The sequence below is a fragment of the Comamonas sp. JNW genome (assembly GCF_003105075.1).
GTDB lineage: Bacteria > Pseudomonadota > Gammaproteobacteria > Burkholderiales > Burkholderiaceae_C > Comamonas > Comamonas squillarum.
In genome coordinates this window covers 226,726-281,161 of the sequence record NZ_QETI01000001.1, presented here as the reverse complement: position 1 = coordinate 281,161, position 54,436 = coordinate 226,726, and the positions used below count along the sequence as shown (strand labels likewise).

Below are 54,436 nucleotides of genomic sequence, written 5' to 3'. Positions count from 1 at the left end.
ATGGAGGGCGGGATGATCACGCCCAGCTCGGCGCTGGTGGCCTGCAGTGCGGCCGCATAACTCTTGGGGTAGCCGTGCTTGATCAGCGCCGGGATCAGGATCGCGCCAATCGCAAAGGTGGTCGCGACCGAGGAGCCCGAGACCGCTGCAAAGATCATGCAGGTGAGCACGCAGGTCATCGGCAGGCCACCCTGGACGCCGCCGACAATGCTCTTGGCAAACTCCACCAACCTGCGCGAGATGCCGCCGGTCTCCATCAGGTTGCCGGCCAGAATAAAGAACGGGATGGCGGCCAGCGGAAATTTGTTGATCGCGCCAAACATCTCCTTGACCGAGATGAGCATATTGGCATTGCTGGCCTGGATGCCCAGCACGGAGGCCAGGCCGATCGACACGGCGACGGAGACAGTGAGCGCAAAGCACAGCACCATCGTGGAAAGCATCACGGCGGTCATTGCGCGTTCTCCAGTTCGGTATTTTGGGGTTCAAGCAGGTTGCCGATGACGCCGAGCACGGCAAACAGCGCGCCGACGGGCACAGCCAGGTAGGCCCAGAACATGGACAGCGATTCGAGCCCGGCCATGGTCTGCACGCCGCCTCGGCGGGCATAGTCCCAGCCCCACCAGATCAGCACGGCCAGCAGCGCCAGCGTGGCGATGCAGACAAAACCACTCAGAAGGCGGCGCATTGCCGGCGGTGCCCAGCGCTTTAAAACGTCCACACTGACCATCGCGCCTTGGCGGAAGGCCATCGGGATCGCGAGAAACACCATCCAGATCAGGCTGAAGCGGATCAGCACCTCGGTCCATTCGGCGGGCTCTTCGAGCACAAAGCGGGTGATGATCTGGAACATGCCCAGCGTGGATGCGATGGCCAGCATCAGGCAGGCGCCAGCCATGGCGATGCCCGATGTCCAGCGCTCGAAAGCAAGAAAAGCGTTTTTCATGGTGACCGGGGTGGGCAGGCGCATCAAGAGCCGCCTGGCGCCACCGTCCTTGCGCGAGTTGACACAGCAACTGCTGGCGCCTGGCCGGCGTCAGCAGCGATGGGGTACCAAAGGAGGAGCTGCGCCGGAAAGGTGCAAGCACCTTTCCTGGCGCAGGGCTTATTGGAAGTTGCGGATGCGGTCGAGGTTGGCCTTGCCGAACTGCTTTTCGAAGTCGGCATTGGTCTTGGTCAAGGTGGCGACAAACTTGGCTTTGTCGACGTTTTCGACCACCTGCATGCCCTTGGCGCGCAGCTCGGCCACGCCATTGGTGTCGTCCTGGTCCACACGGGCACGGTTGGCCTTGGTGGCAGCCTGGGCGGCCTGCACAAAAGCGGTCTTGTCGTCTGCGCTGAGCTTGTCGTAGGCGGCCTTGTTCATCACCAGGATGCAGGGCGAGTAGACGTGGCCGGTCAGGCTCAGGTGCTTTTGCACCTGGTCAAACTTGGCCGAGGTGATGACGGGCAGCGGGTTCTCCTGGCCATCAACCGTGCCCTGCTGCAGCGCGGTGAACACCTCGGGGAAGGCCATCGGCGTGGTGATGATGCCCAGCGCCTTGTAGGCCTGGATGTGGACCGGGTTCTCCATCGTGCGCATCTTCAGGCCCTTGGTGTCATCGGGGCTGTTGATGGCGCGCTTGGAGTTAGTCATGTGGCGGAAACCGTTCTCCGCCCAGGCCAGGGCCTTGAAACCCTTGCTGTCGAATTTGGCCAGCAGCTCGTTGCCGATGGGGCCATCGAGCACCGCGCGTGCATGGGCCTTGTCGCGGAACAGGAAGGGCACATCGAGAATCTTAGTCTCCGGCACAAAGTTGGGGACCGGACCGCTGGAGCTGAAGGCCAGCTCCTGGGTGCCCAGCTGCACCGCTTCGATCGACTCGCGCTCGCCACCCAGCGCGCCGTTGTAGAAAGTCTGGATTTTGTATCGGCCGCCAGTGCGCTGCTCCACCTCTTTGGCAAAGGTGTCGATGGCCACGCCCTGGTGCGAGTTCTGGGCCACCGAGATGCTGATGCGCATGGTTGTCTGCGCCAAAACAGGGCCTGCGGCCATCAGACCCATTGCTAACCCCATACCCCAGGCCAATTTCTTCATCTGCATGACGTGTCTCCCCGGCTGTGCCGAATGGTTTTGTAGGCGCCTGCGGATGCCCGCATGCGCTTTGCATTGTGGGCAAGACGGGGCCATTCGGTATTGGGGTTTTTATGATGTCGGGCAGGCGGGCTTTTCTGTTTTCTGCAGCTTTCTATCTAAGTATTTGATAAATAAATAATGTTGATGAGTAAGGCTGCAAGCAAATGTCGCCGCCTCTGTCACCGTGTGGACAGAGTGCTGGGTCTCCATCCCATCTCCCGCCACCCTGCCAGGGCATTGCGTTTGGCAGATGGGCACCCGTCAGTTTGGGTGCGGACTCAAGGGTTGAGCGCCTGCAGGCGCTCGGCGGTGCCCACATCCACCCAGCGCCCGTCATAGCGGCTGGCGCTGCAGCGGCCCGCCTGCATCGCAGCGCGCAGCTGCTGCACCAGCGGCATCCTGGTGCCCTGCGGATTGCCCGCAGGGATATCGCAGTAGGGCGCGCTGAACAGGGTTTTTTTCAGCAGCGCGACCGAGCAGTAGGTCAGGCGCGGGCGCGGGTCGTCAGCGGCAGGGTTCTGGGCCCGGCCCTCGGCCGTCAGCACAAAGTCGCCCTTGGGGTGGTGGGACGCATTGGGCACCAGCCAGAGGTGGGCCAGGTCATCGCTGTGCGCAAAGCGCTGGCGCAGGGCCTCGTCAAACGGAAAGCCGGGGATAAACACATCGCCCGAGACCAGCCAGAAGGCATCGTCGAGCAGCGGCAGCGCGCGGCTGATGCCGCCGCTGGTCTCGATGCCGCCACCAAAATCCAGGTCCTCGCGGGAGTAGGCAATCTGCAGCTGCGCGCTGCCCAACTGGGCAAGGGCGGGCGCGGCGGGCCAGGCATCTGCCACCTGCTGGCCCAGCCAGCCGGTGTTGATCACCAGGCGCTGCACGCCGGCGCGGGCGAGCTGCTCCATGCTGTACTGCATCAGCGGTTTGCCTTGTACCGGGAGCAGGGGCTTGGGCGTATGGTCGGTCAGCGGGCGCATGCGCTCGCCACGGCCTGCGGCCAGCACCATGGCCTGGGCGCGAAAATCAAGAGGAAATGACATGGGTGATGGAGGCAAAGGGGTCGGGCGTCCAAGTGGAGAGGACCGTGCTCAACCTTTCCAGGTGAAGGGAAACTTCAGCTGTTTGAAAAAGCCATTGGGCACATAGTCGCCGAGCACGCCGTAATCGGTGGGCCAGACTTTATCGCTCTTGACGGCGGTGCCAAACATATAGTCCAGAAAGGCGAAATGGGCGGCGTAGTTCTTGTCCAGCGCCTCGGCATCCTGGCTGTGGTGCCAGTGGTGGAAGTTGGGCGTGACGATGATATAGCGCAGCGGGCCCAGCCGCACACTGACATTGGCGTGGTTGAACACCGCCTGGAAGCCGACGATGATGATGTAGGCATCGATCACCTCCTTGCTGAAGCCCAGCACATAGATGGGTGCGAGCACCAGGGTGCGGGTGATCAGCAGCTCCAGAATGTGCTGGCGCGAGCCGGCCAGCCAGTCCATGCTTTTGACGCTGTGGTGCACTGCGTGGATGCGCCAGAGCAGGGGCACCTCATGGTAGGCGCGGTGCGTCCAGTACTGCACCAGATCAGCGACGAGAATGATCAAAAACAGCGCCACCCAGAAGTTCAGATTGGCGACCCAGCCCCGGATGCCGTCATGGGCGGCCCAGCCAAAGAACTGGTGCACCATCAGGTTGGTGGCCAGCAGCACAAAGCCGACCACCATGTGGTTGACCAGAAAGTGGTGAAAGTCGGTTTGCCACTCGGGGCGGAAGACCGGTTGGTTCTTGCGCAGCGCAAACAGCTTTTCGATAAAGATGAAGATCAGCGCGCTGCCCAGCAGGTCGAGAATGAACCAGTCCAGGCCGATATAGGGTGTGTTGGTGGCAAAGCTGCCCACGGGCACCTTGTGGCCGCCCAAGAGCGCCGACAGCACCACCAGGCCAAAGGCCGAGGCGGCCAGCCAGCGCACCCGGCCCAGCACGATCAGTGCGACCGACAGGCCCCCGGCAATCACCATGCTCCAAAACAGCAGCTGGCGCATCACATCGACGTTGTAGCTGCGGCGCAGCTCAGGTGTGGTGAGATACTGCGGAAAGTGAAAGGCCAGCACACCCAAAAAGCACAGGGCCGCCAAGATCAGCGCAATGACGCCGGCCACCATGCCCTGGCCCGCGCGCAAGGCGCCATGGCTTTCAGACAGTTCGTTGAGTCGCTTAAACATAGGTGCTTATTGACCGGTCGTATGCGCTGATCTCCAAACTCTTAGGCGCATCCAGGGCGGTCTGTTGTCGTTGTTCCAGGGCGCCACTATGCCATGGCGCAGGCGCCGGGCGCGCAGGGAAACGGGCGCACAAATGCAATAGTTTTGTTACATAAGACGCGAGCGAGGGAGTCTCTGCATCACCGCTTGCCAAGCGGCATGGATGCGGATCGGGATGAGCCGCTAGGCGTCGTTTGACGGCGCGCCGCAGCTATTGCCGAGGACGACAACGCAGCGGATCGCCCGAGACGGCGTTTAGGCCACGGCAGGAAGTGGAGCGGAGGGTCCGTGAGGGCCCCGCAATGCAACAACCCCCATGGCAGCGGTAACTGCCTGGGGGCTGGTGGAGAGAGGGGCTGCCGGTAAGCAGGCTCTGCCAGAAAGAGACTTCGGTAAAAGTGTTTCGATGCAGAAAGTATGCAGGCCGGTAAGGCAAAAAATATTTTGTTTTTCTGGGTTGCTCGTCTTAATATAGAAAAATATTCTAAATTTATGGCTGGTGCAGAAAATCATGCTTCTCGATACGTTGGACCGCAAAATTCTTCGCCAGCTGCAACTCAACAGCCGCGCCAGCCTGCAAGACATTGGCCAGGCGGTAGGCTTGAGCGCCTCGCCCTGCTGGGGACGCATCAAGAAGATGGAAGAGGCCGGCGTGATCCAGGGCTATTCGGTGCGCTTGTCGCCCCAGGCGCTGGGCCTGGGCGATACGGTGCTGGTGATGGTCACCCTCGACAGCCACAGCGACAACACTCTGGAAAAGTTTGGCGAGCTGCTGGCCACCATCCCCGAGGTGGTGGAGGCGCACCTGGTTTCAGGCGAGTACGACTACCTGCTGCGCGTGGTCGTCAAGGACACCCGCGACTATGAGCGCCTGCTGCGCGAGAAGCTCTACAAGATCAAGGGCATACGCCACAGCCAGTCGAGCTTTGTGCTGCGCACGCTCAAGCACGCGGATTTGCCGCTGGGGGTGTAGCGAGCCTCCTGCATCGCAAACCCGGTGCGCATAAAAAAGCCAACTTGCAGGAGTTGGCTTTTTGCTGGGCAGGTAGCGGGGTGCTTGCGCCGGCCTATAGGGAAGGGGGAGGGCAGCAAACCGGAACTGGGGGGGCTTGCTTACTTGGTCAGGATCAGCTTGCCCAGCTTGGTGGTCTGCAAACGGTAGATGGCGCCGTTGTGCACGATGGATACCGCTTTGGCGCCTTGGAGCAGCTCACTGCTCTCCAGCGCGGCCGATTGCGTGGCATGGCCTTGGGACGCGCTGGCACTCTTGCTGGCAGCGGCAAGCGGGGTGGCGGGTAGGGCGATGGTTTGCATGGCAGTGCTCACAGGGATAAAACTGAAGCAAATGATAACGATTCGTATTCGTGAAGTCCAGTGTTTATTTGACATTTGCCATGGTAAAAGGCAAAAAGCCACGGTCGCGGCGTTGGCGACCGTGGCGGGGGCGGGCTTGTGCGGCCTCAAGGCGCGGATGGAGGCGCGAATCCCGGCGCTAATCCAGGCGCTTATCGAGGCACCTATCAAGGCGCCGCCAGGCATGAAGATGCGTCAACAGGCGCTCAGGTTGGCTGCACACCCGCATCGGCCAGCAGCTTTTTCCAGATCGGCAGCTCACGCTGCCAGTCGTCCTGAAAGCGCGCCGGGCTGTCATCGGTCAAGGGCACAAAGCCGGCCACCAGTACGCGGGCATTGACCTCGCGCGTTTGCAGTGCCTTGCGCACCTGGGCGCCCAACTGTTCGACCACGGGCGCCGGTGTGCCGCCAGTGGCCGCAATGCCCAGCCAGCCGGAGATCGTGAACGCGTCTTCCTTGTGGCCTTGCTCGGCAAAGGTGGGCACATCGGGCAGCGCGGGCACGCGGTTGGGGCCGGTGAAGCTGATGGCGCGCAGCCTGCCGCTGTCGATATGCTGCTTGAGCGAGAGGATGCTGCCGATGCCCATCATCAGCTGGCCGCCCACGAGGTCTTGCACCATCGGCGCCTCGCCCTTGTAGGCGATGTGGCTCATGTCGGCGCCAGTCATGTTGCTCAGACTCGCCAGCACCAGATGGCCTTGCGAGCCAATGCCATAGCTGCCGTAGGAGAGTTTGCCCTTGTTGGCGCTGATGTAGGCGATGAGCTCTTGCAGATTGCGCACGGGCAGCTGGCTGTTGGTCACCAGCACAATCGGCGCCCAGCAGATGCGCACCACCGGCACCATGTCCTTTTGCGGGTCGTAGGAGATCTTTTTGAACATGAACTGGTTCGACAGCATCGTGCTGGTCGTCCCCAGGGTCAGCGTATGGCCATCGGCCGCTGCCTTGGCCACGGCATCACAGGCGAGCAGGCCCGCCGCGCCGGGGCGGTTGTCGACGATGGCCGGTTGGCCCATTTGCTGGCCCAGCCGGTCGCTGACGCTGCGCGCCAGCACATCGGTGGCGCCACCTGGGGCAAACGGCACGATCACGCGCAGGGGTTTGGTCGGGAAGCTGGCCTTGTCGCTGGCTGCGCGCGCGACCGTGGCGAGCGGCAGGCCACTGGCAGCGGCTGCGCTGGCCAGCGCCAGGCGCAGCATCTGGCGCCGGCGCAAAGGTTTTGGGAATAGGGATGGCTGAGTGCGGGACGTCTGCATCAATCGGTGTCTCCTCAATCTAGTGATAGTTGGGGGAGGCGCTGGTGATGGTCGGTTTGCCCGCCGCTGCTTCGGCCAGTACAGGTCGCCACGGCGCTTGTCCTGCGGTCCAGTTTAGGCAGGGCAAGCGGGCTGCTGGCGTCGCTTGGGCGTCACTGCGGGTAAACCTGATCCGGTCTGCATCCGCCATGAAAAAAGGGCTCCTGCTGGAGCCCTTGCCGGGAGGGTGGGCAGTTTACTCGCCCACCTGGTCGGTGATAAAGCCGATTTTCTTCAAGTTGCTGCGCTGGGCAGCGGCCATGGCCTGGGCCACTTTCTCGTACTTCACATCACGGGCACCGCGGATGTGCAGCTCGGGCTGGGGCTCCTTGCGGGCCTCGGCCTGCATATTGGATTCCAGCTCGGCGTCGGTCACGGCCTTGCCGTTCCAGTTGTACGTGCCATCGGGCAGGATGGCCAGCTGGATGGTGTCGGGCTTGGCGTCTTCCGGCGTGTTGACGGCACGCGGCAGGTCGATGTTGACCGAGTGCTTCATCACCGGCACGGTGATGATGAAGATGATGAGCAGCACCAACATGACGTCGACCAAGGGCGTCATGTTGATCTCGTTCATGACCTCATCGGCATCGTCTTGCGTTCCAAAAGCCATGATCAGGCACCTTTCTTGAGCGGCGTGACCACGGCGCCGGGCTTGCTGGAGTCCACATTCAGGCGGGTGCCGGTCACGAAGAAGGCATGCAGGTCATGGGCAAAGCTGTTGAGGCGGTTGAGCACCGACTTGTTGCCACGCACCAGTGCGTTGTAGCCCAGCACGGCAGGGATGGCCACAGCCAGACCCAGTGCGGTCATGATCAGCGCTTCACCGATTGGGCCGGCGACCTTGTCGATCGAGGACTGGCCCGACATGCCGATGGCCACCAGCGCGTGGTAGATGCCCCAGACGGTGCCGAACAGGCCGATGAAGGGGGCGGTGGAGCCCACCGATGCGAGCACGGCCAGACCCGATTGGGCGCGCGCGGTGAACTCGTCGATGCCATTGCGCAGGCAGCGCGTGATCCAGTCGCTGACGTCCAGCGAGTCATGCAGGTGCTCGGCCGTCTTGCGGTGGTGGGCGGTGGCTTCGCGGCCTTCGATGGCCAACTGGCGGAACGGGTTGTCGCCTTGTTCGCCCAGCTTGCTCAGGCCGGCTGCGAAGTCAGCGCTGTGCCAGAAGTCCTGGGCATTGCGGGCGTACTTCTTGAAACGCATGATATCGAGCGCCTTGATGACGATCACGATCCAGGAAGCGAGAGACATGGCCACCAGAATGACGGCGACCGTCTTGGTCACGAAATCTCCCTGAGCCCAGACGTGGGCGATGCCGAATTGCGAGTCCATAACTGATCCTATTTCCGTTCGATTTAATTGAGTTCCCACTTGATGGGCACGTTGACCCACATGGGCCGGGGAGTTCCGTTGGAGGTGCCTGCCTTGAAGCGCCATTTGCGCACCGTGTCCATGGCGGCCTGGTCCAGGCGGTCATAGCCGCTGGACTGCTTGAGCTGCAGCTCCTGGGGCTTGCCTTCTTCGTCGATGTAGGCGCGCACGATGGTGGTCCCGGTCTCGCCCATACGGCGGCTGATGGCCGGGTACTGCGGAGCGGGGTTGTTCAGGTAGGCGGCATTGCTCGATGGCAGCTGGATCACCGGTGGCGGTGGAGGCGCTGGCGGTGCGGGCGGAGCCGGTGGAGGAGACGGCGGAGCGGGCGGCGGTGCCTCGATGGGCGGTGCCGGTGGCTGGGCCTCGGTGGTGCCGGTCACTGCATTGGGTGCAGGCGTCGGATCCTTGATCGCCTGGGGCTTGGGCGCAGGTTTGGGGACGGGCTTGGGCGTGGGCTTTGGCGGCGGCTTCGGTGCGGGCGGCGGCGGCTTGGGGGTCGGAGGAGGGGGCGGCGCAACCACCGGCATCGGCTCGGGCGCAATCAGCTGCACCATGACCGGTTCGGGCTTGGGCATCTCGATGGCTGCACTTTTGAGCAGGCCCGCCTGCAAGGCCCAAAGACCTGCGACGTGCGCTGCCAGCACCGAACCCGTAACCACGATATTGCGCCCCATTTTTTTGGAGGGGCTGTAAGGGTCTGGTGAGAGCATAAGGGCAATAAAAAATGCTGCAGCCTGAAGCCGCAGCACGGCATATCAATGCGTTGGTGGCTTATTTCTGAAAGACCCACCAGAGAGAGGCAGCGACCAGAATCAGGCTACCGAGGACAGCGGCGAAGAGTTCCATGCTTTGCTTTCCATGATGGTGGTGGCAAGCTGGACCGGGTGCACTGCGGCTTCATTGCGCAAGGCGGCAACCGGACGGGACGCGCTGCATTGCTCGACCACATCGCGGGCACAACCTTCGCAGCAGCCGCATTGCAGTCCAACACCCAGTTCGAACTGGATCTCATCGAACGACATCCCCGCATGCGCGTGGCGAGCAATCTCTTTGTCCGAGACTCGGCGGCAAACACAAACGATCATGGTCAGATAAGCAGCGTGGTGGCTGGCTAGTGAATAACTGATGGGGATTATAAATAAGAATTTGTCGCATTCGCAATAAACTCCTGAGCGCAATAGGGGTGCTGTGGCCCATAGGTAGGCGATAGCCTGTGTATCTGGACCAGATTGTGAGTATTTATTGTTATGAATCAATAGTCTGTGCCATCCGCTGTTGGAAGCATGCTTACACAAAAAATAGCGGGCCTTGGCGGCTTCACACAGATCTGCCAGGCCGCGACAGCGGGCGAAGAGCGGTTGAATGCTGCATGAGGAGGGCGAATGCGGGCAGAAAAGGCTCCTATCGCTGCCCGAGGAAATGTCCCTTTGCGCGCTTTGCACGGCCCTTGCCATCCATCCATAAAGGCCACGGCGCCATGGCGCAGCGCTTGGGAGGTCACTGCCTGTGAAGAAAAGGCGTAAAAAAACCAGCATGGCGGATGCTGGTTTCTGGTCTGCAGCGCAAAGGAGTGCGCTGAGGAAAGTCGGCAGGACTTACTTGACGTGCTTGCCGATCAGGCCAGCCATCTCGAACATCGACACCTGGGGCTTGCCAAACACCTTCTTGAGCTTGTCATCGGCGTTGATCATGCGCTTGTTGGCGGCGTCTTGCAGGTTGTGGGCCTTGATGTAGACCCACAGCTTGCTGATGATTTCCGTGCGTGGCAGCGGAGCGGTGCCCACAACGGCGCCCAGTTCTGGGCTTGGGGTCAGCGGCTTCATGAAGGCTGCGTTGGGGGTGCGCTTCTTTGCAGGCGCTGCGGTCTTAGATGCGGTTGCCATGTTTTGGTTTCCTTGTGTCAATATCTCTATCGCCAGCCAGAGTTTCCCTCCGCTGGTTACGGCCATGCTAACGGCAAAAAAACCGCTTTCCAAGGGAGCGGCGCATTTTTTTGCCTCGAAATGTTGCTTGTTTTAGCTTTGCTAACCTTTGTTGATGGATCAAAGCTATCAACGAGCAGCTTAGGGCGTTGATTCTTGTCAGATTGGGGCCTGTTCCCCTCGGAGCATGGTACTGGCTCCCAAGGCGGTGTCAATCGGGGTCGCGTTGCAAAACTGTCTTCCCTCTGCCACGCTGGGGCACCGGCAAGGTCGTCAGCGCCAGGCTGGAGACGGCAATGGCAAAGGCCAGCATCTGTAAGCCGCTCAGGGTTTCGCCCAGAAACACCACGCCCACCAGTGCAGTCGACAGCGGCAGCATCACCGTGAACACCGCGCTTTGCGAGGCAGGAACGACCTGCAGCCCGGTCATCCACAGCCAGACAGTGACCATGCAGGCGGCCAACGCATAGCCGACCAGCAGCAGCCAGGTGGCGCCACCCACCTGGGCAAACTCAAAATGCCAGGCCAGGTACAGGCCAAAAGGCAGGGTCAGCACAAAGCCCCAGAGGTTGATGAGCGCCGCAATGCGCTTGGGGCTCAAGCTGCTGGTGAGCTTTTTGCCGATGACCGCATAGCAGGCCTCACAGAACACGGCGCCCACCAACAGCCATTGCCCCAGCCAGTGCTTGCTCGGGTCTGTCTCGGTGACAGCGCCTGCAGCCGCGCCCGCGTGTGCGCTGGCGCCAGGCTTGGCAAAGGCCAGCAGCGCAATGCCCAGCACGGCCAGGCTGATGGCGATCATCACCCGCCCGCTGATGCGCTCCTTGAGCACCAGCCAGCTGAGCAGCGCAATGGCTGCCGGGATCGTCGCCATCGTGACACTGGCGGTGACCGCACTGGTCATCGACACGCCAGTGATCATGCACAGCGTAAAGAGGAAGTTGCCAAAAAAGGATTCGAGAAACAGCAGCCCCTTGGCCTTGGCGGGCAATGGCGCCTCTTTGGCCGGGCGTTTGAGCCAGCCCAGCATGGCCACCCCGCCAATGCCAAAACGCAGCCAGGCCAGCAGCAAGACCGGAAAAGTGGCGGCCAGCGGCTTGGAGAGCGCGACATAGGCGCCCACCAGCGACATGCTGAGTGCCAAATACAGATAGGCCAGAGGCTTGCTATGGATGCGCATGGTTGCAAAGACTAAAAGGGGAGCGGGGCGATCGGGGCAGGCGGCGCCAGGCGCAAGCAAGCTGTCATATCCGCTTTGCACAATGGGCTATGCGCATCATGCCGCAATTGGCCAGCCTCTGGCAGGCAGCGCTGCTGCAGCCTGGACAGCAGTGGTTCTGAAAACGGATTCTCATATTATGAAATATGCTGATATTGCAGTGCGTCAATATTTCTCAATACGAGAAATTGCATTTCTCAATGCGAAATAGTATTAATAGGATGTTGATTTTTAACGATTAAAAATAAGTCTTATATAAGACATAAGACAAAAATATGCGGCGAGGCAGGCGTACAGTTAAGGCCATGGACAGACGGTATCTGTCCACCGGTTTTCGATCCGTTAGTTCCACCCACTTGACCACAGGAGTCCCCCATGTCTCAGAAACTGAACCAGCAACTCAGCCGCGAACAGCAAATTGCCGCCCTTGAATTGGATTGGGCGCAGAACCCCCGCTGGAAGGGCGTCAAGCGCGGCTACTCGGCTGCTGACGTGGTGCGCCTGCGCGGCAGCGTGCAGCCGGAGTACACCTTGGCCCAGCGCGGCGCCCAGGTGCTGTGGGACAAGATCAATGGCGGGGCCAAGAAGGGGTATGTGAATGCCTTCGGCGCCATCACCGCAGGCCAGGCGATGCAGCAGGCCAAGGCGGGGCTGGAAGCGGTGTACCTCTCGGGCTGGCAGGTGGCAGCGGACGGCAACACCTCGGAGACCATGTACCCCGACCAGTCGCTCTACGCCTATGACTCGGTGCCCACCATGGTGCGCCGCATCAACAACACCTTCAAGCGCGCTGACGAGATCCAGTGGGCCAAGGGCGTGAACCCGGGCGACAAGGAGTTCATCGACTACTTCCTGCCGATCGTGGCCGATGCCGAAGCGGGCTTTGGCGGCGTGCTCAATGCCTTTGAGCTGATGAAGAACATGATTGCCTCGGGCGCTGCCGGCGTGCACTTTGAAGACCAGCTCGCTGCCGTCAAGAAGTGCGGCCACATGGGCGGCAAGGTGCTGGTGCCCACGCATGAAGCCTGCGAGAAGCTGATTGCCGCGCGTTTTGCGGCCGACGTGATGGGTGTGCCCACGATTGTGCTGGCCCGCACCGATGCCGAAGCGGCCAACCTGATCACCAGCGACCACGACGCCAACGACAAGCCCTTCTTGGTGGGCGAGCGCACGCAAGAAGGTTTTTACCGCGTCAAGAACGGTTTGGAGCAGGCGATCAGCCGTGGCGTGGCCTACGCGCCGTATGCCGATCTGGTGTGGTGCGAAACCGGCACGCCGGACCTGGGCTTTGCCCGCGAATTTGCCCAGGCCGTGCATGCCGCCAGCCCCGGCAAGCTGCTGAGCTACAACTGCTCGCCATCGTTCAACTGGAAGAAGAACCTCGACGACGCGACGATTGCCAAGTTCCAGGACGAGCTGGCAGCGCTGGGCTACAAGTACCAGTTCATCACCTTGGCTGGTATCCACAGCAACTGGTACAACACCTTCAAGTTCGCCCACGCCTATGCCCGTGGCGAAGGCATGAAGCACTATGTGGAGATGATCCAGGAGCCCGAATTCGCTGCCCGCGAGCAAGGCTACACCTTTGTCTCGCACCAGCAGGAAGTGGGCGCAGGCTACTTCGACGATGTGACCACGGTGATCCAGGGCGGGTCGTCCAGCGTCAAGGCGCTGACCGGCTCGACCGAAGAAGAGCAGTTCCACTGATCTGCGACGTCTGCATGCGCTGCAGGCGAGACGGCCTGCAGGCGCAGCAGATGCAGCAAGGCGGCACCAGGGGTGCCGCCTTTTCTTTGGCTTTTCATCCCAGAGCTGAGGCGCTGCGCAGCAGCACTGCCAGATAATCGCTGCTTGCGCATTTGCACCGCTTATCGATCACTGCCATGTCCACTACTGCCGCTGGCACCTCTGCCACGCCCGCCGAACCCGCCGCTCCCAAGATCTCCATCATCCACTGGCCCGCCAAGACCCTGGTCAATCCCGTCATCGGCAAGCCCAGCCGCCCGATCAGCGGCGATACCGAGTACCAGACCATGAATGTGTTCGAGGGCCTGGGCGGCAAGGTGAGTTCGGGCACCTGGCAGTCCAGTGCGGGCCACTTCAGCTCCAATGTGCAGGGCTATATCGAGTTTTGCGTCATTGTCGAAGGCGACTGCCGCCTCGTCGACCCCGATGGCACCGTGCACCGTTTTGGCGTGGGCGACCATTTCATCATGCCCGAGGGCTGGACCGGCCACTGGGAGGTGGACAGCTTTGTGAAGAAGGTCTATCTGGTGGCCGAGGCCTAAGAACCTGTTCAAAGTCTCTACGCAGCCGCGTTGGAGTGCAATCGGGATGAGTTCGAAGGGCTGGTTCGCAGCTTGCACCGGGGTGCAAGCAAGGGCCAGCGCGAAGAAATCGCCCGATTTCACTCCAACCCACAGGGACAGTGGCTTTGCGCTGCCCGGGAAGGGGCGCCCGGCTAGGGAGCGGTCTGCGTCGTTGCAAATCCTCGCAATAGCTGGGCTATTGCTGCGGTATTGCGCGGCTGGGCGCCCCCCTCGCATCCGATCTCGCAAAGACACTGTCGCGGCGCGAGGAGACTTTGAACAGGTTCTAAGAGCGCCGCTCTCGCGCCGCATCCAGACGATAAAAAACCGCTGTGGCCTGGGCAGGCACACAGCGGTTTTTGCTGAATGGAAGGATTCCGCTGGGGGAATTACTTCTTGTCGTTGCCCAGCTGGGGCAGCGCGTGGCTGCCGCTGGCGGTCAGCAGGCCGGTCTGGGTGTAGATGGCCAGCTTGTCGCGGGTGTCCATCAGGTCCAGGTTGCGCATGGTCAGCTGGCCAATGCGGTCGGCGGGGCTGAATGGCGCGTCTTCCACCTTTTCCATCGACAGGCGCTCGGGCTTGTAGGTCAGGTTGGCCGATTCGGTGTTCAAGAGCGAGTAGTCATTGCCACGGCGCAGTTCCAGCGTCACGGTGCCGGTGATGGCACGGGCCACCCAGCGCTGGGCGGTTTCGCGCAGCATGATGGCCTGTGGGTCAAACCAGCGGCCTTGGTAGAGCAGACGGCCCAGGCGCAGACCGTTGATGCGGTACTGCTCGATGGTGTCTTCGTTGTGGATGCCGGTGACCAGGCGCTCGTAGGCGATGTGCAGCAGCGCCATGCCGGGGGCTTCGTAGATGCCGCGGCTCTTGGCTTCGATGATGCGGTTCTCGATCTGGTCGCTCATGCCCAGGCCGTGGCGGCCGCCGATGCGGTTGGCTTCCAGGAAGAAGGCGACCGGGTCTTCGATGCGCTGGCCGTTCAGGGCCACAGGGCGGCCTTCTTCAAAGGTGACGGAGACTTCCTCGGCCTTTACGTCGACCTCGGGCTTCCAGAACGCGACGCCCATGATGGGGTTGACGATGCGGATGCCGCTGTTCAAGAACTCCAGGTCCTTGGCTTCGTGGGTGGCCCCCAGCATGTTGGAGTCGGTCGAGTAGGCCTTCTCCGCGCTCATCTTGTAGCCAAAACCTTCCTTGGTCATGAAGGCGGACATCTCGGCGCGGCCGCCCAGCTCGTCGATGAAGGTCTGGTCCAGCCAGGGCTTGTAGATCTTCAGCGCAGGGTTGGTCAAGAGGCCGTAGCGGTAGAAACGCTCGATGTCATTGCCCTTGAAGGTCGAGCCATCGCCCCAGATGTTGACGTCGTCTTCCTTCATCGCGGCCACCAGCATGGTGCCGGTCACGGCGCGGCCCAGCGGCGTGGTGTTGAAGTAGGTGATACCGCCAGTGGAGATGTGGAAGGCGCCGGCCTGAATGGCGGCGATACCTTCGTTGGCCAACTGGCTGCGGCAGTCGATCAGGCGGGCCTTCTCGGCACCGTACTCCATGGCCTTGCGCGGGATCTCGTCGTAATCGGACTCATCGGGCTGGCCCAGGTTGGCCGTATAGGCGTAGGGCAGGGCGCCCTTGTTCTTCATCCAGCGCAGCGCTGCGCTGGTATCGAGGCCGCCGGAGAAGGCGATGCCGACCTTCTGGCCGACGGGAACATGTTGCAGGATGGTTTCCATGGTGTGGCTTTTCTCTAAAAACAGGCGCTGCTGCGATGCTGTCTGAGGATTCAGTGATGCGCCAGACAAGCGGCGTGCAGCGGGAGGCGTGCGCCAGCTGGCCCGGCGCAGGCCCCAAAAATCAGGCGTAGTGGCAGATGTAGTGGTAGGCCTCGGCCACGCGGATATCGAACTTGCTGTTGGCCGGAACGCTGAACTTGTCGCCAGGGCCGGACTTTTTCCATTCGTCGCTGCCGTCGAGCTTGTACTCGCAGGCGCCGGCAACGCATTCCATGATCTCGGCAGCGGCCGTGCCAAAGGTCAAGGTGGCTGCAAGCACCACACCGACCGATTGCTTGGTGCCGTCGGCCAGCTGGTAGCTGTGGCTGACGCACTTGCCATCAAAATAAACATTGGCCTTGGTGGTGAGGCGTACGCCGTCGATGCTCTCAGTGATCATGGAAGACAACAGGTAAAAGGAGGAAAACCGCCATTGTAGGCGAGGCCTTTGCCCGTCTCTGAAACATGGTGGGGCAGTTGAGCGGCAGGGCAGGCATAAAAAAGCAGCAGTGCGTCTGCACTGCTGCTGGCTGTCATGCCAGGATGCGTGGCATGGGGAGGCGCTTGGCGCTCCGATTTAACGCCAGTGGCCGCGGTGGCCGCCCCAGTAACCGCCCACGCCAATCTGCACCGAAGGCTGCAGCATGACGGGCGGCGGCGCATAGTACACAGGCGCCGGCGCGACATAGACCGGGGGCGGCGCCATATAGACGGGCTGTTGGTAGACCGGCTGGCTGCTGACGACAACGCCGGGCTCAGGTGCCGCGGGGGCATAGTCCTGTGGAGGAGAGTTGTCGTAGGCCGAAGCGGCAGGCTGCACGCTCAGCGGCAGCCATTCGCCCGGTGCCGTGGCCGTGCGCGTGCTGTAGCGGCGGCCGGCGTATTCATACTCCACGTTATAGCCATCGGGCTGGTTTTGCGTGGTGTACTGGTTGGCGCATTGCCGCACCGTCTGGTAGCTGGGGGTGCCGCCTTCGAGCTGGTTGCCGATGGCCGAGCCGGCAATGACACCGGCGCCGGTGGCTGCTGCGCGGCCAAACCCATGGCCAATGCCGTTGCCCAGCAAGCCACCGACAACGGCGCCAGTAATGGCGCCCACGCCGGAGGTGCGCTGGCCGGCATACACCTGCTGGTCATTGCAGACGGTTTGTGGCGTGTTGACCTGGCGGTAGGCCGGTGTGACCGACAGTACCCGGCCATAGGGCTGCTCGCCCGCAGGCAAGGGCGGCTGCGCGCCGGGGGCCTGCTGCGGCAAAAAGGGATCGGAAGAGGGTGAGTAATTTTGGGCCCAGACCGAGGGGCTGGCTGCCGCCAAGGTGGACAGCGCAGCCAGCACGATCAGGCGGGCTGAGAGCAGATGTGGCATGAATGCCTCCAAAAAAGCGATAAGTTGCTGGGTGCTCAACGCGCCAGTACAGAGTCTGGGCGACACGCTTTACACCGCCTGCACAAATATCTAAGACTGTGTGGGCGACATAAAGTTCAGCATGCCCCCATGCTGCCCCGGGCGTGTATCTGCACCATGTCGCAGCGTAAAGCGCCGGTCAACACCGCCCAGCCATATCCGCAGAGGGCCCTCAGGCGATCTTGCTGCTCCAAACCGCCTCATCAAAGCCCACGGTGACGGAGCCATCGGCCCATTCGACAACCGGGCGCTTGATCACGCTGGGGTTCGCAATCATCAGCGCACTGGCGCTGTCGGCGTCTGTCACGGCTTGTTGTACCGTGGGGTCCAGCTTGCGCCAGGTGGTGCCTTGGCGGTTGACCAGCTTTTCCCAGCTGGCCTTGGCGATCCAGTCGGGCAGATGGCTGGCGGGCACACCCGCTTTCTTGAAATCATGGAATTGGTGGTCGACGCCCTGCGCCTCCAGCCAGGTACGGGCTTTTTTGACAGTGCTGCAGTTGGGGATGCCGTAGACGGCGATGGTGTGGTTACTCATGGGCAGCAATGATGACACAGCCGCAATTACGCGACAATCTGGCCCCATGCAAACCCGTTTCGATACCTTGGAGCAGTGGCTCGCCCACTGCGAGCAGATTCATCCCAAAACCATTGACATGGGGCTGACCCGCGTCAAGGCCGTGGCCGAGCGCCTGGCGTTGCGCTTTGCCTGCCCGGTGATCACGGTGGCGGGCACCAATGGCAAGGGCTCGACCTGCGCCATGCTGGAGGCCGTGGCGCTGGAAGCCGGCTACCGCCCCGGGGTGTTCACCTCGCCCCACCTGGTGCATTTTGAAGAGCGCTGCCGCGTGCATGGCGAGATTGTCTCTGCCGCCGATCTGTTGCCGCATTTCGAAGCGGTGGAAGCGGCCCGCCTGCAGGCGCCCGAGGTCTCGCTCAGCTATTTCGAGTTCACGACGCTGGCGATCCTGCGCCTGTTGAGCCAGGCCAGGCTGGATGTGGCGATCCTGGAAGTGGGGCTGGGTGGCCGGCTCGATGCCACCAACATCATCGACACGGACTGCGCGGTCATCACCAGCATCGACCTGGACCATATGGACCTGCTGGGTCCGGACCGTGAATCGATCGGCCGGGAAAAGGCCGGCATCATGCGCCCGGGCAAACCGGCTGTTGTCAGCGACCCGGTGCCGCCGCAAAGCGTGATCGACCACGCGCAGAGCATTGGCGCGGATCTGTGGCGCTTTGGCCGCGATTTCAACTACGAGGGCGACAAGCAGCAGTGGAGTTGGGCGGGGCGCGGCCGGCGCTATGCTGGCATGGCCTACCCGGCGCTGCGCGGTGCCAACCAGCTGGTCAATGCGTCTGGCGTGCTGGCCGCCTACGAGGCCCTGCGCCAGGTGCTGCCCGTCACGGCCCAGGCCGTGCGCAATGGGCTGGCGATGGTGGAGCTGCCCGGGCGCTTTCAGATCGTGCCCGGCCAGCCTGCGGTGGTGCTGGATGTCGCGCACAACCCCCATGCGATTGCCGCGCTGACGGCCAATCTGGATGCGATGGGCTACTTTCCAACCACCCATGCGGTCTTTGGAGCGATGCACGACAAGGACCTGACGCCGATGCTGCGCAAGCTGGGCCCCTTGGTGGACCGCTGGTATTTCTGCGACCTGCCCACGGACCGGGCCGAGAAGGCGGTGGACCTGCAGTCCAAATGGAATGCCGTGCACCTGCTGTCCGAGCAGCGGCGCGAAGTGGCTACAGCTTGTTACCCGGACCCGATGTCCGCATTCCAGGCGGCCGTCGAAGCGGCAGGGCCCGCTGATAGAATCGTCGTTTTCGGCTCGTTCTTTACGGTGGGCGGGGTGTTGAAGCACGGTGTGCCACGGCTCGATGCCAAGCACCTGAACTAAAAGCAGCCCCCCGATGGGGCCGCTCCCAGCGACCTGTTTTCAAGCTCCACCTCCAATCGTTCATGGCAATTTTCAATCTTCGATGGCCCGGTAAAAAGCAACAGGAAGCGGAGAGCCCGCGCGTGATTCGCGCGCCGCGCAGCAATCCCGCCGAGAGCGTGGATGCCATGCGCCGCCGCGCGCGCCACCGCCTGATCGGTGCCACCGTGCTGGTGCTGGCGGCCATCATCGGTTTTCCGATGCTGTTCGACACCCAGCCGCGCCCGGTGCCTGTCAATGCCTCGATTGAAATACCGGACCGCGAACGCGTGGCCGCCCTGGCCGTGCCGCCCGCGTCGAACGCCGCAGCGCCGCACGGCAGCCGTTCGGGCAATGACAATGGCCTGGATGCGGGCGAAGAGATTGTCGGCGCAAGAAGCAATGCAGCCAGTCCGGCCGCCACGGCACCGGTCGCCGCTGGCGCCAGCGCTGCTGCCTCAGCTGCTGCAGCAGCAACTGCTGCCGCCAGCAAACCCGCCGACAAGCCAACGGCCAAGCCCGAGCCCGCTGCGAAACCAGAACCCAAGCCCGAGTCCAAGCCGGCCCCCAAACCCGAACCTAAACCTGAACCCAAGCCTGAGGCCAAACCTGAGCCCAAACCGGAAGCCAAGCCCAAGGAAGAGCCCAAGCCCAAGCCGGCAGAACCGGCCAAGCCCAAGCGCGATGACGAGGCCGAGCGCGTGCGCGCGATGATGGAAGGCCGCACCGCCAGTGCGACTGCCGCAGCGCCTGCCGCTGCCCCCGCCGCCAAGCCGGCGGCCGCTGCCAGCCGCTATGCGATCCAGGTGGGTGCGTTTGCCGAAGAGAGCAAGGCGGCCGAGGTGCGTGCCAAGTTGCAGATGGCCGGTGTGCCCGCCTATACGCAGTCGGTCAAGACGGCCTCGGGCAACCGCATCCGTGTGCGGGTGGGGCCTTTCAACAGCAAGGAAGAGGCCGACAGTGCCGCAGCCAAGGTGCGCGCCCAGGGCCTGCCCGCTGCGCTGCTGCCGATGTAGGACTGGCGCCGCAGCCATGTGCCTGAAGTTGTGACACCTATCTACCGCGCCTTGTCATCGCCATGCCCCCCTTGCCGGGCGCGGGCCTTGGCAGGCGCTCCCTGGCCCCTGCGGGCGGAGCTTTGACATGTCGGCGCTGGATTGGGTGTTTGTCGTGATCCTGGTGGGATCGGTGCTGATCGGCGCCTTGCGCGGTCTGGTGTTCGAGGTGCTGTCGCTGATCAGCTGGGTGCTGGCCTTTTTTGCGGCCCGCCTGTGGGGCGCTGAGGTCGGCATGTGGTTGCCGATGCAGGAGATGGACGAGGGTGTGCGGATCGCCGCAGGCCTTGTGATCGTCTTTGTTGTCGCCATCTTTGCCTTGGGTCTGGTGATTCGCATCATCGGCAAACTGGTTCAGATTGTGGGTTTGCGGCCTTTTGACCGCACGCTGGGCGCGCTTTTTGGCGCCTTGCGTGGGGTGTTACTACTTGTGTTGATCGCTCTGGTTTTTATGCTGACATCGATGCGGGAATCGCAAATCTGGAACACTTCAGTCTTCGCACCGCATCTGGTGTCGGCAGTGTCAGTGTTGCGGCCATGGATGCCGCAAGAAATGGGAAGACATTGGTCTTCGCTGGTGGACCAGCTCACCGAGGCTGGTTCACGCATCGCGGCAGAGCCGCGTTAACGTTTTTGGAACGCTCAATATGTGTGGAATCGTCGGAGTCGTCAGTAGCACGCCGGTCAATCAATTGATCTATGACGCGCTGTTGCTGCTGCAACACCGTGGACAGGATGCAGCAGGCATTGCAACCCAACAGGGTCGCAAGTTCTTCATGCACAAGGCCAAAGGCATGGTCAAGGATGTGTTCCGTACCCGCAATATGCGGGCTTTGCCGGGCAATGTCGGCCTGGGCCAGGTGCGCTACCCCACGGCAGGCAATGCCTACAGTGAAGAGGAAGCCCAGCCTTTCTACGTCAATGCGCCTTTTGGCATCGTGCTGGTGCACAACGGCAACCTGACCAATGCCGTGCAGCTGCGCAAGGAGCTGTTCTCCACCGACCACCGCCACACCAACACCGAGAGCGACTCGGAAGTGCTGCTCAACGTGTTCGCCCATGAGCTGGAACGCGCCACGCACGGTATCCCGCTGCAAAAGCAGGATGTCTTCAATGCGATCCGTGCGGTGCACAAGCGCGTGCAGGGCTCCTACGCGGTCATCGCACTGATCGCCGGCCACGGTGTGGTGGCATTCCGCGATCCAAACGGCATCCGTCCGCTGTGCATTGGCCGTGGTGCCGATGGTACGGTGATGGTGGCCAGCGAATCGGTGGCGCTCGAAGGCACGCTGCAGCAGCTCGAGCGCGATATTGCACCGGGCGAAGCGGTGTTCATCGGCGACGACGGCTCGCTCACGTTTGAGCAATGCGCCGAAAGCCCCAGCCTGCACCCCTGCATTTTTGAGTTTGTCTACCTGGCCCGCCCGGACTCGGTGCTCGATGGCATGTCGGTCTACCAGGCGCGCCTGAACCTGGGTGAATCGCTGGCCACGCGCGTGATCTCGATGGTGCCGCCCAACGAAATCGATGCGGTGATTCCGATCCCCGAATCGAGCCGCCCCAGCGCGATGCAACTGGCCCAGCTGCTGGGCAAGCCCTACCGCGAAGGCTTCGTCAAGAACCGCTATGTGGGCCGTACCTTCATCATGCCGGGCCAAGGCGCGCGCAAGAAATCGGTGCGCCAGAAGCTCAATGCCATCGGTAGCGAGTTTCAGGGCCGCAATGTGCTGCTGGTCGATGACTCCATCGTGCGCGGCACCACGTCCAAGGAGATCGTGCAGATGGCGCGCGACGCCGGCGCCAACAAGGTCTACCTGGCCAGCGCTGCGCCACCGGTGCGTTTCCCCAACGTCTACGGCATCGACATGCCCACCGCCAAGGAGCTGGTGGCCCATGACCGCAGCCTCGAAGAGATTCGCCAGTACATCGGCTGCGACGCGCTGATCTACCAGGACGTCGATGGCATGAAAAACGCCGTGGGCAAATTGAACACCGGTGTGCATGGCTTTGAGGCCTCGTGCTTTGACGGTGTCTATGTCACCGGCATCACGCCCGAAGGCATCTCGCAGGTCAACGAAGGCCGTGTGTCCACCGAAGAGGATGATCTCGATACCTCGCGTCTGTCGCTGCGCAACGCAGATGTGACGGATGCGGCTTGATGGCGGTCTGCGTACTGCTTGGGAAGAAGAATGACTGATAAGAAATTGCCGCCGGGCCTGCATCCCGATACCTTGGCGGTGCGTGAGGCGGTGGAGCGCAGCCAATGGGGCGAGCACAGCGAAGCCCTGTACCTGGCCAGCAGCTTTGTGCAACCCAATGCCGAGACGGCCGCGCGCCGCTTTGCCGCGCTGGAGGAGGGCTATACCTACACCCGCACCGGCAACCCGACGGTGACCAGCTTTGAGCGCCGCCTGGCCGCGATGGAAGGCACCGAGTGCGCCATCGCCACCTCGACGGGCATGTCTGCCATTTTGCTGGTGGCACTGACCGTGCTGAAGACTGGCGACCATGTGATCTGCTCGCAGTCCATGTTCGGCTCGACGATCAAGCTGCTGGGCACCGAGATGGCGCGCTTTGGCGTGGAAACCAGCTTTGTGTCGCAAACGGATGTGGAGGCCTGGAAGGCCGCCATCCGGCCCAACACGCGCATGCTGTTTGCCGAGACGCCGACCAATCCGCTCACCGACCTGTGCGACATTGCCGCGCTGGCCGAGCTGGCCCTTGCGCATGGCGCCTTGCTGGCCGTCGACAACAGCTTTGCCACGCCGGTGCTGCAGCAGCCAGCCAAGCTGGGCGCTGATCTGGTCGTGCATTCGGGCACCAAGTTCCTCGATGGCCAGGGCCGCGTGATGGCCGGCGCCGTCTGCGGCACCGTCGCGCTGGTCGACAAGGTCATGGGCACCTTCTTGCGCAGTGGGGGTCTGAACCTCTCGCCGTTCAACGCCTGGGTGGTGATGAAGGGCATGGAGACCCTGTCCTTGCGCGTCAAGGCCGAAAGCGCCGCCGCGCTGGAGCTGGCACGCTGGCTGGAAGGGCACCCTAAGGTGGCCCGGGTCTACTACCCTGGCCTGGAAAGCCACCCCCAGCATGCGCTGGCGATGCGCCAGCAAAATGGAATGGGCGGCGCTGTGCTGGCCTTCGATGTGGTGGGCCAGGGCGCTGAACAACTGCGCGCCAATGCCTTCCATGTGGTTGACAGCACCTTGCTGTGCTCGATCACGGCCAACCTGGGGGATGTGAAGACCACGATCACCCACCCGGCCAGCACCTCGCATGGCCGCCTGACCGAAGAGCAGCGCCAGTCCGCTGGCGTGGGCCAGGGCCTGATCCGCATTTCCGTCGGTCTGGAACACCTGGATGATTTGAAAGCCGACCTGTTGCGCGGCCTGGATACCCTGACATGAGCACCAAAGTACGTACCCGTTTTGCCCCGTCGCCTACCGGCTTTATCCATCTGGGCAATATCCGCTCGGCCCTCTACCCCTGGGCCTTTGCACGCGCCAACCAGGGCGATTTCATCCTGCGCATTGAAGACACCGATCTGGAGCGCTCCAACCAGGCCTCCGTTGATGTGATTCTGGAAGGCATGGCCTGGCTGCAACTGGACCCCAACGAGGGCCCGTTCTACCAGATGCAGCGCATGGACCGCTACAAGGAAGTGCTGGCCACCCTGCAAGAAAAGGGCGCCGTCTACCCCTGCTACATGAGCATGGAAGAGCTGGACGCGCTGCGTGAAAAGCAGATGGCCAACAAGGAAAAGCCGCGCTACGACGGTACCTGGCGCCCTGAAGAGGGCAAGGTGCTGCCGCCGGTGCCCGAAGGCGTCAAGCCCGTGCTGCGCTTCAAGACACCGCTGACGGGCGTCGTGGCCTGGGAAGACAAGTGCAAGGGCCGCATCGAGTTCCAGAACTCCGAGCTCGATGACCTGGTCATCGCCCGTCCCGATGGCACGCCGACCTACAACTTCTGCGTCTGCGTCGATGACATGGACATGGCGATTACCCACGTGATCCGTGGTGACGACCATGTCAACAACACGCCGCGCCAGATCCACATCTTTGAAGCGCTGGGCGCCGATGTGCCCGTGTTTGCCCACCTGCCCACCGTGCTCAATGAGCAGGGCGAGAAGATGAGCAAGCGCAATGGCGCCAAGGCCGTCACCCAGTACCGTGACGAAGGCTACCTGCCCGATGCGATGGTGAACTACCTCGCGCGCCTGGGCTGGAGCCACGGCGATGACGAGATTTTCTCGCGCCAGCAGTTCCTCGATTGGTTCAACCTGGACCACCTGGGCCGCAGCGCGGGCCAGTTTGACGAGGCCAAGCTGCGCTGGGTCAATGCCCAGCACATGAAGCTGACGCCCGATGATGAGCTCGCTGCCATGCTGACCCCGTTCATGAAGAACCTGGGTCTGGACAGCATCACCGTGGGTGATGGCCGCCTGCCGCGCATCTGCGCGCTGTTCAAGGACCGCTGCGATACCTTGGCGGACCTGGCGCAATGGGCCCGCGTCTTCTACCAGGACGTGCAGCCCAGCGCGGAAGACCTGAGCACCCATGTGACGCCCGAGATCATCCCGGTGATCGACGAGTTGCTGCAGGTGCTGCAAGAGGGCGATTGGAGCAAGGAGGCGATCAGCGCCGGCTTCAAGCAGGTGCTCAAGACGCACGGTATCAAGATGCCGCAACTGGCCATGCCGGTGCGTGTTTTGGCCGTCGGCACAGCCCATACGCCATCGGTGGACGCGGTGCTTGCATTACTCGGTCGTGAAAAAATTATCGAAAGACTGCAAAAGCGCTGAAATACACCCTATAATTCGAGTCTTCGGTGAGCAGCAACAAGTAAATTGTAAAACTTGCCGATACGGGGGTATAGCTCAGCTGGGAGAGCGCTTGCATGGCATGCAAGAGGTCATCGGTTCGATCCCGTTTACCTCCACCAAAGATTATCGGAAACGAGAAATCGGTTCTTAGGTTTTGACCCTATCGTCTAGAGGCCTAGGACATCACCCTTTCACGGTGAGTACCGGGGTTCGAATCCCCGTAGGGTCGCCAAGTTTGAAGCGCTTGATGCTATATAATAGCTAGCAAAGCTTCCTGCCAGGAGTGGTAGTTCAGTTGGTTAGAATACCGGCCTGTCACGCCGGGGGTCGCGGGTTCGAGTCCCGTCCACTCCGCCAGTTTGGTCAGTCGCTCGATGAGAAGCGCCTTTGATTAAGAGGGCGCTTTTTTAATCGATAGCCGCAAGGCAAGTCCAGGTTTTGACCCTATCGTCTAGAGGCCTAGGACATCACCCTTTCACGGTGAGTACCGGGGTTCGAATCCCCGTAGGGTCGCCAAGTTTGAAGCGCTTGATGCTATACAATAGCTAGCAAAGCTTCCTGCCAGGAGTGGTAGTTCAGTTGGTTAGAATACCGGCCTGTCACGCCGGGGGTCGCGGGTTCGAGTCCCGTCCACTCCGCCACAGTTTTAAAATTTGTTGAGATCGTTTCAGGACGCGAAGGCATCGCGAAGCTGTACTCAGGTACAGCGAGTGATGGCGACAAAGTCATGGAGCGATATCAGCAAATTGGGGGGTATAGCTCAGCTGGGAGAGCGCTTGCATGGCATGCAAGAGGTCATCGGTTCGATCCCGTTTACCTCCACCAATTAAACTTGTCTGAGGCATTGCACCAGCAATGCAGCGCAGGCAACGTTCTAGGATTGACCCTATCGTCTAGAGGCCTAGGACATCACCCTTTCACGGTGAGTACCGGGGTTCGAATCCCCGTAGGGTCGCCAAGTTTGAAGCGCTTGATGCTATACAATAGCTAGCAAAGCTTCCTGCCAGGAGTGGTAGTTCAGTTGGTTAGAATACCGGCCTGTCACGCCGGGGGTCGCGGGTTCGAGTCCCGTCCACTCCGCCACAGTTGTTAAATGTTTTTAGATCGAGCCAAGACGCGAAGGAGTCGCGAAGCTGTACTCAGGTACAGCGAGCGACTCCGACAAAGTATTGGGTTGATATAAAAATATTGGGGGGTATAGCTCAGCTGGGAGAGCGCTTGCATGGCATGCAAGAGGTCATCGGTTCGATCCCGTTTACCTCCACCAATTAAACTTGTCTGAGGCATTGCACCAGCAATGCAGCGCAGGCAACGTTCTAGGATTGACCCTATCGTCTAGAGGCCTAGGACATCACCCTTTCACGGTGAGTACCGGGGTTCGAATCCCCGTAGGGTCGCCAAGTTTGAAGCGCTTGATGCTATATAATAGCTAGCAAAGCTTCCTGCCAGGAGTGGTAGTTCAGTTGGTTAGAATACCGGCCTGTCACGCCGGGGGTCGCGGGTTCGAGTCCCGTCCACTCCGCCAGATTCCAAAAGCCTTCTTGTCATGCGGCAAGAAGGCTTTTTTCATGGCGGCGGCCTGTGCGCAGCGCCCAAGAAAAAGCCGATCAGCGGGTTGCGTCGCAGATCGGCTTTTTGCATGCCAAGGCCCGCAGGCCGGTGGGATTACTTGGGTGCCAGGCGAATGGCGCCATCGAGGCGAATCACTTCGCCATTGAGCATGTCGTTTTCGACAATGTGCTTGACCAGCTTGGCATAGTCCTCGGGGGTGCCCAGGCGGCTGGGGAAGGGCACGCCGGCGGCCAACGCATCCTGCACCTCCTGGGGCATGCCAAACAGCATGGGGGTGCCGAAAATGCCGGGGGCAATCGTCATGTTGCGGATGCCGCTGCGCGCCAGATCGCGGGCGATGGGCAAGGTCATGCCGACGACACCGCCTTTGGAGGCGGCATAGGCGGCCTGGCCAATCTGGCCGTCATAGGCGGCCACGCTGGCCGTCGAGATCAACACGCCGCGCTCGCCCGTGAGTTCCGGCTCATTCTGGGCCATGGCTTCGGCGCAGAGGCGAATCATGTTGAAGCTGCCAATCAGGTTGACCGTGATGGTCTTGCTGAACAGCTCGAGCGAATGGGCACCTTTTTTGCCCACGGTCTTTTCGGCCGGTGCAATGCCTGCGCAGTTGACCAGGCCAAACAGCTTGCCCAGCGAGACCGCCTTGGCAACCACCGCCTGGGCTTGCTCTGCATTGGACACATCGCATTGCACAAAGGCGCCGCCCAGCTCCTGGGCCAGGGACTGGCCTTTTTCTGCCTGCATGTCGGCGATGACGACCGTGGCACCCTCGCGGGTCAGCATGCGGGCCGTGCCTTCGCCCAGGCCCGAAGCGCCGCCTGTGACGATAAATACCTTGTTGGCGATGTGCATCGCTATGTCTCCTGGTTGTTGGATCGCTGCATCTTAGCCCAGAGCGGGGCGGCGAGCGGTCACAAAAAAAGCCCGCGAACGGGCTTTTCGTGACAGTGTGCGGGGCTTACTGGAAGCCGGCGCGGTCCAGCATCTGCTGCACCTTGGGCATGTTGCTGCCCACGGCGCTGATCGGGATGGTCTCGCTCTTGAACGGCTTGTTCTGGGTCATCGTCTTGAGTGCGGGGTTGTCGGTCTGCACATTCTTGGCAGCAGGCCACTCGTTGTTGCCGTTGGCAAAGTAGGTCTGCGCTTCCGGGCTGGCCAGGTACTCCAGGAACTTAACGGCATTGTCCTTGTTCTTGCTGTACTTGGCGACGGCACCACCGGCGATGTTCAGGTGCGTGCCCCAGCTGCTCTGGTTGGGAAACACCACGCTCACCTTGTTGGTGATCGCGACATCGTCAGGGTTGCTCGAACGCATCAGGCGGGCAAAGTAGTAGCTGTTGGTGATGGCGATATCGCATTCACCGGCGGCCACGGCCTTGATCTGGTCGGTGTCGCCACCCTTGGGTGGGCGTGCCAGGTTGTCCTTGACGCCCTGCAACCATTGCTGGGCCTTGGCCTCGCCGATGTGCTCGGTCACCGCGCCAAACAGGCTCAGGTTGTAGGGGTGCGAGCCCGAGCGGATGCAGATCTTGCCCTTGTTCTTGGGATCGGCCAGCTTTTCGTAGCTGTCGACATCTTCCAGCTTGACCTTGTCCTTGTTGTAGGCGATCACGCGGGCACGGGTCGAGAGGCCGAACCAGGTGATGCCGCCGTCCGCTTCGGGCTGGGCGCGCAGGTTGGCGGGGATCACTTCCTCCAGTTTGGCCGAGCGGATCGGCAGGAACAGGTTGTCCTTCTCGCCGCGGTACAGGCGCGCGGCGTCCACCATCAGCACCACATCGGCAGGGGAGGCGGCGCCTTCTGCCTTGAGGCGGGCCACAATGCCTGCGTCGTCCGAGTCAACGCGGTTGATCTTGATGCCGGTCGCTTTTGTGAAGTTGTTATAGAGCGCCTCATCAGTGGCGTAGTGGCGGGCAGAGTACAGGTTGACCACTTCCTGGGCATGTGCTGCGGCACCTGCCGTGATGGCGCAAGCCAGTGCAAGGAGTTTGAAAGAATGCATAGGGCAAAACGTCTCTGTAAAGTTGGAGCAGCGATCTTAATTGAAACAAGAATTGTTTCTATTTAAACCATTGCGTTGCTTGTGCTTATTCAGATCGTCTTAAGTGCGGCCCTGTGGATGGCGCGCCAGCTCAGGCACAAAGCGGGCGGACAAAAAAAAGCCCGGCAAGGCCGGGCTTTAAAAGGATCCCAGAAACCAGGTTTCGAAAAGATCCAAGGAGACAACTGGGTGTGTTGAAATTTTCAACACCATGGGTAAATTATAGGGTTTACCCTTGATTCTGTCCAGCGCGCTGGCGAATATTTGACCAAACTGTAGGTCTTGGGCAACGGCAGCGCGCTAAAGAGGCTCGCTAGTTAGCGCTTGCGGGCCGTGGCGGCGCTGACGGTGCCAGCAGCCTTGACGGCATTGTTGGTGATGGTGTTGAAGTTGGTTTCAGCCACTTCACCGGCTTGCTTGACCGCCTTTTGCACGGAGTCATACGCATTGTTGGCAGCAGCAACAGCCGTCTTCATCACGGCCACAGCGCTTTCGGAGCCAGCCGGTGCGTTCTTGGCAGCGGTGTCGACAAATTCGTTGAACTTGGACTGGGCTTCGACGGCCTTGTTCTCGAAGGCCTTGCTGAATTCCAGGCTGGTAGCAGCAGCGATTTCGTACAGGTGACGGCTGTAGGCAGCGGTCTTTTCGGCCATGGGTTGCAGCAGGCCGCTTTGAACGCTCAGCAGGTCTTGGGCGTTCTTGGCATCCAGTACAGCCGAGGTGTTGGCCGACACGTCGGACAATGCAGCGCGGGTCGCGGCCACATTCAGTTCCACCAGCTTTTCCACGCCTTCGAAGGCCTTGTTGGTCAGGCCCATCAGGGTTTCCAGATTCGCTTTGTGTGCAGCCAGGATTTGGTCAGGGGTCAATGCCATGTTCATACTCCGTCTCGTTAGAAGTGTTGAAGGTACAAATTCGGGCACGTGCTGTGCGCCGGGGGTTTGTGCATTGCTGTGAATTTGCTGCACTGCACAATGACTCTATTGTTGGGCATCTGCGCGCCTTTTGCAAGCCTTTTTTGTGCAGTGCAGCAAAAAAATCTTTTGGTTTGATTTCAATCATTTACCATTTGTTTAATTGGTTGATAGGGTAACGAATTAATCGCTTGGCAATCAGCTGAAATCGGCTTGCTCTGACGTTGTAATTGCCCCATGTGTCAGCACGATGGCAATGCCTTTGATGGCCTGCCATCGCCTGTCTCCGACGTGCAGCGACGCCCGGCACCAGCACTTCTACAATGCCTGCGAACTTTGTGACCAGGATGGCCAAGATGTCTTCTATGCAGCAGCACGCCGAGCGCCCCCAGCCCCAGCCCCGATCGGCCTATGCGCAGTTTGTGCGTGTGACCAGCCGCTGGGCCGACAACGATGCCTATGGGCATGTCAACAATGTCGTGTACTACAGCTGGTTCGACACCGCCGTGAACCGCTTGCTGATCGAAAAAGGCGTGCTCGATATCGAAGCGAGCAGCAGCATTGGCCTGGTGGTGGAGACCCAATGCCACTATTTTGCGCCGGTGTCCTATCCGCAGGACGTGGACGTGGGCGTGCGCGTGGCGCATCTGGGCAAGAGCAGCGTGCGCTATGAACTGGCAATTTTTGTCGCCGGCCAGGCGCAAAGCGCTGCATGCGGGCATTTTGTTCACGTGTATGTGGACCGCAGCAGCCGCCGCCCGGTGGCGCTGCCCGATGCCACACGCCAGGCACTGGAGAGCTTGGAGCTGCAGTAAATAAGAGGCTTGCCCTGCCTGGCAGCAAGGCAGCGGGCAATCGCCTACACTTGCCGCTGTTGCGACCTTATGAAATAGGCGCTGGGTTGTGGATATGAGACATGGCGTCTGCCGCCAGCAGCCAAATAGGCTGCTGCATGGGTTGGCGCGCAACCCTGTGCTGCCAACCATGATTATCCAAAGCCTGCTGGACACCGACCTGTACAAGTTCACCATGATGCAGGTGGTGCTGCACCAGTTCCCCGGGGCCCAGGTGGAATACAAGTTTCGCTGCCGCAACCCCGGTGTGCAACTGGCGCCGTATGTGGACGAGATTCGCGCCGAAATCCAGCACCTGTGCAGCCTGCGTTTTGCCGATGACGAATTGGCTTATCTGCAATCGCTGCGTTTTATCAAAAGCGACTTCATCGATTTTCTGCGGCTCTACCAGCTCAAGGAAAAATACATCACGGTGCTGCAGCTGCCCAGTGGCGAGATCGACATCACGATCACCGGCCCCTGGCTGCATACCGTGTTGTTCGAGATCCCGGTGCTGGCCATCGTCAACGAGGTCTACTTTCGCAATACCCAGCCAGAGCCCGACTGGGCTGAAGGACGCCGGCGCCTGGCAGGCAAGATCGAGGCCATGCGCGGGCCGGGGCTGGAGGCGCTCAAGATTGCCGACTACGGCACGCGCCGGCGCTTTAGCCATCGCTGGCAGCGCGAGGTGCTGGGCAGCCTGGTGGGGGGGCTGGGCGTGGCGACCCATCCGGCCATGCCCGGTGAGCGCCTTGGCCAATTGGCTGGCACCAGCAACACCTTGTTTGCCAAACAGCTGGGCCTGACCCCGCTGGGCACCATGGCCCATGAATACCTGCAGGCCTGCCAGGCGCTGGGCCCGCGCCTGCGCGAGAGCCAGATCTATGGCTTTGACATGTGGGCCAAGGAGTACCGGGGCGACCTGGGCATTGCGCTGTCCGACGTCTATGGCATGGATGCCTTTCTGCGCGACTTTGACCTGTACTTCTGCAAGCTCTTTGATGGCGCGCGCCATGACAGCGGCGACCCTTTCAGCTGGGGCGAGCGCCTGATCGCGCACTACAAGCTGCACAAGGTCGATCCGCTGACCAAGATCCTGATCTTTAGCGATGCGCTGACGATACCGCGCACCATTGCGTTGTTCGAGCGCTTTGAGGGCCGCTGCCAACTGGCCTTCGGCGTGGGCACCAACCTGACCAATGACCTGGGCTACGAGCCGCTGCAGATCGTCATCAAGATGACGCGCTGCAATGGCCAGCCGGTCGCCAAGATCTCGGACACGCCGGGCAAGAGCATGTGCGACGACGAAAAATACCTGGCCTACCTGCGCCAGGTGTTCAACCTGCCCCCCAGCCAGCACATCCCCCCGCAAGGCGTGGCCCCCGCCCCCGCACGTGCGGGTTAATCGGGATGGCTGCCGCCTGCCGCAGCCTGCATTGGGGCTTGGCCGCTGACTAAAATCACCGGGCTGCGTGCGCCTGCCGGACGGTGTTGGGCTGCCATGCATGAATAAGCACAAACACAAGGAGCAGGTTATGGGGCAGCAGTATGGGGTCTGGGGCAGGGCGGCGGTGGGCGCTGCGGTGCTGGCGCCCGGGTGGGCCGGGGCGGCCACCATCAACGGGGCCGAACTCTCTGTTTTCTGGGGCATTCCCTTTGCCGGAATTTTGCTGTCGATTGCGCTGATGCCGCTGTTTCTGCCCAGCTTCTGGCACCACCATTTTGGCAAGGTGGCCGCTTTTTGGGCGCTGGCCTTTTTGCTGCCCTTCGCAGCGGTCTTTGGCCCGGGGCTGGCCGTTGGCAACCTGGCCCATGCACTGGTGGCTGAATACATTCCCTTTGTGATCTTGCTGACGGCCTTGTTCACCGTCTCGGGCGGTATCTATATCCGCGGCAATCTGCATGGCTCGCCGGGTTTGAACACGGCCATTCTGGCCATTGGCGCAGTGCTGGCCAGCTTCATGGGCACGACCGGCGCGTCCATGCTGCTGATCCGCCCGCTGATCCGGGCCAACGATGCCCGCCGCAGCTGCGCGCATGTGGTGGTGTTTTTCATCTTCATCGTCTCCAATGCCGGTGGCTCGCTCACGCCGCTGGGTGATCCGCCGCTGTTCCTGGGCTTTTTGAAGGGCGTGGATTTTTTCTGGACCGTGCGCCATATCTTTGCCGAGACCCTGTTCCTCGTCGGCGCGCTGCTGGTCATCTTCTACCTGCTGGACCGCTATATGCTGCGCTTTGATGCGCAAAAGCCCCGCAGCGATCCGACGCCCGACACCCACAGCCTGGGCTTTGAAGGCAAGATCAATTTTGTGCTGCTGGGCGCTGTCGTGGCCCTGGTGCTGCTGAGCGGCTTTTGGAAGTCCGACCTGCAGTGGGACATTGCCGGCGTGGCCGTGGGCTTGCCGTCCGTCGTGCGTGATCTGGGCCTGATTGCGGTGGCCGTGCTGTCCTACAAACTCACGCCCGCGTCGGCCCATGCGGCCAACCAGTTCGACTGGGGCCCGATGCAGGAAGTGGCCAAGCTGTTCGCCGGCATTTTTCTCACCATCATCCCCGTCATCGCGATGCTGCAGGCGGGCGCCAACGGCCCCTTTGGCGCGGTGGTGCGTGCGGTAACCCGGCCCGATGGCTCGCCCGACCCGGCGATGTACTTCTGGGCTGCGGGCCTGCTCAGCAGCTTTTTGGACAATGCGCCCACCTACCTGGTGTTCTTCAACACCGCAGGGGGTGATCCCCAGGTGCTGATGACCTCGATGGCGACCACCTTGGCCGCGATTTCGGCGGGTGCCGTCTTCATGGGCGCGAACACCTATATCGGCAATGCACCCAATATGATGGTCAAGGCCATTGCCGAAAGCCGTGGAGTGCGCATGCCCAGCTTTTTTGGCTATATGGCCTGGTCGTGCGCCATCCTGGTGCCGCTGTTTGTCGTGATGACTTTTATCTGGTTCCGCTGAAGCCCCGAGGAAACTGCCGATGTCCCGCCCGAAAATTCTGATTGCCCGCGCCATTTCGCCCGAAGTGGTCACCGTGCTCGAGCAGCACTTCGATGTCCGCTCCAACCAGGACGACATCGCCTGGTCGCCCGCCGAGCTGGCCGAGCGCCTGCAGGGCATGGATGGCGTGCTGACCACCGGCTCGCAGCGCATCGATGCGGCCTTGCTGGCCGCCTGCCCGCAGCTGCAGATCTGCGCCAACATGGCCGTGGGCTACAACAACTTTGATGTGGCCGCGATGACGGCAGCCGGCGTGCAGGGCACGAATGCGCCCGACGTGCTGACCGAGACCACGGCCGATTTCGGCTTTGCGTTGCTGATGGCCACGGCCCGCCGCATCACCGAGAGCGAGCATTTTCTGCGTGCCGGCCATTGGAAGGACTGGCGCTATGACCTGTTTGCCGGCGCCGAAGTGCATGGCAGCACCCTGGGCATTCTGGGCATGGGCCGCATCGGCCAGGCCATTGCCCGGCGCGGCGCGCATGGCTTTGGCATGCAGGTGGTCTACCACAACCGCTCGCGCCTGTCTGCCGAGCTGGAGGCCGATTGCAAGGCCCGCTATGTGAGCAAGCAAGAGCTGCTCAGCACTGCTGACCACCTGGTGCTGGTGCTGCCCTACACCCCCGAGGCCCACCACACGGTTGGCGCAGCCGAGATCGCCAGCATGAAGCCCAGCGCCACGCTGATCAACATCGCGCGCGGCGGCATTGTGGATGATGTGGCGCTGGCCAAGGCGCTGGCGAGCAAGCGCATTGCCGCCGCCGGCCTGGATGTGTTCGAAGGCGAGCCTGCGGTGCATCCCGATCTGCTGGCGCTGTCCAACGTGGTGCTGACGCCGCACATCGCCAGCTCCACGATGGGCACGCGCCGGGCCATGGCCCAGCTGGCGGCTGACAACCTGATCGCCTACCTGGGCGGCCAGGCGCCGGTCACACCCGTCAACCGCCTGGAGCACAGCCGCCGCAGCGCCGCCTGAACGCAAAATATTTCAATAAACATGGCTGTTTGTGCCCACCAGACGGGTGCAAGCAGCTATTATTTTTGCAGTCTTCTCAAACACGGGGAACGGTTGTGAATCTGGATCTGGATCGGTCGCTGCTCAGCCTGGTGCTGCTGGCCTTGGTACTGCTGGCGGTGCTGGCCAACCTGCTGGTGCTGCTGTTGCGCCGGCCCAAAGCCGATCTGGGGGAGGCCTGGCTGCAGCAGCAGGAGCGCCAGGCCCGCGACCAGCAGCAGACCGTGCAGGCGCTGGCGCGCAGCGAAGGCGCGCTCAGCCACCTGTCGCAGCACCTGAGCCTGCAGTTGCGCGAGTTGAACCAGGGCAGCCAAGATGTGATGGGCGAGTTCCGCGAATCGCTGGAAGCGCGCATGGCGCAAAGCCTGGCTGAATCGCGCCTTGGGCGCCAGGAGCTGGCCCAGGCGCTGGCCGGGTTCGAAACCCAGCTCGCCCAGCGCCTGGCCCACCTCGATGCGGCCATCAACCAGCGCCTGTCGGTGCTCGATACCTCGCTCACCCAGCGCGTCGATGCGCTCACCCGCGCCAACCACCAAAGCCTGGCCACCCTCAAGACCGATGTGCAGTCGCACCTGGCGGGCATGCAGGACGGGGTGGGGCGCCAGCTGGCGCAGCTGCTGCAGGCCAACCAGCAGCAGGCCGAGCAGCTGCGCGGCACGCTCAACGAGCGCCTGGCCAGCATCCAGAGCGACAACGCCAGCAAGCTCGAAGAGATGCGCAAAACGGTGGATGAAAAGCTGCATGCCACCTTGGAGCAGCGCCTGGGTGAATCCTTCAAGCTGGTGAGCGACCGGCTCGAACAGGTGCACAAGGGCCTGGGCGAGATGCAGACGCTGGCGGGCAGCGTGGGTGATCTCAAGCGCGTGATGACGAATGTGAAATCGCGCGGTACCTGGGGCGAGCTGCAGCTGGGCATGATCATCGACAACGTGCTGACGGCCCAGCAGTACGCCAGGAACGTCAAGACCGTGCCGGGCAGCGACGAGATGGTGGAGTTCGCCATCCGCCTGCCGGGCCACAGCGATGACAAACCGGTGTGGTTGCCGATCGATTCCAAGTACCCGGTCGAGCACTACCAGCGCCTGATGGATGCGCAAGAAAGCCTGGACAAGGCGGCGATCCAGTCGGCCAGCATCGGCTTTGAAAATTCGATCCGGCTGGAGGCCAAGAAGATCTACAGCAAGTATGTCTCGCCGCCCAACACCACCGATTTTGCGGTGCTCTACCTGCCCACCGAGGGGTTGTTTGCCGAGGTGATGCGCCGGCCGGGTCTGGTGGAAGCCTTGCAGAACGACTGCCGGGTCATGGTCTCGGGCCCAGCCAACCTGGCGGCGATGCTCAGCAGCCTGCAGATGGGCTTCAAGACCTTGGCCATCGAAAAGCGCAGCTCCGAGGTGTGGGCGGTGCTCGGGCAGGTCAAGACCGAGTTCAACAAGTTTGGCGATGTGGTGGAGGCCACGCGCAGGTCGCTGGACCAGGCGGCCAAGAAATTCGAGCAGGTCGATGTGCGCACGCGCGCCATCCAAAAACGGCTCTCGCATGTGCATGAGACACCCGCCGCTGGCGAGCTGGGCCCGTTGACCACCGATACGGACGAAGGCGACAGCGCAGCGGCCCTGACTTAGCCGACAATGCAGGCCAAGCAAGTGCCAGTTGCCCACGGTGCTGAAGGGAACGCGTGAATCGCGAGTTGATACGGCTGATCATCGGCCAGTTTTTTGTCCATACCTGTATGACAGGTACGCGCTTGGCAGCCCCGCTGCTGGCCCTGCGCGATGGCCACACCCCCGGCGCGGTGGGGTTCTTGCTCAGTCTGTTTGCGCTGACCCAGGTGTTCCTGGCGCTGCCGGCGGGCCGCTACGCAGACCGGCATGGCTTCATGAAGCCGATGCTGGCCGCCATTGCGCTGGCCTTTGCCGGCACTGCCATTGGTGTCGCCTTTCCCCGTTTTGAAGTCCTGTGCGTCGCGGCGCTGCTTACGGGGGCGGGCTGCGGCATCTCCATCATTGCGCTGCAGCGCCATGCCGGCCGCGTCGCCCATGAGGCCAGCGAGCTGCGCCAGATCTTCAGCTGGCTGTCGCTGGGCCCGGCGATTGCCAATTTTCTGGGGCCGATGGTCACCGGGCTGATCATCGACCACTCGACCGGCCAGGCCGGCAACAACCTGTCCTACCGCATCGCTTTTGCGGTGCTGGCGCTGTTCTCGGTGGTGGCCTGGTGGTGTGTGCGCAGCGCCCAGGAGATGGAGCCCGCGCCCGCCAAAAGCGATGGCCAGCCCCACCATGCCTGGGACCTGCTGCGCGAGCAGTCCTTCCGCCGCTTGCTGATTGTCAACTGGTTGGTGGCCTCCTGCTGGGATGTGCACACCTTTGTCGTGCCGCTGCTGGGCCATGACCGGGGTCTGTCGGCCTCCGAGATCGGTGCCGTGCTGGGCGTGTTTGCGCTGGCGGCCTTTGTGATCCGGGTGCTGCTGCCCGCCATCTCGCGCCACCTGCGCGAGATGACCGTGGTGATGGCCGCGATGGTGCTCACGGCCGCGATTTTTGCGATCTACCCGCTGATGCCCAATGCCTGGGCGATGGCTTTTTGTTCGGCCTTGCTGGGCATCGGCCTGGGCAGTGTGCAGCCGATGGCCATGAGCATGCTCCACCAGATCACCCCCGAGGAGCGCCACGGCGAGGCCGTGGGGCTGCGGCTGATGCTGATCAATGGCTCGAGCGTCTGCATGCCGCTGATGTTTGGCGCCGCAGGGGCGGCCATTGGGGTGGGCGGGGTTTTCTGGGTGATGGGCGGCTTAGTGGGCGCGGGCTCGCGCATGGCCTGGGTGCTGGGCAAAACGCCCTTGCCCAACTTCCGGGTGCTCGACAGCAGCCACAGCGCAGAACCGGCCAGCCATGCGCTGGGCGAGAAACAGGCCCAGCCGCCCCGCGAGCCCTGATCTTGGCGCACTACTCGCCTCTGGTGGCCGCCCAAGCGGCTAAACTGCAAGGCTTGTATGGGGGATCAAAGCATGATGGATGGATTGGTATCCGGGCGCATACTGGGTCAGCCGGTCGAGCGCAGCAGTAAAACCGGCAAGCCGTATGCACTGGCCAAGGTGCGTGCCAATGCGGGCGCGGGCGATGGCGAGATGCTGATTGTCAACGTCATCGCTTTTGACGATGCGCCGGTCGCAGCGCTTTTGGGCCTGGGCGACGGCGACAGCATCTGCCTGTCGGGCAGTCTGACCCCCAAGGTCTGGGTCGACCGCGATGGCGTGACCCGCCCCAGCGTGGACATGGTCGCCCACCAGGTGCTGACCGCCTACGGCGTGGCCCGCAAGCGCGGCGTGGCCGGTGATGCGGACTTTGACCCTGCCGCCTGAACCCATCAGGGGTGTGGGCGGGCACGTACAATCTGGCGCAGCATGACTCCATCTTCTCCCGCATCTTCTCCAGCTGCTTCGCGCGGCCTGTTTATCAGCTTTGAAGGCATTGACGGCGCCGGTAAATCCTCGCATATCCAGGGCTTGCACGATGCCTTCCTGGCCGCAGGCCGCCACGTGGTGAGCACGCGCGAGCCCGGTGGCACGCCGCTGGCCGAAAAGCTGCGCGCGCTGTTCCTGCAAGAACCCATGGATGCCTTGACCGAGGCCTTGCTGGTGTTTGCGGGCCGGCGCGACCACCTGCAGCAGGTGATCGAGCCGGCGCTGGCCCGGGGCGATGTGGTGCTGTGTGACCGTTTTACCGATGCCACTTTTGCCTACCAGGGCGCCGGGCGCGGCTTTGACCTGCAGGTGCTGCAGGTGCTCGAGCGCATGGTGCAGGCCCGGCCCGAGCTGGGTGAGGGCGCGCTGCGCCAGCCTGACCTGACCATCTGGTTTGATCTGCCCACCGAGGTGGCCGCCGAGCGCCTGGCCGGTGCACGTGCCCCCGACCGTTTTGAGGCCGAACCCCAGCAGTTTTTTGCCCGCGTGGCCGCCGGTTATGCCGAGCGCGCGCTGGCGCAACCCGCGCGGTTTGCGCGCATCGATTCGCACCAGCCCAAGCCGGCGGTGTGGCAGGCGGTGCGCCAGGCCGTAGCAGCCCAGGGTTGGCTGCCGGCCAGCAAGGTGGAGGGCTGATATGGCCACCGCCAAGAACACTGCAGCGCCCGAGCCCGTAGCCGCAGCACCGGCGCCCACCGCCCCCTGGATTGCCCAGCAACGCGAGCAGCTGCTGGCCCAGCGCGGCCATGCCTGGCTGCTGCAAGGCCCCTCGGGCCTGGGCCAGTTCTCGCTGGCCATGGGCCTGGTGCGGGCCTGGTTGTGCGATGCACCGACGCCCCAGGGCGCCTGCGGCCACTGCGCCAGCTGCCATGCGATCGATGTGCATGCCCACACGGACCTGTGTGTGCTGATGCCCGAGACCGAGATGCTGGCGCTGGGCTGGCCGCTGCCCGAAAAGGCCCAGGCGGACATTGACGACAAAAAGCGCAAGCCCAGCCAGGAAATCCGCGTCGATGCGATGCGCGATGCGGTGGAGTTCACGCAGCGCACCTCGGGCCGGGGCAAAGGCAAGGCGGTGCTGGTGTTTCCGGCGGAAAAAATGAATGCGGTCACTGCCAATGCGCTGCTCAAAACGCTGGAGGAGCCACCGGGCGATGCCCGCTTTGTGCTGGCGACCGAAGCCGCGCACCAGCTGCTGCCCACGATCCGCAGCCGCTGCCTGGCGCACACCATGCAGTGGCCCGATACCGCATCGGCCCGCAGCTGGCTGGTGGCGCAGGACGTGCCGGCAGACCAGGTCGACGCGCTGCTGCAGGCCGCAGGCGGTCGCCCCGACGATGCGCTGGATCAGATGCATGCCGGCCGCTCGCCCCAGGTCTGGAGGAAGTTGCCCAAGGATTTGGCCAATGGCCAGCCCGGTGCCTTGTCCAGCCTGTCTGCGCCCGAGGTGGTCGATGCCTTGCAAAAGCTCTGCCATGATTTGCTGATGCTGCGTGTGGGGGCCGCGCCACGGTTTTTTGACGCGGCCGATTTACCTGCGCCCCCGGCGCTGGCGGTCCTGGCGCGCTGGAGCAAGGCCTTGACGCAGTCGATGCGCACGGCGGCGCACCCCTTCAACCAGGGGCTGATGCTCGAAGCACTGGTCGCGCAGGCGGCCAGCGTGCTGCAGTCGCGGCGCTAAGCCGGGTCCATCGGCCGGTGTAACAGGCCGCTGAAGTGGCCTGTGTTTGCGCTGGCATCTGGAAATAGGCAGCAAAATTTGGTTATCCTTGGAATCTATGAACAGTCCTACCCCTGCACCGGGCACGGCCAGCGCTCGCCCCAGCGTGCTGCAATTGGCCATCAAGGAAAAGGCCGCGCTCTATGCCGCCTACATCCCCTTGTTCAAGGAAGGGGGCATCTTTGTCCCCACGCCCAAGGACTATGCACTGGGCGACGATGTCTACCTGCTGCTGACCTTGCCCCAGGATCCGCAGCGCTACCCCATTGCCGGCAAAGTCGGCTGGGTGACTCCGGCAGGCGCCGGTGGCAACCGCACCCAGGGTATTGGCGTGCGCTTTCCCAAAGACCCCAAGACGGATGAGCTGCGTTACAAGATTGAACAGATCTTGGGCACGGCCTTGCAGGCTGACCGCGCCACGCAGACCATCTAAGAACCTGTTCAAAGTCTCTACGCAGCCGCGTTGGAGTGCAATCGGGATGAGTTCGAAGGGATGGAACGCAGCTTGCACCGGGGTGCAAGCAAGGGCCAGCGCGAAGAAATCGCCCGATTTCACTCCAACCCGTAGGGACAGTGGCTTTGCGCTGCCCGGGAAGGGAGCGGTCTGCGTCGTTGCAAATCCTCGCAATAGCTGGGCTATTGCTGCGGTGTTACGCGGCTGGGCGCCCCCCTCGCATCCCATCTCGCAAAGACACTGTCGCGGCGCGAGGAGACATTGAACAGGTTCTAAGCACTGGATTCGACCCTGTCCCACCCCGATTTCTTAGCTGGGCTGACAGGGTTTTACGGTGGTCGCGACCGTCGGAGCAGCCGGAGCGGGGACAATGGCTGCAGTTCTTTGTATTTGGACTGCGGCGCTTTGATCGTCTGCAGCGTTGACGATTGATGTTCACCGACTCCCACTGCCACCTCAACTTTCCCGAGCTTGTCCAGGACCTGCCTGCCATCCGCGCCAAGATGGACGAGGCGCGGGTGACCCGCGCGCTGTGCATCAGCTGCACGATGGAGGAGTTTCCCGACGTGCATGCGCTGGCGATGCGCTATGACAACTTCTGGTGCAGCGTGGGTGTGCACCCCGATACCGAAGGGCTGACCGAGCCCAGCGTGCAGGACCTGGTCGAGCGCGCGGCGCTGCCGCGCGTCGTGGCCATTGGCGAGACAGGCCTGGATTATTACGGCATGGAAGACCGCAAGGGCGGCCGCACGGTGGCTGATCTGGAGTGGCAGCGCGAGCGCTTTCGCACCCATATCCGCGCGGCCCGGCAGGTGCGCAAGCCGCTGGTGATCCACACCCGCAGCGCATCGGATGACACCTTGCGTCTGCTGCGCGAAGAGGGCGAGACCGGTGGCGCCCATGCCGCAGGCGGCGTGTTCCACTGCTTTACCGAGAGCATGGAAGTCGCCCGCGCGGCGCTGGACCTGGGTTTTTACATCTCGTTCTCGGGCATCATCACTTTCAAAAAGGCGCAGGATCTGCGCGATGTCGCGGCCTTTGTGCCCGAGGACCGGCTGCTGATCGAGACCGACAGCCCTTATCTGGCGCCGGTGCCGTTTCGGGGCAAGACCAATACGCCCGCCTATGTGCCGCATGTGGCCGCGCAGATTGCGCAGGTGCGCGGCACCAGCGTGGAAGCGGTGGCCGAGGCCACCAACCGCAATTTCGATCGACTCTTCAGCGGAGTGCTGTCATGAAGCTGCCTGCTACACCTGGTTCTTTGTCTGTGCTTCGAGCGGCCTGCGCGGCGGCCCTGTGGCTGGCCTGCGCGGCCGCGCAAGCGGGCTCGTATGACGATTTCTTCACCCGCATCATCCGCGATGACGCCAAGGGCATCGAGGCGCTGGTGCAGCGCGGCTTTGACCCCAACACCGTGAGCGAGAAGGGCGAAACGGGCCTGACGCAGGCCTTCAAGCTCGACTCCTACCGCGCGGCCAAGGGCATGATTGCGCTGCCAACCACCAATGTGAACCTGGCCAATGCCAAGGGCGAGACACCGCTGATGATGGCTGCCATCAAGGGCCAGGTCGATCTGGCCAAGGCCTTGATTGCCCGGGGCGCCGATGTGAACCGCGAGGGCTGGACGCCGCTGCACTATGCCGTCTCGGCCCCGAGCGAAGATGGCTCCGACCTGCAGATGGTGGCGCTGCTGCTGGAGCACCACGCCTATATCGATGCCGCATCGCCCAATGGCACCACGCCGTTGATGATGGCCGCCCAGTACGGCACACGCAGCGCCGTGCAACTGCTGATCAAGGAAGGCGCCGACCCCAAGCTGAAAAACCAGCAGGGACTGACGGCGAGTGACTTTGCCACCCGCGCCGACCGCTCGGAAGTGGTGACCTGGCTGAGCCAGGCCGGCGCCGCAGCGCCAGGCGCGGGTGCCAGCGCAGGTACAGGCGCAGGTGCAGGTGCAGCCGCTGCAGGCAGCACGGCCGCGCCCAAGCCGCAGCCCGGCGCCTATGTGCCGCAAAAGCCCGCATTCCCGCAGGAAGGCCGGCGCAAGATCCAGAGCAACTGGTAAGGCTGCGGGCGGCGCTGCCCCCGTTGCCCATGTCGTGTTTGCACCCGCTGTGGGCAGGGGCTTGACATTCACACCATGGCAATCTTTAGAGTTCCTGCCATGGATAGAAAGACTCCCGCCATGACTGCCCAAACCACCCCATCCGCCACCCCGCTGCTGCAACTGCCGATCGAGGGCATGACCTGCGCCTCCTGCGTCGGCCGGGTCGAGCGCGCCTTGCAGGCCGTGCCCGGCGTGCAAAGCGCCCATGTCAACCTGGCCACCGAGCAGGCCAGCCTGCAACTGGGCGACCAGGCCCCCGCCGCCCAGGTGCTGGAGCAGGCGCTGGCAGCGGTCCACAAAGCCGGCTACAGCGTGCCTGTGCATGCGCTGGAGCTGGAAGTCGAAGGCATGACCTGCGCCTCTTGCGTGGGCCGCGTGGAGCGCGCGTTAAAAGCCGTGCCCGGCGTGCAGACCGCCGCCGTGAACCTGGCTACCGAACGGGCCACGGTGCAGCTGACGGCGGGCGTGCATGCCGAGCAGCTGATGGCTGCTATTGCCAAGGCCGGCTATACCGCCCGCACTGTGCCGCAGGTGGGTGAGGCCAGCGAGGCGGCCGATGCCCATGATGCGCAGAGCCAGCGCCAGCAGCAAGCGCAAAACGGGCTGCTGCGTGACCTGTGGCTGGCGGCCTTGCTGGCCGCGCCGGTCTTTGTGCTGGAGATGGGCGGCCACATGCTGCCGGGCTTTCACCACTGGGTGGGCCAATGGCTGCCCCAGCAGAGCAACTGGCTGCTGCAGTGGGTGTTGACCAGCCTGGTGCTGGCCGGGCCGGGCCGGCGCTTTTACCGCCTGGGCCTGCCTGCGCTGGCGCGGGCCGCGCCCGATATGAACTCGCTGGTGGCAGTGGGCACCTTGTCGGCCTATCTCTATTCGCTGGTGGCCACCTTTGCGCCTGGCGTACTGCCAGCGGGCACCGTGCATGTCTATTTCGAGGCCGCGGCGGTGATCGTAGTGCTGATTTTGCTGGGCCGCTGGATGGAGGCACGCGCCAAGGGCAATACCTCGGCGGCGATCAAGCGCCTGGTGCAGCTGCAGGCCAAGACGGCCTGGGTGCTGCGCGATGGCGATTGGCAATCACTGGCCATTGATGCGGTGCAGCCCGGCGATACCGTGCAGGTGCGCCCCGGCGAGCGCATCCCGGTCGACGGCCGGGTGACAGATGGCGAGAGCTATGTGGACGAATCGATGATCAGCGGTGAACCCGTGCCGGTGCACAAGACCAGCGGCGCCCTGGTGGTGGGCGGCACCATCAACCAAAAGGGCGCCTTGACCCTGAAGGCCACCGAAGTGGGCGGCAACACGGTGCTGGCGCAGATCATCCGCATGGTAGAGCAGGCCCAGGGCGGCAAGCTGCCGATCCAGGCCGTTGTGGACCAGGTGACCATGTGGTTTGTGCCCGCCGTGATGGCCGCTGCCGTGCTGACCTTTGTGCTCTGGCTGTTGCTGGGCCCATCGCCCGCGTTGAGCCTGGCCCTTGTCAATGCGGTGGCTGTGCTCATCATTGCCTGCCCTTGCGCGATGGGCCTGGCGACGCCCACCTCGATCATGGTGGCCACCGGCCGCGCCGCCCAGCTGGGGGTGCTGTTCCGCAAGGGTGAGGCGCTGCAGCTGCTCAAGGACGCCCAGGTGGTGGCTGTGGACAAGACCGGCACCTTGACCGAGGGCCGGCCCGCGCTGACCGACCTGGTGCTGGCCCCCGGCTTTGAACGCGCGGCCGTGCTGGCGGCGGTGGCCGCCGTTGAGAGCCAGTCGGAGCACCCGATTGCCCAGGCCATTGTGCAGGCTGCCCAGGCCGAAGGCCTGCAGTTGCTGCCGCTGTCCGGCTTTGAATCGGTCACCGGTTTTGGCGTGCGTGCCCAAGTGGGCGCTGCGCGGGTCGAAGTAGGTGCAGACCGCATGATGCGGCAATTGGGCGCTGATGTGGCGGTGTTTGCTGACGAGGCTGCCCGTCTGGGCGCCGAAGGCAAGACGCCGCTGTATGCCGCCATCGATGGCCAGCTGGCCGCCATGATCGCCGTGGCCGACCCGATCAAGCCCACCACACGCGCTGCGATTGAGGGCCTGCATGCGATGGGCCTCAAGGTAGCGATGATCACCGGCGACAACCGCCGCACCGGCGAAGCGATTGCCCAGCAGCTGGGCATTGACGAGGTGGTGGCCGAGGTGCTGCCCGATGGCAAGGTGGCGGCCGTCAAGCGCCTGCGGGTTGCGCATGGTGCGCTGGCCTATGTGGGCGATGGCATCAACGATGCGCCTGCCTTGGCCGAGGCCGATGTCGGCATTGCCGTGGGCTCGGGCACCGATATCGCCATCGAGTCGGCCGACGTGGTGCTGATGGGCGGCGACCTGCGCGGCGTCGTGACTGCCATCGGGCTCTCGCGCGCCGCCATGCGCAATATCCACCAGAACCTGTTCTGGGCCTTTGCCTACAACGTGGCGCTGATCCCGGTCGCCGCGGGCCTGCTGTACCCGGTCAATGGCACCCTGCTGTCGCCGGTGTTTGCGGCAGGGGCGATGGCGCTGTCGAGCGTGTTTGTGCTGGCCAATGCCTTGCGGCTGCGCCGTTTTAGCGTGTAGACAAGGCTGCAGACATGAAAAAGCCCCGCAGGCTCCAAGCCTGCAGGGCTTTTTGTCTAAGCGTTAAGGCTTACACCTGGTCGGCCGACAGACCGGCCGTCTGGCTAAAGCCACCGTCCACATAGGTGATCTCGGCGGTCACGCCCGAGGCCAGATCGCTCAGCAGGAAGGCGGCGACATTGCCCACATCTTCGATGGTCACATTGCGGCGCAGCGGGGCGGCATCGGCCACGCGGCCGAGCAGCTTGCCAAAGTCCTTGATGCCCGAGGCGGCCAGGGTCTTGATCGGGCCGGCGGAGATGCCGTTGGCACGGATCGCGCGGCCGTCTTCGGTGCGGCCCACCGCTTCGGCCAGGTAGCGCACGGAGGCTTCGAGCGAGGCCTTGGCCAGGCCCATGGTGTTGTAGTTGGGGATGGAGCGCAGGGCGCCCAGGTAGGACAGGGTCAGCAGGGACGACTTGTCGTTGAGGTAGGGCAGGGCGGCCTTGGCCAGCGCAGGAAAGCTGTAGGCGCTGATGTCATGCGCAATGCGAAAGCCTTCGCGCGAGAGGCCATCCAGGAAGTTGCCGGCAATCGCCTCGCGCGGCGCAAAGCCGATGGAGTGCACAAAACCATCGAACTTGCCCCAGGTAGCAGCCAGGTCGGCAAACATTTTCTCAATCTGGGCGTCATCGGCCACATCGCAGTCGAACACCAGCTTGGAGTCAAACTCGGCGGCAAACTCGCTGATACGGTCCTTGAAGCGTTCACCCACATAGCTGAAAGCCAGCTCGGCGCCTTGCTGGTGGCAGGCCTTGGCAATGCCATAAGCGATAGAGCGGTTGGACAGCACGCCCGTGATCAGCAGTTTCTTGCCGGTCAGAAAACCCATTGTTCTTCTCCTGATAAGTGCCACGCCATAAGGGCATGGCCAAAAAAGACTTGGGCACCGGCGCAAAGCGTTTCTCGGGGGTAAACGCTTGCACAGGTGGCCAGCTAGGGCAGAATTGTCGCATGCGATTCTGCCTTCCGCTGATTTTGTGTGCTGCCGCGGCAGCGCCTGCCTGGGCCAGCCATGCCTACGCCCTCTGGGGCGAGCCGCGCTACGCGGCGGATTTCAAGCATTTTGCCTATGCCAACCCCGAGGCGCCCAAGGGCGGTGAGCTGCGCCTGGTCAGTGCGCTGCGCTACTCGACGTTTGACAAATACAACCCCTTTACGATCAAAGGCTCGCCCCCGGCCTACCTGAGCGACATGCTGTTTGACAGCCTGCTGATCGCCAGCCTGGACGAGACGACAACCGGCTACGGCCTGTTGGCCGAGGACATCGATGTGGCCGCCGATGGCATGTCCGCGACATTCAAGATGCGCAAGGCGGCGCGCTTTCACAATGGCAAACCGGTGCTGGCCCAGGATGTCAAGCACAGCTACGAGGCGCTGATCAGCCAGTACGCCACGCCCGGCTACAAGACCTTGCTGGCCGATGTGGAGGGCTGCGATGTCATCGACGACCGCACGGTGCGCTTTCGCTTCAAGAAGCCCAACCGCGACCTGCCGCTGACCGTGGGCAGCCTGCCGGTCTTCAGCCGCGACTGGGGCCTGGGCGCCGATGGCAAGCCCAAGCGCTTTGACCAGATCGTGACCGATATGCCCATGGGCAGCGGCCCCTACAAGATCGGCCCGGTGGTGTTTGGCCGCGACATCACCTACGTGCGCGACCCCGACTACTGGGCCAAGGACCTGCCCGTGCGCGTGGGCAGCGCCAATTTTGACCGGGTCACGGTCAAGATCTACAAGGACAACACCGCCAAGCTGGAGGCGCTCAAGGCCGGCGAGTTCGATGTGATGCGCTTTTTCAGCGCCGGCGACTGGGCGCGCCGCCTCTATGGCAAGCGTTTTGACCGGGGTGAGCTGCGCAAAGGGGACTTCGCCAACAAGCTGCCCTCGGGCTTCCAGAGCTACTTTTTGAACCTGCGCCGCCCAGTGCTGCAGGATGTGCGGGTGCGCGAGGCCCTGGGCCTGGCGTTTGACTACGAGTGGATGCAGCGCCAGCTGTTCTACGGAGCCTACGAGCGCGTGCATGGCCTGTTTGGCAACACCATGTGCGAGACGCATGGCAGCCCCAGCGACGCCGAGCTGGCCCTGCTCAAGCCCTTTGAGAAAGACCTGCCCGCCGGTACCTTGGGGCCGCTGCAGGATCCCCCCCGCACCGACCAGGGCAGCAGCCTGCGCGACAACCTGCGCAAGGCGCAGGCGCTGTTGGCCGACGCCGGCTGGAAGGTGGACAGGAATGGCGTGCTGCGCAATGCCAAGGGCCAGGCGCTGGAGCTGGAGTTTCTCGACAGCAACGAAGGGGGCATACGCACCGTGTCCACCTGGATGCGCAACCTGGAGAAGCTGGGCATCAAGCTCCGGCTGCGGGTGGCCGATTACGCGCTCTACCAGCAGCGGGTCGACAAGTTCGACTATGACCTGATATCGGTCAATGTGCCGGGCACCAATATCCCGGGCCAGGAATACGCCGAGCTGTTTGGCAGCGCGGCGGCGGAGCAGGAGGGCTCGGGCAATTTCATTGGCTTGAAGAGCCCAGCGGTCGACGCGATGATTGCCCAGATGGCCAGCGCCAAGAGCGAGCAGGAGTTGCTGCCCGCCTGCCATGCGCTCGAGCGCATCATTGTGGCGGGCCACTACCTGATTCCGCAGTGGTATGCCGCCAGCCACCGCGTGGTGTATGACGCCTGGCGATTGGTGGAGCCCCCGCAGGTGCCCGCCTATGTGCCGGGCGAGACCTGGGTGATGTACTACTGGTGGGCGCGCATGCCGCCGCTCACAGCCGCAACCGCCAAGCCATGAGCTGCTCTGATGCCGGGCCCAGCCGTTATATGATCCCTCTGACCGCCCCAGCGCGCCTGCCGCGCTGCCCCGGCATTTTCTGCCACAGTGCCACGGCGTTTGCCCGCACGTGCTGACATTGGAGCCCACCCCGCATGTTTGCCTATATCCTCAAACGTCTGCTGCTGATGATTCCCACGCTGTTCGGGGTCTTGCTGCTGACCTTTGTGGTGATCCAGTTCGTGCCGGGGGGCCCGGTCGAGCAGTACCTGGCAGAGGCCAAGGCCGGCAACCGGGGCGCGGAGGGCGCGGGCATGGGCTACCGGGGCGCGCAGGGCATTGACCCCAAGCGGCTCGACGAGATCAAGGCCTTGTACGGCTTTGACAAGCCGCCCATCGAGCGCTTTGTGCAGATGCTGGGCCAGTTCGCCCGCTTTGATCTGGGCAACAGCTTTTTCCAGAACAAAAGCGTCTGGCAGCTGATCAAGGACAAGCTGCCCGTCTCCATCAGTCTGGGGCTGTGGACCTTTTTCATCAGCTACCTGATTGCGGTGCCGCTGGGCATTGCCAAGGCGGTGCGCGCGGGCAGTCGGTTTGACATGGTCACCACGGTGATCGTGCTGGTGGGCTATGCGATACCCGGCTTTGTGCTGGGGGTGGCGCTCTTGGTGATCTTTGGCGGGCAGCTGCAGTGGTTTCCGCTGCGCGGGCTCACCTCATCGGGCTGGGAAGAGATGGGCTGGGCCGCCAAGCTGGTCGACTACCTCTGGCACATCACCTTGCCAGTCACCGCCATGGTGGCCGGCAGCTTTGCGGTGACGGCCATGCTCACGAAAAACGCCTTTCTTGAAGAGATCCGCAAGCAGTATGTGGTGACGGCCAAGGCCAAGGGTCTGAGCGAGCGCCAGGTGCTGTGGCGCCATGTGTTTCGCAATGCCTTGCTGCCCATCGTCACCGGCTTTCCGGCGGCCTTCATTGGCGCCTTCTTTACCGGGGCCTTGTTGATCGAGACCTTGTTCTCGCTCGATGGCCTGGGCCTCTTGAGCTATGAGAGCGTGATCCGGCGCGACTACCCGGTCGTGCTGGGCACCTTGTACCTGTTTACCTTGATCGGTTTGCTCACCAAGCTGGTGAGCGACCTGTGCTATGTCTGGGTGGATCCCCGTGTCAAGTTTGACTGAGTCGCGTATGCCCGCATTGGCCAGCCCAGCACCTGCGGCATGGCGCCGCGCCTCAGGCCTTGCGGCGCAGCTGCAGGCGCCGCAGCAGCACGGCCACGACGACGATGTTGAGCAGCAGCACCAGCGCGCCTTGCCAATGGCGGTGCGCCAGCAGGTGCTGCACTTCGAGCGGTATGTACAGCCCCGAGGACAGCGCGCCCAGCCATTCGCCCCAGGCCTTGTCCTGCCACAGGCCCCAGGCCTCCAGCCAGCGCACAGCGATATAGGTCCCGCCCAGCAGCACCAGCGTATGGATGGGGGTGGCATTGATCTTGTCCACCCAGCCAATCAGCACGGCCGGGTAGCGCGCCTCGGGCGAGAGGCCAACGTGGCCGATCAGCTCCAGCGCGAGGCGGTGCAGATCGTGGTGCAGCAGGCTGAGCAGTCCCAACAGGCCCAGCAGCGCGGCAAAGCCTTTGAGCGCTTCAAAAATGGCAATGCTTTTGAGCGCGGTGCGCAAGGCGGAGGGCGTGTGGGTGGCAGGCATGGCGCAGAGCATGGCCGATGGCGCGCAGTTTGGCTGTCGGCCAATGGCGACAGCGCAGCACCCCGTGCCCTCGCCGCCACCGTTGCCAACGTCGGCCCCAGGCCGCCCTATTCAGTGACAGGAGGGGGACGGTGCCCACACCGTCTCTGCAGACCATAACGATGACCGAGCCTGTTTCCCCACTTCCCCCCGGCCGCTCGCCTGCGGCCCGCGCCTGGCGCCGCTTCAAGTCCAACAAACTGGGCTTTTACAGCCTGCTGCTCTTTGTGGTGCTGGTGGTGCTCAGCCTGTTTGCCGAGCTGATCAGCAACGACAAGCCGCTCGTTGTGCGCTATGAGGGGCAGACCTATTTCCCGCTCGCCAAGGACTACCCGGAGACCAGCTTTGGTGGCGACTTCCACACCGCCACCGATTTTCTCGACCCCTTCATCCAGCAGCAGCTGCGCAAGGATGGCAACTGGGCGATCTTTCCGCTCAACCGCTATGGCCCCAACACCATCAACTACTTTGCCAAGTCGCCCACGCCTTCGGCACCCTCGGCGGACAACTGGCTGGGCACCGATGACCGGGGGCGTGACCTGCTGGCCCAGCTGATCTACGGCTTTCGCGTCAGCGTGCTGTTTGGCCTGGCGCTGACGGCCGTCGGCACGCTGATCGGCATTCTCACCGGTGCGATACAGGGCTTTTTTGGCGGCAAGGTGGACCTGGTGTTTCAGCGCTTTACCGAGATCTGGAGCGCCATGCCGATCCTGTACCTGCTGATCATCTTCAGCGCGGTGCTGGCGCCCAGTGCCGGCTTGCTGTTGGTGCTGCTGAGCCTGTTTGGCTGGATGGCGCTGTCCGACTATGTGCGGGTGGAGTTTTTGCGCAACCGCCAGATGGACTATGTGAAATCGGCGCGGGCGCTGGGCGTGCCGAGCTGGAAAATCATGTGGCGCCATATCCTGCCCAACAGCATGACGCCAGTGGTCACCTTTTTGCCGTTCCAGATGAGTGCCGCGATCCTGACCCTGACATCGCTGGATTTTCTGGGCCTGGGCGTGCCCCCGGGCACCCCCAGCCTGGGCGAGCTGTTGAACCAGGGCAAGAACAGCATCGATGCCTGGTGGATTTCGCTGTCGACCTTTGCGGTGCTGGTGACCACCTTGCTGCTGCTCACCTTCATGGGCGATGCATTGCGCGATGCGCTGGACCCGCGCAAGCAGCTGAATTCGCCGCGCGCTGGCGCAGCGCCTGCTGCGCTTTCGGCTCAGCCAGCGCCGTCAGCCAGCGCAGATGCCAAGGAGACCCGCCATGCGTGAGCAAGCACAATCCCCGGTGGCCGTGCCCGCGCCGCTGCTCCAGGTCAACCACCTCCATGTGGGCTTTGGCGGCCAGGATGTGGTCAAGGACCTGAGCTTTTGCATACAGGCCGGCGAGAAGCTGGCGCTGGTCGGCGAATCAGGTTCTGGCAAGACAATCACCGCGCTGTCGCTGCTGCGCCTGGTGGGCGAGGCCCAGTTGCGCGGCGAAGCGCTGATGGGCGGGCGCAACCTGCTGCAGATCTCCGAGCGAGAGATGCAGGCGGTGCGTGGTGATGAGATTGCGGTGATCTTTCAGGAGCCGATGACGGCGCTGAACCCGCTGATGACCATGGGCGCGCAGATTGCCGAGGTGCTGCAGCTCAAGCAAGGCCTGGACGACAAGGCCGCCTGGGAGCAGGCGGTGCAGCTGCTCGCCACAACCGGCATCCCCGAGCCGCAGCGGCGCGCCGGCAGCTACCCGCACCAGCTCAGCGGCGGCCAACGCCAGCGCGCGATGATTGCGATGGCGCTGGCCTGCCGGCCCAAGCTGCTGATTGCCGATGAGCCCACCACGGCGCTCGATGTGAGCCTGCGCGGCCAGATCCTGGAGCTGCTGAGCGACTTGCAGCGCCAGACCGGCATGGCGGTGCTGATGATCACCCATGACCTGCCGCTGGTGCGCCATTTTGCCGACCGGGTCGCGGTGATGGAAAAAGGCCGGCTGGTGGAGCAGGGGGCTGTGGCCGAGGTGTTTGCCGCGCCCCAGCATGCCTACACCCAAAAGCTGCTGGCCAGCACGCCCCAGCGCCAGGTGGTGGCCCGCCAGCCTGAGGCACCCACGGTGCTGCAGACGCGCGATTTGCAGGTGGCCTATGCCACGCCGCTGCCGGGCATAGCGGGCTGGTTCCGCAAGGGCCGGTTCGACGCGGTGCGCGGCGCCAGCCTGGCGCTGGGCCGGGGTCAGACCTTGGGGGTGATTGGCGAGTCGGGCTCGGGCAAATCCACCTTGGCCCAGGCGATCCTGGGCCTGCTGCCCAGCCAGGGCGAGCTGCGCATTGGCCAAGAGACCTGGCAGTTGCCAGCCCAGCGCAACAGCGCGGCCAACCAGCAGCTGCGCCGCAAGGTGCAGGTGGTGTTCCAGGATCCGTTCTCGTCGCTGTCGCCGCGCATGACGGTGCAGGAGATGGTGGGCGAAGGCCTGCAGCTGGCGCAGCCCCAGCTGGCTCCAGCGGATCTACAGCAGCAGGTGCTGGCGCTGCTGCAGGAAGTGGGCATGACCGAGGCCCAGTTCCCGGGCCTGCTCGAGCGCTATCCGCATGAGTTCTCCGGCGGCCAGCGCCAGCGCCTGGCCATTGCCCGCGCGCTGATCGTGGACCCCGAGATCCTGGTGCTGGACGAGCCCACCAGCGCGCTCGATGTCACCATCCAGCAGCAGGTGCTGGCCTTGCTGCAGCGCCTGCAGCGCGAGCGCGGCCTGAGCTATGTGCTGATCACGCACGATGTGGCGGTGATCCGGGCCATGGCCCATGAGGTGCTGGTGATGAAGGATGGCGAGGTGGTGGAGAGCGGCGAGGTCATGCAGGTGCTCGATGCGCCGCGCCAGGCCTACACGCAGCGCCTGATGGCCGCCAGCCTGGAGCTGGGCTGAGCGGGCAGCGCCCGGCAACGACTTTATGAGCGGAATAGGGCCGCTGGCAGTGCGCAAGCTGCCTGCGGCATCAACGGGAAATCCATGACAGAACTGCTGCAAGTGACCGGTTTGGGCAAGCGCTTTGGCGGCGTGCAGGCCGTGGCCGATGTGAGCTTTGCCTTGCGCCGGGGCGAAGTGCTGGCGCTCATTGGCCCCAATGGCGCGGGCAAGACAACCACCTTCAACATGCTGGGCGGGCAGCTGGTGCCCGATGCCGGCAGCATGCTGCTTCAGGGCACGGCCCTGGGCGGCAAGCGGCCCCGCGAGATATGGCGCCTGGGCGTAGGGCGCACCTTCCAGATTGCCGAGACCTTTGCCTCGCTGACGGTGGCCGAGAACGTGCAGATGGCCTTGCTGTCGGCCGCTGGCCGCGTCTTTGGCCTGTGGCAAAAAGCCGCCCGCTTTCAGCGTGATGAGGCGCTGGGCTTGCTGGCGCTGGTGGGCATGCAGGACCAGGCTGACCGTGCTTGCAGCGCGCTGGCCTATGGCGATGTGAAGCGGGTGGAGCTGGCCATCGCCATGGCCCACAAGCCTGTGCTGCTGCTGATGGATGAGCCCACTGCCGGCATGGCCCAGGCTGAACGCCTGCAGCTGATGGCGCTCACGCGGCAACTGGCCCGTGAGCGCGACATGGCCGTGCTGTTTACCGAGCACAGCATGGATGTGGTGTTTGCCTATGCCGACCGCATCATTGTGCTGGCGCGGGGCCGGCTCATTGCCGAGGGCGCGCCGGAGGCCGTGCGGCGCAACCCCGAGGTGCAGGCGGTCTACCTGGGCAAGGGCAGCACCTATGACAGCCAGGAACCAAGTCAGGAGCCTGCCGTATGAGCGCGCAGATAACCGATGTGCACGCCGAGCTTCTGCTGCAGGTGAGCGCGCTCAACGCCTGGTATGGCGAAGCCCATATTCTGTTTGATGTGGGGCTGGAGGTGCGGCGCGGTGAGGTGGTGGCCTTGATGGGGCGCAACGGCGCGGGCAAGTCCACCACGCTCAAGGCCATCATGGGCCTGGTGGAGCGGCGCAAAGGCACCGTGCAGTTCATGGGCCAGAACATTGCGCAGGCAGACCCCTGGCGCATTGCGCGCCTGGGCCTGGGCTATGTGCCCGAAGAGCGGCGCATCTTCAGCGACCTGACGGTACTCGAAAACCTGGAGGTGGGCCGCCAGCCCGCCCGCCGCTGGGCCGATGGCAGCCTGGCCAGCGAGTGGACGGTGGATGAGCTGCTCGCCTTTTTCCCGAACCTGGCGGCCATGCCGCAGCGCGCTGGCGGGCAGATGAGTGGCGGCGAGCAGCAGATGCTCACCGTCGCCCGCACCCTCATGGGCAATCCCTATCTGGTGCTGCTCGATGAGCCCTCTGAAGGGGTGGCGCCTGTTATCGTCGAGCAGATGGCGCAGATGATTGTGCAACTCAAGCAGCGCGGCGTGAGTATTTTGCTGTGCGAGCAAAACCTGCACTTTGCGCGCCTGGTGAGCGACCGGGCCTATGTGCTGGAGAAGGGCGCGATCGCGTTTGCTGGCAGCATGCAGGCACTGGTCGACGAAGAGCGGGCTGGCGCCAAGCGGATCGGCGTCTAAGGCGCCATCAGACAAAGCAAAGCCTGCACGCATCGCGCGCAGGCTTGGGTGCCCCTCCGGAAATAAAAGGGACTGCGGCTTACCAGTGGCCGGTAGGGTTGATGCCGTCCTGCATCACCCAGTGGATGCGTGAGGTCTCCACGCCCATCAGTGCAGCCTGGTGGACCAGCATATCGGTGGTCTTGCCATCGAGCACGGGCTGGCGCGAGAGCAGCTTGAACGAGTCGGTGGTGTCGCCCATCAGCATGGCCCAGCGGTAATCGGGGTCAATGGCGACGACATGGTAGCCCTCGTGGAAGGGGCCCATGAACGAGGCCTTCATGGCGCCAAAGTTGGGCGCGCCGACAAAGCGGGCAATGCCATGGCCCTCGACCCAGCGGTGGGTGCCGGCATGAAAGCCCCGGGTCGTGATGCCCAGGCTGCCATCGCTCAGCAGCTCATATTCGACGCGTGAGCGCGTCAGCGGCTTGCCGATGCCGCGCTCGATGCGGGCGATCTCATACCAGTCGCCGACAAAGCGTTCTGCATCAAAGTCGGCGACGGGCTCAATCAGGTCGACCGGCACGACTTTGCGGGATTTGTTGCTGGTCCACCAGTAAACGGCCAAGGCGGCCACACCGGCTGCCAGGGGGAGCCAGAGAGAGCGCTGTTGCGGTCGTTGTTGATGATCGAGCTCTTGCATAAGAAATTATTCCTTGTTTTGTTTTATGAATCCTAACCAGATAGGCGTAATTTACAAGCTGCCAGCGTGGGCCAAATGTAAGCAAAGCGCCTGATTTGCGCTGTCGCCTTGCGGCTTGAATGCCTAATTTCGCACCAAGGCACGGGAATTAGCAGGTATTTTTATCTGCTCGCTTGGCATCTGT

Annotated in this window: 52 protein-coding genes and 11 tRNA genes (1 of these 63 cut by a window edge); 40 read left to right on the top strand and 23 right to left on the bottom strand. The window is 63.0% G+C overall.

What is annotated here, in order from left to right:
- The 5 genes from DCO45_RS01330 to DCO45_RS01310 all read right to left on the bottom strand — a co-directional run.
- Positions 1 to 455: the 5' portion of a TRAP transporter large permease gene (locus DCO45_RS01330; RefSeq protein WP_116924144.1), read on the bottom strand. 820 nt of this gene lie to the left of the window's left edge; the window shows 455 of its 1,275 coding nt (coding positions 1-455); the start codon lies at positions 453 to 455; the stop codon falls past the left edge of the window.
- Entirely contained in the window at positions 452 to 946 is a 495-nt protein-coding gene (locus tag DCO45_RS01325; RefSeq protein ID WP_116924473.1) for a TRAP transporter small permease, read from the bottom strand. The genes DCO45_RS01330 and DCO45_RS01325 overlap by 4 nt, the downstream gene beginning before the upstream one ends.
- A 159-nt stretch (positions 947 to 1,105) precedes the next feature.
- Positions 1,106 to 2,083 (bottom strand): TRAP transporter substrate-binding protein, encoded by a 978-nt coding sequence (locus DCO45_RS01320; protein ID WP_116924143.1) that lies wholly within the window; start codon positions 2,081 to 2,083, stop codon positions 1,106 to 1,108.
- Positions 2,084 to 2,394: 311 nt separating this feature from the next.
- On the bottom strand, positions 2,395 to 3,150 hold the full coding sequence (locus DCO45_RS01315; protein WP_116924142.1) for a nucleotidyltransferase family protein: 756 nt from the start codon (positions 3,148 to 3,150) through the stop codon (positions 2,395 to 2,397).
- 48 nt (positions 3,151 to 3,198) lie between these two features.
- Positions 3,199 to 4,323: a sterol desaturase family protein gene (locus DCO45_RS01310; protein ID WP_116924141.1), complete on the bottom strand. Its 1,125-nt coding sequence runs from the start codon at positions 4,321 to 4,323 to the stop codon at positions 3,199 to 3,201.
- 550 nt (positions 4,324 to 4,873) lie between these two features.
- On the opposite strand from DCO45_RS01310, the gene DCO45_RS01305 reads away from it, so the two are divergent.
- Positions 4,874 to 5,335, top strand: a complete 462-nt coding sequence (locus tag DCO45_RS01305) for an Lrp/AsnC family transcriptional regulator (protein ID WP_116924140.1) — start codon at positions 4,874 to 4,876, stop codon at positions 5,333 to 5,335.
- A gap of 140 nt (positions 5,336 to 5,475) precedes the next feature.
- On the opposite strand, the gene DCO45_RS01300 is transcribed toward DCO45_RS01305, so the two are convergent.
- The 8 genes from DCO45_RS01300 to DCO45_RS01265 all read right to left on the bottom strand — a co-directional run bounded on the left by DCO45_RS01300 (position 5,476) and on the right by DCO45_RS01265 (position 11,492).
- Positions 5,476 to 5,676: a hemin uptake protein HemP gene (locus tag DCO45_RS01300; protein ID WP_021028607.1), complete on the bottom strand. Its 201-nt coding sequence runs from the start codon at positions 5,674 to 5,676 to the stop codon at positions 5,476 to 5,478.
- A gap of 245 nt (positions 5,677 to 5,921) precedes the next feature.
- Positions 5,922 to 6,914 (bottom strand): tripartite tricarboxylate transporter substrate binding protein, encoded by a 993-nt coding sequence (locus DCO45_RS01295; RefSeq protein ID WP_243419205.1) that lies wholly within the window; start codon positions 6,912 to 6,914, stop codon positions 5,922 to 5,924.
- Between the two features lie 292 nt (positions 6,915 to 7,206).
- The gene (locus DCO45_RS01290) at positions 7,207 to 7,620 is read right to left on the bottom strand and encodes a biopolymer transporter ExbD (protein WP_116924138.1); all 414 of its coding nucleotides are present in this window, start codon (positions 7,618 to 7,620) and stop codon (positions 7,207 to 7,209) included.
- A gap of 2 nt (positions 7,621 to 7,622) precedes the next feature.
- A complete protein-coding gene (locus DCO45_RS01285; protein ID WP_021028610.1) occupies positions 7,623 to 8,348 on the bottom strand; it encodes a MotA/TolQ/ExbB proton channel family protein in 726 nt (241 codons plus the stop codon).
- Between the two features lie 23 nt (positions 8,349 to 8,371).
- Positions 8,372 to 9,100 (bottom strand): energy transducer TonB, encoded by a 729-nt coding sequence (locus tag DCO45_RS01280; protein WP_116924137.1) that lies wholly within the window; start codon positions 9,098 to 9,100, stop codon positions 8,372 to 8,374.
- A gap of 102 nt (positions 9,101 to 9,202) precedes the next feature.
- Positions 9,203 to 9,475, bottom strand: a complete 273-nt coding sequence (locus tag DCO45_RS01275) for a (2Fe-2S)-binding protein (protein ID WP_021028611.1) — start codon at positions 9,473 to 9,475, stop codon at positions 9,203 to 9,205.
- 510 nt (positions 9,476 to 9,985) lie between these two features.
- A complete protein-coding gene (locus DCO45_RS01270) occupies positions 9,986 to 10,273 on the bottom strand; it encodes an SWIB/MDM2 domain-containing protein (RefSeq protein ID WP_021028612.1) in 288 nt (95 codons plus the stop codon).
- A gap of 250 nt (positions 10,274 to 10,523) precedes the next feature.
- A complete protein-coding gene (locus DCO45_RS01265) occupies positions 10,524 to 11,492 on the bottom strand; it encodes a DMT family transporter (RefSeq protein ID WP_116924136.1) in 969 nt (322 codons plus the stop codon).
- Here DCO45_RS01265 and DCO45_RS22460 point away from each other — a divergent pair.
- The 3 genes from DCO45_RS22460 to DCO45_RS01255 all read left to right on the top strand — a co-directional run bounded on the left by DCO45_RS22460 (position 11,491) and on the right by DCO45_RS01255 (position 13,819).
- On the top strand, positions 11,491 to 11,742 hold the full coding sequence (locus DCO45_RS22460; RefSeq protein WP_133247971.1) for a hypothetical protein: 252 nt from the start codon (positions 11,491 to 11,493) through the stop codon (positions 11,740 to 11,742). The genes DCO45_RS01265 and DCO45_RS22460 overlap by 2 nt on opposite strands.
- A gap of 164 nt (positions 11,743 to 11,906) precedes the next feature.
- Positions 11,907 to 13,238 carry an isocitrate lyase gene (aceA, locus tag DCO45_RS01260; protein ID WP_116924135.1) on the top strand — a complete coding sequence of 444 codons (1,332 nt, stop codon included), beginning with the start codon at positions 11,907 to 11,909 and terminating at the stop codon, positions 13,236 to 13,238.
- 176 nt (positions 13,239 to 13,414) lie between these two features.
- Positions 13,415 to 13,819 (top strand): cupin domain-containing protein, encoded by a 405-nt coding sequence (locus DCO45_RS01255; protein ID WP_116924134.1) that lies wholly within the window; start codon positions 13,415 to 13,417, stop codon positions 13,817 to 13,819.
- Positions 13,820 to 14,229: 410 nt separating this feature from the next.
- Here DCO45_RS01255 and argG read toward each other — a convergent pair whose 3' ends face one another.
- From argG to DCO45_RS01235, 4 genes are all read right to left on the bottom strand, one after another.
- A complete protein-coding gene (gene argG, locus DCO45_RS01250; RefSeq protein WP_021028617.1) occupies positions 14,230 to 15,567 on the bottom strand; it encodes an argininosuccinate synthase in 1,338 nt (445 codons plus the stop codon).
- Between the two features lie 121 nt (positions 15,568 to 15,688).
- Complete coding sequence (locus DCO45_RS01245) at positions 15,689 to 16,006, bottom strand: pyrimidine/purine nucleoside phosphorylase (protein ID WP_021028618.1); 318 nt, start codon at positions 16,004 to 16,006, stop codon at positions 15,689 to 15,691.
- Between the two features lie 177 nt (positions 16,007 to 16,183).
- Complete coding sequence (locus tag DCO45_RS01240; RefSeq protein ID WP_116924133.1) at positions 16,184 to 16,972, bottom strand: glycine zipper 2TM domain-containing protein; 789 nt, start codon at positions 16,970 to 16,972, stop codon at positions 16,184 to 16,186.
- Positions 16,973 to 17,183: 211 nt separating this feature from the next.
- Positions 17,184 to 17,546, bottom strand: coding sequence for an ArsC family reductase (locus tag DCO45_RS01235; RefSeq protein ID WP_116924132.1), 363 nt, complete (start codon positions 17,544 to 17,546; stop codon positions 17,184 to 17,186).
- A gap of 46 nt (positions 17,547 to 17,592) precedes the next feature.
- Between DCO45_RS01235 and folC the strand changes: the two genes are divergently transcribed.
- The 17 genes from folC to DCO45_RS01150 all read left to right on the top strand — a co-directional run bounded on the left by folC (position 17,593) and on the right by DCO45_RS01150 (position 26,332).
- On the top strand, positions 17,593 to 18,912 hold the full coding sequence (folC, locus tag DCO45_RS01230; protein ID WP_116924131.1) for a bifunctional tetrahydrofolate synthase/dihydrofolate synthase: 1,320 nt from the start codon (positions 17,593 to 17,595) through the stop codon (positions 18,910 to 18,912).
- Between the two features lie 62 nt (positions 18,913 to 18,974).
- Positions 18,975 to 19,946: an SPOR domain-containing protein gene (locus DCO45_RS01225; protein ID WP_116924130.1), complete on the top strand. Its 972-nt coding sequence runs from the start codon at positions 18,975 to 18,977 to the stop codon at positions 19,944 to 19,946.
- A 127-nt stretch (positions 19,947 to 20,073) separates the two neighbouring features.
- Positions 20,074 to 20,613, top strand: a complete 540-nt coding sequence (locus DCO45_RS01220) for a CvpA family protein (RefSeq protein WP_116924129.1) — start codon at positions 20,074 to 20,076, stop codon at positions 20,611 to 20,613.
- 19 nt (positions 20,614 to 20,632) lie between these two features.
- Complete coding sequence (purF, locus tag DCO45_RS01215; protein WP_116924128.1) at positions 20,633 to 22,144, top strand: amidophosphoribosyltransferase; 1,512 nt, start codon at positions 20,633 to 20,635, stop codon at positions 22,142 to 22,144.
- A gap of 30 nt (positions 22,145 to 22,174) precedes the next feature.
- A complete protein-coding gene (locus DCO45_RS01210) occupies positions 22,175 to 23,389 on the top strand; it encodes an O-succinylhomoserine sulfhydrylase (protein ID WP_116924127.1) in 1,215 nt (404 codons plus the stop codon).
- Entirely contained in the window at positions 23,386 to 24,786 is a 1,401-nt protein-coding gene (gltX, locus tag DCO45_RS01205) for a glutamate--tRNA ligase (RefSeq protein WP_116924126.1), read from the top strand. The genes DCO45_RS01210 and gltX overlap by 4 nt, the downstream gene beginning before the upstream one ends.
- Before the next feature lie 64 nt (positions 24,787 to 24,850).
- Positions 24,851 to 24,926: transfer RNA gene (locus DCO45_RS01200), tRNA-Ala, on the top strand.
- Between the two features lie 37 nt (positions 24,927 to 24,963).
- Positions 24,964 to 25,039 (top strand) — tRNA-Glu (locus DCO45_RS01195).
- 48 nt (positions 25,040 to 25,087) lie between these two features.
- Positions 25,088 to 25,164, top strand: a tRNA-Asp gene (locus DCO45_RS01190).
- Between the two features lie 83 nt (positions 25,165 to 25,247).
- Positions 25,248 to 25,323 (top strand) — tRNA-Glu (locus tag DCO45_RS01185).
- A gap of 48 nt (positions 25,324 to 25,371) precedes the next feature.
- Positions 25,372 to 25,448, top strand: a tRNA-Asp gene (locus tag DCO45_RS01180).
- Positions 25,449 to 25,556: 108 nt separating this feature from the next.
- Positions 25,557 to 25,632, top strand: a tRNA-Ala gene (locus DCO45_RS01175).
- Positions 25,633 to 25,689: 57 nt separating this feature from the next.
- Positions 25,690 to 25,765 (top strand) — tRNA-Glu (locus DCO45_RS01170).
- A gap of 48 nt (positions 25,766 to 25,813) precedes the next feature.
- Positions 25,814 to 25,890, top strand: a tRNA-Asp gene (locus DCO45_RS01165).
- Positions 25,891 to 25,998: 108 nt separating this feature from the next.
- Positions 25,999 to 26,074: transfer RNA gene (locus DCO45_RS01160), tRNA-Ala, on the top strand.
- A gap of 57 nt (positions 26,075 to 26,131) precedes the next feature.
- Positions 26,132 to 26,207: transfer RNA gene (locus DCO45_RS01155), tRNA-Glu, on the top strand.
- 48 nt (positions 26,208 to 26,255) lie between these two features.
- A tRNA-Asp gene (locus tag DCO45_RS01150) sits at positions 26,256 to 26,332 on the top strand.
- A gap of 140 nt (positions 26,333 to 26,472) precedes the next feature.
- On the opposite strand, the gene DCO45_RS01145 is transcribed toward DCO45_RS01150, so the two are convergent.
- The 3 genes from DCO45_RS01145 to DCO45_RS01135 all read right to left on the bottom strand — a co-directional run bounded on the left by DCO45_RS01145 (position 26,473) and on the right by DCO45_RS01135 (position 29,295).
- Positions 26,473 to 27,231, bottom strand: a complete 759-nt coding sequence (locus tag DCO45_RS01145) for a 3-hydroxyacyl-CoA dehydrogenase (RefSeq protein ID WP_116924125.1) — start codon at positions 27,229 to 27,231, stop codon at positions 26,473 to 26,475.
- A 106-nt stretch (positions 27,232 to 27,337) separates the two neighbouring features.
- A complete protein-coding gene (locus DCO45_RS01140) occupies positions 27,338 to 28,381 on the bottom strand; it encodes an extracellular solute-binding protein (protein WP_116924124.1) in 1,044 nt (347 codons plus the stop codon).
- A 356-nt stretch (positions 28,382 to 28,737) separates the two neighbouring features.
- Positions 28,738 to 29,295: a phasin family protein gene (locus DCO45_RS01135; RefSeq protein WP_116924472.1), complete on the bottom strand. Its 558-nt coding sequence runs from the start codon at positions 29,293 to 29,295 to the stop codon at positions 28,738 to 28,740.
- A gap of 395 nt (positions 29,296 to 29,690) precedes the next feature.
- On the opposite strand from DCO45_RS01135, the gene DCO45_RS01130 reads away from it, so the two are divergent.
- From DCO45_RS01130 to DCO45_RS01070, 13 genes are all read left to right on the top strand, one after another.
- Complete coding sequence (locus DCO45_RS01130) at positions 29,691 to 30,149, top strand: thioesterase family protein (RefSeq protein WP_116924471.1); 459 nt, start codon at positions 29,691 to 29,693, stop codon at positions 30,147 to 30,149.
- A gap of 169 nt (positions 30,150 to 30,318) precedes the next feature.
- Positions 30,319 to 31,572 carry a nicotinate phosphoribosyltransferase gene (gene pncB, locus DCO45_RS01125; RefSeq protein ID WP_116924470.1) on the top strand — a complete coding sequence of 418 codons (1,254 nt, stop codon included), beginning with the start codon at positions 30,319 to 30,321 and terminating at the stop codon, positions 31,570 to 31,572.
- A 130-nt stretch (positions 31,573 to 31,702) separates the two neighbouring features.
- The gene (locus DCO45_RS01120; protein WP_116924123.1) at positions 31,703 to 33,124 is read left to right on the top strand and encodes a sodium:proton antiporter; all 1,422 of its coding nucleotides are present in this window, start codon (positions 31,703 to 31,705) and stop codon (positions 33,122 to 33,124) included.
- A gap of 19 nt (positions 33,125 to 33,143) precedes the next feature.
- Complete coding sequence (locus tag DCO45_RS01115; protein WP_116924122.1) at positions 33,144 to 34,139, top strand: D-glycerate dehydrogenase; 996 nt, start codon at positions 33,144 to 33,146, stop codon at positions 34,137 to 34,139.
- A gap of 95 nt (positions 34,140 to 34,234) precedes the next feature.
- Positions 34,235 to 35,803: a DNA recombination protein RmuC gene (gene rmuC / locus DCO45_RS01110; protein ID WP_116924121.1), complete on the top strand. Its 1,569-nt coding sequence runs from the start codon at positions 34,235 to 34,237 to the stop codon at positions 35,801 to 35,803.
- Positions 35,804 to 35,856: 53 nt separating this feature from the next.
- Complete coding sequence (locus DCO45_RS01105; protein WP_116924120.1) at positions 35,857 to 37,116, top strand: MFS transporter; 1,260 nt, start codon at positions 35,857 to 35,859, stop codon at positions 37,114 to 37,116.
- 72 nt (positions 37,117 to 37,188) lie between these two features.
- Positions 37,189 to 37,542 carry a single-stranded DNA-binding protein gene (locus DCO45_RS01100; protein WP_116924119.1) on the top strand — a complete coding sequence of 118 codons (354 nt, stop codon included), beginning with the start codon at positions 37,189 to 37,191 and terminating at the stop codon, positions 37,540 to 37,542.
- A gap of 42 nt (positions 37,543 to 37,584) precedes the next feature.
- Positions 37,585 to 38,280, top strand: a complete 696-nt coding sequence (tmk, locus tag DCO45_RS01095) for a dTMP kinase (protein ID WP_116924118.1) — start codon at positions 37,585 to 37,587, stop codon at positions 38,278 to 38,280.
- Position 38,281: 1 nt separating this feature from the next.
- The gene (locus tag DCO45_RS01090; RefSeq protein ID WP_116924117.1) at positions 38,282 to 39,325 is read left to right on the top strand and encodes a DNA polymerase III subunit delta'; all 1,044 of its coding nucleotides are present in this window, start codon (positions 38,282 to 38,284) and stop codon (positions 39,323 to 39,325) included.
- Between the two features lie 97 nt (positions 39,326 to 39,422).
- Positions 39,423 to 39,797, top strand: coding sequence for a PilZ domain-containing protein (locus DCO45_RS01085; protein WP_021027879.1), 375 nt, complete (start codon positions 39,423 to 39,425; stop codon positions 39,795 to 39,797).
- Positions 39,798 to 40,249: 452 nt separating this feature from the next.
- Positions 40,250 to 41,056: a TatD family hydrolase gene (locus tag DCO45_RS01080; RefSeq protein WP_116924116.1), complete on the top strand. Its 807-nt coding sequence runs from the start codon at positions 40,250 to 40,252 to the stop codon at positions 41,054 to 41,056.
- A gap of 29 nt (positions 41,057 to 41,085) precedes the next feature.
- The gene (locus DCO45_RS01075) at positions 41,086 to 41,883 is read left to right on the top strand and encodes an ankyrin repeat domain-containing protein (protein WP_313900089.1); all 798 of its coding nucleotides are present in this window, start codon (positions 41,086 to 41,088) and stop codon (positions 41,881 to 41,883) included.
- Positions 41,884 to 42,003: 120 nt separating this feature from the next.
- Entirely contained in the window at positions 42,004 to 44,502 is a 2,499-nt protein-coding gene (locus tag DCO45_RS01070) for a heavy metal translocating P-type ATPase (RefSeq protein WP_133247969.1), read from the top strand.
- 70 nt (positions 44,503 to 44,572) lie between these two features.
- Here DCO45_RS01070 and fabI read toward each other — a convergent pair whose 3' ends face one another.
- A complete protein-coding gene (gene fabI, locus DCO45_RS01065) occupies positions 44,573 to 45,373 on the bottom strand; it encodes an enoyl-ACP reductase FabI (RefSeq protein WP_116924114.1) in 801 nt (266 codons plus the stop codon).
- Between the two features lie 122 nt (positions 45,374 to 45,495).
- Here fabI and DCO45_RS01060 point away from each other — a divergent pair, with 122 nt between their 5' ends.
- Both DCO45_RS01060 and DCO45_RS01055 read left to right on the top strand, forming a co-directional pair.
- On the top strand, positions 45,496 to 47,334 hold the full coding sequence (locus DCO45_RS01060) for an extracellular solute-binding protein (protein WP_116924113.1): 1,839 nt from the start codon (positions 45,496 to 45,498) through the stop codon (positions 47,332 to 47,334).
- 134 nt (positions 47,335 to 47,468) lie between these two features.
- The gene (locus DCO45_RS01055; RefSeq protein ID WP_116924112.1) at positions 47,469 to 48,494 is read left to right on the top strand and encodes an ABC transporter permease subunit; all 1,026 of its coding nucleotides are present in this window, start codon (positions 47,469 to 47,471) and stop codon (positions 48,492 to 48,494) included.
- A gap of 52 nt (positions 48,495 to 48,546) precedes the next feature.
- Here DCO45_RS01055 and DCO45_RS01050 read toward each other — a convergent pair whose 3' ends face one another.
- Complete coding sequence (locus DCO45_RS01050) at positions 48,547 to 49,020, bottom strand: DUF2127 domain-containing protein (protein WP_116924468.1); 474 nt, start codon at positions 49,018 to 49,020, stop codon at positions 48,547 to 48,549.
- Positions 49,021 to 49,181: 161 nt separating this feature from the next.
- On the opposite strand from DCO45_RS01050, the gene DCO45_RS01045 reads away from it, so the two are divergent.
- The 4 genes from DCO45_RS01045 (at position 49,182) to DCO45_RS01030 (ending at position 53,570) form a co-directional block, all read left to right on the top strand.
- Positions 49,182 to 50,321, top strand: coding sequence for an ABC transporter permease (locus DCO45_RS01045; RefSeq protein WP_116924111.1), 1,140 nt, complete (start codon positions 49,182 to 49,184; stop codon positions 50,319 to 50,321).
- Positions 50,314 to 51,951, top strand: a complete 1,638-nt coding sequence (locus DCO45_RS01040) for a dipeptide ABC transporter ATP-binding protein (RefSeq protein ID WP_116924110.1) — start codon at positions 50,314 to 50,316, stop codon at positions 51,949 to 51,951. The genes DCO45_RS01045 and DCO45_RS01040 overlap by 8 nt, the downstream gene beginning before the upstream one ends.
- A gap of 84 nt (positions 51,952 to 52,035) precedes the next feature.
- Positions 52,036 to 52,821 carry an ABC transporter ATP-binding protein gene (locus tag DCO45_RS01035; RefSeq protein ID WP_116924109.1) on the top strand — a complete coding sequence of 262 codons (786 nt, stop codon included), beginning with the start codon at positions 52,036 to 52,038 and terminating at the stop codon, positions 52,819 to 52,821.
- The gene (locus DCO45_RS01030) at positions 52,818 to 53,570 is read left to right on the top strand and encodes an ABC transporter ATP-binding protein (RefSeq protein WP_116924108.1); all 753 of its coding nucleotides are present in this window, start codon (positions 52,818 to 52,820) and stop codon (positions 53,568 to 53,570) included. Before DCO45_RS01035 ends, DCO45_RS01030 begins: the two co-directional genes overlap by 4 nt.
- Positions 53,571 to 53,649: 79 nt before the next feature.
- Here DCO45_RS01030 and DCO45_RS01025 read toward each other — a convergent pair whose 3' ends face one another.
- Positions 53,650 to 54,252 carry a lipocalin family protein gene (locus tag DCO45_RS01025; RefSeq protein WP_116924107.1) on the bottom strand — a complete coding sequence of 201 codons (603 nt, stop codon included), beginning with the start codon at positions 54,250 to 54,252 and terminating at the stop codon, positions 53,650 to 53,652.
- Between the last annotated feature and the right edge of the window lie 184 nt (positions 54,253 to 54,436).

What these genes read in the sequence shown, in the direction of transcription:
- folC (WP_116924131.1), top strand. Translation starts at nt 17,593, where the DNA reads ATGCAAACCCGTTTCGATACCTTGGAGCAGTGGCTCGCCCACTGCGAG.
- DCO45_RS01135 (WP_116924472.1), bottom strand. Translation starts at nt 29,295, where the DNA reads ATGGCATTGACCCCTGACCAAATCCTGGCTGCACACAAAGCGAATCTG.
- DCO45_RS01220 (WP_116924129.1), top strand. Translation starts at nt 20,074, where the DNA reads ATGTCGGCGCTGGATTGGGTGTTTGTCGTGATCCTGGTGGGATCGGTG.
- DCO45_RS01305 (WP_116924140.1), top strand. Translation starts at nt 4,874, where the DNA reads ATGCTTCTCGATACGTTGGACCGCAAAATTCTTCGCCAGCTGCAACTC.
- DCO45_RS01300 (WP_021028607.1), bottom strand. Translation starts at nt 5,676, where the DNA reads ATGCAAACCATCGCCCTACCCGCCACCCCGCTTGCCGCTGCCAGCAAG.
- DCO45_RS01050 (WP_116924468.1), bottom strand. Translation starts at nt 49,020, where the DNA reads ATGCCTGCCACCCACACGCCCTCCGCCTTGCGCACCGCGCTCAAAAGC.
- DCO45_RS01285 (WP_021028610.1), bottom strand. Translation starts at nt 8,348, where the DNA reads ATGGACTCGCAATTCGGCATCGCCCACGTCTGGGCTCAGGGAGATTTC.
- fabI (WP_116924114.1), bottom strand. Translation starts at nt 45,373, where the DNA reads ATGGGTTTTCTGACCGGCAAGAAACTGCTGATCACGGGCGTGCTGTCC.
- DCO45_RS01030 (WP_116924108.1), top strand. Translation starts at nt 52,818, where the DNA reads ATGAGCGCGCAGATAACCGATGTGCACGCCGAGCTTCTGCTGCAGGTG.
- argG (WP_021028617.1), bottom strand. Translation starts at nt 15,567, where the DNA reads ATGGAAACCATCCTGCAACATGTTCCCGTCGGCCAGAAGGTCGGCATC.
- DCO45_RS01060 (WP_116924113.1), top strand. Translation starts at nt 45,496, where the DNA reads ATGCGATTCTGCCTTCCGCTGATTTTGTGTGCTGCCGCGGCAGCGCCT.
- DCO45_RS01025 (WP_116924107.1), bottom strand. Translation starts at nt 54,252, where the DNA reads ATGCAAGAGCTCGATCATCAACAACGACCGCAACAGCGCTCTCTCTGG.
- DCO45_RS01245 (WP_021028618.1), bottom strand. Translation starts at nt 16,006, where the DNA reads ATGATCACTGAGAGCATCGACGGCGTACGCCTCACCACCAAGGCCAAT.
- DCO45_RS01325 (WP_116924473.1), bottom strand. Translation starts at nt 946, where the DNA reads ATGAAAAACGCTTTTCTTGCTTTCGAGCGCTGGACATCGGGCATCGCC.
- DCO45_RS01140 (WP_116924124.1), bottom strand. Translation starts at nt 28,381, where the DNA reads ATGCATTCTTTCAAACTCCTTGCACTGGCTTGCGCCATCACGGCAGGT.
- tmk (WP_116924118.1), top strand. Translation starts at nt 37,585, where the DNA reads ATGACTCCATCTTCTCCCGCATCTTCTCCAGCTGCTTCGCGCGGCCTG.
- DCO45_RS01310 (WP_116924141.1), bottom strand. Translation starts at nt 4,323, where the DNA reads ATGTTTAAGCGACTCAACGAACTGTCTGAAAGCCATGGCGCCTTGCGC.
- DCO45_RS01115 (WP_116924122.1), top strand. Translation starts at nt 33,144, where the DNA reads ATGTCCCGCCCGAAAATTCTGATTGCCCGCGCCATTTCGCCCGAAGTG.
- purF (WP_116924128.1), top strand. Translation starts at nt 20,633, where the DNA reads ATGTGTGGAATCGTCGGAGTCGTCAGTAGCACGCCGGTCAATCAATTG.
- pncB (WP_116924470.1), top strand. Translation starts at nt 30,319, where the DNA reads ATGATTATCCAAAGCCTGCTGGACACCGACCTGTACAAGTTCACCATG.
- DCO45_RS01100 (WP_116924119.1), top strand. Translation starts at nt 37,189, where the DNA reads ATGATGGATGGATTGGTATCCGGGCGCATACTGGGTCAGCCGGTCGAG.
- DCO45_RS01225 (WP_116924130.1), top strand. Translation starts at nt 18,975, where the DNA reads ATGGCAATTTTCAATCTTCGATGGCCCGGTAAAAAGCAACAGGAAGCG.
- DCO45_RS01090 (WP_116924117.1), top strand. Translation starts at nt 38,282, where the DNA reads ATGGCCACCGCCAAGAACACTGCAGCGCCCGAGCCCGTAGCCGCAGCA.
- DCO45_RS01290 (WP_116924138.1), bottom strand. Translation starts at nt 7,620, where the DNA reads ATGGCTTTTGGAACGCAAGACGATGCCGATGAGGTCATGAACGAGATC.
- DCO45_RS01045 (WP_116924111.1), top strand. Translation starts at nt 49,182, where the DNA reads ATGACCGAGCCTGTTTCCCCACTTCCCCCCGGCCGCTCGCCTGCGGCC.
- DCO45_RS01280 (WP_116924137.1), bottom strand. Translation starts at nt 9,100, where the DNA reads ATGCTCTCACCAGACCCTTACAGCCCCTCCAAAAAAATGGGGCGCAAT.
- DCO45_RS22460 (WP_133247971.1), top strand. Translation starts at nt 11,491, where the DNA reads ATGGTTGCAAAGACTAAAAGGGGAGCGGGGCGATCGGGGCAGGCGGCG.
- DCO45_RS01035 (WP_116924109.1), top strand. Translation starts at nt 52,036, where the DNA reads ATGACAGAACTGCTGCAAGTGACCGGTTTGGGCAAGCGCTTTGGCGGC.
- gltX (WP_116924126.1), top strand. Translation starts at nt 23,386, where the DNA reads ATGAGCACCAAAGTACGTACCCGTTTTGCCCCGTCGCCTACCGGCTTT.
- DCO45_RS01255 (WP_116924134.1), top strand. Translation starts at nt 13,415, where the DNA reads ATGTCCACTACTGCCGCTGGCACCTCTGCCACGCCCGCCGAACCCGCC.
- aceA (WP_116924135.1), top strand. Translation starts at nt 11,907, where the DNA reads ATGTCTCAGAAACTGAACCAGCAACTCAGCCGCGAACAGCAAATTGCC.
- DCO45_RS01315 (WP_116924142.1), bottom strand. Translation starts at nt 3,150, where the DNA reads ATGTCATTTCCTCTTGATTTTCGCGCCCAGGCCATGGTGCTGGCCGCA.
- DCO45_RS01235 (WP_116924132.1), bottom strand. Translation starts at nt 17,546, where the DNA reads ATGAGTAACCACACCATCGCCGTCTACGGCATCCCCAACTGCAGCACT.
- DCO45_RS01040 (WP_116924110.1), top strand. Translation starts at nt 50,314, where the DNA reads ATGCGTGAGCAAGCACAATCCCCGGTGGCCGTGCCCGCGCCGCTGCTC.
- DCO45_RS01080 (WP_116924116.1), top strand. Translation starts at nt 40,250, where the DNA reads ATGTTCACCGACTCCCACTGCCACCTCAACTTTCCCGAGCTTGTCCAG.
- DCO45_RS01145 (WP_116924125.1), bottom strand. Translation starts at nt 27,231, where the DNA reads ATGCACATCGCCAACAAGGTATTTATCGTCACAGGCGGCGCTTCGGGC.
- DCO45_RS01320 (WP_116924143.1), bottom strand. Translation starts at nt 2,083, where the DNA reads ATGCAGATGAAGAAATTGGCCTGGGGTATGGGGTTAGCAATGGGTCTG.
- DCO45_RS01210 (WP_116924127.1), top strand. Translation starts at nt 22,175, where the DNA reads ATGACTGATAAGAAATTGCCGCCGGGCCTGCATCCCGATACCTTGGCG.
- DCO45_RS01085 (WP_021027879.1), top strand. Translation starts at nt 39,423, where the DNA reads ATGAACAGTCCTACCCCTGCACCGGGCACGGCCAGCGCTCGCCCCAGC.
- DCO45_RS01295 (WP_243419205.1), bottom strand. Translation starts at nt 6,914, where the DNA reads ATGCTGCGCCTGGCGCTGGCCAGCGCAGCCGCTGCCAGTGGCCTGCCG.
- DCO45_RS01120 (WP_116924123.1), top strand. Translation starts at nt 31,703, where the DNA reads ATGGGGCAGCAGTATGGGGTCTGGGGCAGGGCGGCGGTGGGCGCTGCG.
- DCO45_RS01055 (WP_116924112.1), top strand. Translation starts at nt 47,469, where the DNA reads ATGTTTGCCTATATCCTCAAACGTCTGCTGCTGATGATTCCCACGCTG.
- DCO45_RS01275 (WP_021028611.1), bottom strand. Translation starts at nt 9,475, where the DNA reads ATGATCGTTTGTGTTTGCCGCCGAGTCTCGGACAAAGAGATTGCTCGC.
- DCO45_RS01070 (WP_133247969.1), top strand. Translation starts at nt 42,004, where the DNA reads ATGACTGCCCAAACCACCCCATCCGCCACCCCGCTGCTGCAACTGCCG.
- DCO45_RS01240 (WP_116924133.1), bottom strand. Translation starts at nt 16,972, where the DNA reads ATGCCACATCTGCTCTCAGCCCGCCTGATCGTGCTGGCTGCGCTGTCC.
- DCO45_RS01130 (WP_116924471.1), top strand. Translation starts at nt 29,691, where the DNA reads ATGTCTTCTATGCAGCAGCACGCCGAGCGCCCCCAGCCCCAGCCCCGA.
- DCO45_RS01265 (WP_116924136.1), bottom strand. Translation starts at nt 11,492, where the DNA reads ATGCGCATCCATAGCAAGCCTCTGGCCTATCTGTATTTGGCACTCAGC.
- DCO45_RS01270 (WP_021028612.1), bottom strand. Translation starts at nt 10,273, where the DNA reads ATGGCAACCGCATCTAAGACCGCAGCGCCTGCAAAGAAGCGCACCCCC.